Source organism: Enterococcus rotai (assembly GCF_001465345.1).
Classification (GTDB): Bacteria; Bacillota; Bacilli; order Lactobacillales; family Enterococcaceae; genus Enterococcus_L; species Enterococcus_L rotai.
This window is the reverse complement of record NZ_CP013655.1, coordinates 1253349-1311019: the sequence shown is the minus strand read 5'-3', so window position 1 is coordinate 1311019 and position 57671 is coordinate 1253349. Positions and strand designations below refer to the sequence as shown.

At 36.7% G+C, this 57671-nt stretch carries 56 protein-coding genes and 1 pseudogene (1 of these 57 only partly in view); 13 read left to right on the top strand and 44 right to left on the bottom strand.

The window, feature by feature from the left end; translation table 11 throughout:
• From rny to ATZ35_RS06085, 3 genes are all read right to left on the bottom strand, one after another.
• Positions 1-1174, bottom strand: partial view of a ribonuclease Y gene (rny, locus tag ATZ35_RS06095; RefSeq protein ID WP_025871645.1) — the 5' portion only. 383 nt of this gene lie to the left of the window's left edge; the window shows 1174 of its 1557 coding nt (coding positions 1-1174); its start codon is at positions 1172-1174; its stop codon lies off the left edge, out of view.
• A 256-nt stretch (positions 1175-1430) separates the two neighbouring features.
• On the bottom strand, positions 1431-2483 hold the full coding sequence (gene recA / locus ATZ35_RS06090) for a recombinase RecA (RefSeq protein WP_208929949.1): 1053 nt from the start codon (positions 2481-2483) through the stop codon (positions 1431-1433).
• 107 nt (positions 2484-2590) lie between these two features.
• Positions 2591-3838 carry a competence/damage-inducible protein A gene (locus ATZ35_RS06085; RefSeq protein WP_208929948.1) on the bottom strand — a complete coding sequence of 416 codons (1248 nt, stop codon included), beginning with the start codon at positions 3836-3838 and terminating at the stop codon, positions 2591-2593.
• A gap of 239 nt (positions 3839-4077) precedes the next feature.
• Between ATZ35_RS06085 and ATZ35_RS06080 the strand changes: the two genes are divergently transcribed.
• Entirely contained in the window at positions 4078-5256 is a 1179-nt protein-coding gene (locus ATZ35_RS06080) for an AAA family ATPase (RefSeq protein ID WP_208929947.1), read from the top strand.
• A gap of 152 nt (positions 5257-5408) precedes the next feature.
• Here the strand turns inward: ATZ35_RS06080 and ATZ35_RS06075 are convergent, their stop codons facing one another.
• The 10 genes from ATZ35_RS06075 to ATZ35_RS06030 form a co-directional block, all read right to left on the bottom strand.
• Positions 5409-6032 carry an NAD(P)-dependent oxidoreductase gene (locus ATZ35_RS06075; RefSeq protein ID WP_208929946.1) on the bottom strand — a complete coding sequence of 208 codons (624 nt, stop codon included), beginning with the start codon at positions 6030-6032 and terminating at the stop codon, positions 5409-5411.
• A gap of 70 nt (positions 6033-6102) precedes the next feature.
• Positions 6103-6525, bottom strand: a complete 423-nt coding sequence (locus ATZ35_RS06070; RefSeq protein ID WP_208929945.1) for an Rrf2 family transcriptional regulator — start codon at positions 6523-6525, stop codon at positions 6103-6105.
• Positions 6526-6700: 175 nt separating this feature from the next.
• Positions 6701-9712 (bottom strand): hyaluronate lyase HylB, encoded by a 3012-nt coding sequence (gene hylB, locus ATZ35_RS06065; RefSeq protein ID WP_425250087.1) that lies wholly within the window; start codon positions 9710-9712, stop codon positions 6701-6703.
• A 114-nt stretch (positions 9713-9826) separates the two neighbouring features.
• Positions 9827-10630: a gluconate 5-dehydrogenase gene (locus ATZ35_RS06060; RefSeq protein ID WP_208929943.1), complete on the bottom strand. Its 804-nt coding sequence runs from the start codon at positions 10628-10630 to the stop codon at positions 9827-9829.
• Between the two features lie 15 nt (positions 10631-10645).
• On the bottom strand, positions 10646-11488 hold the full coding sequence (gene kduI, locus ATZ35_RS06055) for a 5-dehydro-4-deoxy-D-glucuronate isomerase (RefSeq protein WP_208929942.1): 843 nt from the start codon (positions 11486-11488) through the stop codon (positions 10646-10648).
• A gap of 13 nt (positions 11489-11501) precedes the next feature.
• Positions 11502-12500, bottom strand: coding sequence for a sugar kinase (locus ATZ35_RS06050; protein ID WP_208929941.1), 999 nt, complete (start codon positions 12498-12500; stop codon positions 11502-11504).
• A 4-nt stretch (positions 12501-12504) separates the two neighbouring features.
• A complete protein-coding gene (locus ATZ35_RS06045) occupies positions 12505-13149 on the bottom strand; it encodes a bifunctional 4-hydroxy-2-oxoglutarate aldolase/2-dehydro-3-deoxy-phosphogluconate aldolase (protein WP_208929940.1) in 645 nt (214 codons plus the stop codon).
• Positions 13150-13173: 24 nt separating this feature from the next.
• Entirely contained in the window at positions 13174-13974 is an 801-nt protein-coding gene (locus ATZ35_RS06040; RefSeq protein ID WP_208929939.1) for a PTS system mannose/fructose/sorbose family transporter subunit IID, read from the bottom strand.
• Positions 13967-14758 carry a PTS mannose/fructose/sorbose/N-acetylgalactosamine transporter subunit IIC gene (locus ATZ35_RS06035; RefSeq protein WP_208929938.1) on the bottom strand — a complete coding sequence of 264 codons (792 nt, stop codon included), beginning with the start codon at positions 14756-14758 and terminating at the stop codon, positions 13967-13969. The genes ATZ35_RS06040 and ATZ35_RS06035 overlap by 8 nt, the downstream gene beginning before the upstream one ends.
• Positions 14759-15304: 546 nt before the next feature.
• On the bottom strand, positions 15305-16237 hold the full coding sequence (locus ATZ35_RS06030; RefSeq protein WP_208929937.1) for a PTS sugar transporter subunit IIAB: 933 nt from the start codon (positions 16235-16237) through the stop codon (positions 15305-15307).
• A gap of 356 nt (positions 16238-16593) precedes the next feature.
• On the opposite strand from ATZ35_RS06030, the gene ATZ35_RS06025 reads away from it, so the two are divergent.
• Complete coding sequence (locus ATZ35_RS06025; RefSeq protein ID WP_208929936.1) at positions 16594-17301, top strand: GntR family transcriptional regulator; 708 nt, start codon at positions 16594-16596, stop codon at positions 17299-17301.
• A 17-nt stretch (positions 17302-17318) separates the two neighbouring features.
• Here ATZ35_RS06025 and ATZ35_RS06020 read toward each other — a convergent pair whose 3' ends face one another.
• The 4 genes from ATZ35_RS06020 to ATZ35_RS06005 all read right to left on the bottom strand — a co-directional run bounded on the left by ATZ35_RS06020 (position 17319) and on the right by ATZ35_RS06005 (position 22984).
• Complete coding sequence (locus ATZ35_RS06020; protein ID WP_208929935.1) at positions 17319-19097, bottom strand: glycoside hydrolase family 35 protein; 1779 nt, start codon at positions 19095-19097, stop codon at positions 17319-17321.
• 12 nt (positions 19098-19109) lie between these two features.
• Positions 19110-20273, bottom strand: a complete 1164-nt coding sequence (locus tag ATZ35_RS06015; RefSeq protein ID WP_208929934.1) for a glycoside hydrolase family 88 protein — start codon at positions 20271-20273, stop codon at positions 19110-19112.
• Between the two features lie 142 nt (positions 20274-20415).
• On the bottom strand, positions 20416-21243 hold the full coding sequence (locus ATZ35_RS06010; protein ID WP_208929933.1) for a hypothetical protein: 828 nt from the start codon (positions 21241-21243) through the stop codon (positions 20416-20418).
• A complete protein-coding gene (locus tag ATZ35_RS06005) occupies positions 21230-22984 on the bottom strand; it encodes a DUF2264 domain-containing protein (RefSeq protein ID WP_208929932.1) in 1755 nt (584 codons plus the stop codon). The genes ATZ35_RS06010 and ATZ35_RS06005 overlap by 14 nt, the downstream gene beginning before the upstream one ends.
• 434 nt (positions 22985-23418) lie before the next feature.
• On the opposite strand from ATZ35_RS06005, the gene ATZ35_RS06000 reads away from it, so the two are divergent.
• Positions 23419-24225 carry a hypothetical protein gene (locus ATZ35_RS06000; RefSeq protein ID WP_208929931.1) on the top strand — a complete coding sequence of 269 codons (807 nt, stop codon included), beginning with the start codon at positions 23419-23421 and terminating at the stop codon, positions 24223-24225.
• Between the two features lie 337 nt (positions 24226-24562).
• On the opposite strand, the gene yqeK is transcribed toward ATZ35_RS06000, so the two are convergent.
• The 4 genes from yqeK to ATZ35_RS05980 form a co-directional block, all read right to left on the bottom strand.
• Complete coding sequence (gene yqeK, locus ATZ35_RS05995; protein ID WP_425250081.1) at positions 24563-25153, bottom strand: bis(5'-nucleosyl)-tetraphosphatase (symmetrical) YqeK; 591 nt, start codon at positions 25151-25153, stop codon at positions 24563-24565.
• A gap of 84 nt (positions 25154-25237) precedes the next feature.
• Entirely contained in the window at positions 25238-25804 is a 567-nt protein-coding gene (locus ATZ35_RS05990; RefSeq protein WP_208929930.1) for an NADPH-dependent FMN reductase, read from the bottom strand.
• Between the two features lie 11 nt (positions 25805-25815).
• Positions 25816-26883, bottom strand: a complete 1068-nt coding sequence (locus tag ATZ35_RS05985; protein WP_208929929.1) for an LLM class flavin-dependent oxidoreductase — start codon at positions 26881-26883, stop codon at positions 25816-25818.
• A gap of 34 nt (positions 26884-26917) precedes the next feature.
• Positions 26918-27343, bottom strand: coding sequence for a MarR family winged helix-turn-helix transcriptional regulator (locus ATZ35_RS05980; protein WP_010762238.1), 426 nt, complete (start codon positions 27341-27343; stop codon positions 26918-26920).
• A gap of 223 nt (positions 27344-27566) precedes the next feature.
• Here ATZ35_RS05980 and ATZ35_RS05975 point away from each other — a divergent pair, with 223 nt between their 5' ends.
• Positions 27567-28529 (top strand): tRNA dihydrouridine synthase, encoded by a 963-nt coding sequence (locus ATZ35_RS05975; RefSeq protein ID WP_208929928.1) that lies wholly within the window; start codon positions 27567-27569, stop codon positions 28527-28529.
• A gap of 185 nt (positions 28530-28714) precedes the next feature.
• Here the strand turns inward: ATZ35_RS05975 and ATZ35_RS05970 are convergent, their stop codons facing one another.
• The 4 genes from ATZ35_RS05970 to ATZ35_RS05955 form a co-directional block, all read right to left on the bottom strand.
• Positions 28715-29425, bottom strand: a complete 711-nt coding sequence (locus ATZ35_RS05970; protein ID WP_244148220.1) for a DUF6287 domain-containing protein — start codon at positions 29423-29425, stop codon at positions 28715-28717.
• Between the two features lie 171 nt (positions 29426-29596).
• Positions 29597-30406 (bottom strand): phosphatase PAP2 family protein, encoded by an 810-nt coding sequence (locus ATZ35_RS05965; RefSeq protein WP_208929926.1) that lies wholly within the window; start codon positions 30404-30406, stop codon positions 29597-29599.
• Between the two features lie 3 nt (positions 30407-30409).
• Complete coding sequence (locus ATZ35_RS05960; RefSeq protein WP_208929925.1) at positions 30410-31519, bottom strand: alpha/beta hydrolase; 1110 nt, start codon at positions 31517-31519, stop codon at positions 30410-30412.
• Between the two features lie 26 nt (positions 31520-31545).
• The gene (locus ATZ35_RS05955; protein WP_208929924.1) at positions 31546-32463 is read right to left on the bottom strand and encodes an ROK family protein; all 918 of its coding nucleotides are present in this window, start codon (positions 32461-32463) and stop codon (positions 31546-31548) included.
• A gap of 130 nt (positions 32464-32593) precedes the next feature.
• On the opposite strand from ATZ35_RS05955, the gene ATZ35_RS05950 reads away from it, so the two are divergent.
• From ATZ35_RS05950 to ATZ35_RS05925, 6 genes and pseudogenes are all read left to right on the top strand, one after another.
• Complete coding sequence (locus ATZ35_RS05950; protein WP_208929923.1) at positions 32594-33694, top strand: helix-turn-helix domain-containing protein; 1101 nt, start codon at positions 32594-32596, stop codon at positions 33692-33694.
• 12 nt (positions 33695-33706) lie between these two features.
• On the top strand, positions 33707-34576 hold the full coding sequence (locus ATZ35_RS05945) for an AraC family transcriptional regulator (RefSeq protein WP_208929922.1): 870 nt from the start codon (positions 33707-33709) through the stop codon (positions 34574-34576).
• A 93-nt stretch (positions 34577-34669) separates the two neighbouring features.
• Positions 34670-35890: an MFS transporter gene (locus ATZ35_RS05940; protein WP_208929921.1), complete on the top strand. Its 1221-nt coding sequence runs from the start codon at positions 34670-34672 to the stop codon at positions 35888-35890.
• A complete protein-coding gene (locus ATZ35_RS05935) occupies positions 35890-36723 on the top strand; it encodes an alpha/beta hydrolase (RefSeq protein WP_208929920.1) in 834 nt (277 codons plus the stop codon). Before ATZ35_RS05940 ends, ATZ35_RS05935 begins: the two co-directional genes overlap by 1 nt.
• 286 nt (positions 36724-37009) lie before the next feature.
• Positions 37010-38335 carry an MATE family efflux transporter gene (locus ATZ35_RS05930; protein ID WP_208929919.1) on the top strand — a complete coding sequence of 442 codons (1326 nt, stop codon included), beginning with the start codon at positions 37010-37012 and terminating at the stop codon, positions 38333-38335.
• Positions 38328-38556, top strand: a pseudogene (locus ATZ35_RS05925) (helix-turn-helix transcriptional regulator). The gene ATZ35_RS05930 and the pseudogene ATZ35_RS05925 overlap by 8 nt, the downstream one beginning before the upstream one ends.
• A 63-nt stretch (positions 38557-38619) precedes the next feature.
• Here ATZ35_RS05925 and ATZ35_RS05920 read toward each other — a convergent pair.
• The 8 genes from ATZ35_RS05920 to rplM all read right to left on the bottom strand — a co-directional run bounded on the left by ATZ35_RS05920 (position 38620) and on the right by rplM (position 43654).
• Positions 38620-39336 carry a hypothetical protein gene (locus ATZ35_RS05920; protein WP_208929917.1) on the bottom strand — a complete coding sequence of 239 codons (717 nt, stop codon included), beginning with the start codon at positions 39334-39336 and terminating at the stop codon, positions 38620-38622.
• Positions 39329-39760: a hypothetical protein gene (locus ATZ35_RS05915; protein ID WP_208929916.1), complete on the bottom strand. Its 432-nt coding sequence runs from the start codon at positions 39758-39760 to the stop codon at positions 39329-39331. The genes ATZ35_RS05920 and ATZ35_RS05915 overlap by 8 nt, the downstream gene beginning before the upstream one ends.
• 1 nt (position 39761) lies before the next feature.
• Entirely contained in the window at positions 39762-40301 is a 540-nt protein-coding gene (locus tag ATZ35_RS05910) for a hypothetical protein (RefSeq protein ID WP_208929915.1), read from the bottom strand.
• A gap of 10 nt (positions 40302-40311) precedes the next feature.
• Positions 40312-41619, bottom strand: coding sequence for a T7SS effector LXG polymorphic toxin (locus tag ATZ35_RS05905; protein ID WP_208929914.1), 1308 nt, complete (start codon positions 41617-41619; stop codon positions 40312-40314).
• A complete protein-coding gene (locus tag ATZ35_RS05900) occupies positions 41603-41962 on the bottom strand; it encodes a hypothetical protein (RefSeq protein WP_208929913.1) in 360 nt (119 codons plus the stop codon). The genes ATZ35_RS05905 and ATZ35_RS05900 overlap by 17 nt, the downstream gene beginning before the upstream one ends.
• A gap of 10 nt (positions 41963-41972) precedes the next feature.
• Positions 41973-42203, bottom strand: a complete 231-nt coding sequence (locus ATZ35_RS16930; RefSeq protein ID WP_425250086.1) for a TIGR04197 family type VII secretion effector — start codon at positions 42201-42203, stop codon at positions 41973-41975.
• Positions 42204-42801: 598 nt separating this feature from the next.
• Positions 42802-43194, bottom strand: a complete 393-nt coding sequence (rpsI, locus tag ATZ35_RS05890) for a 30S ribosomal protein S9 (RefSeq protein ID WP_010771970.1) — start codon at positions 43192-43194, stop codon at positions 42802-42804.
• Positions 43195-43207: 13 nt separating this feature from the next.
• Positions 43208-43654: a 50S ribosomal protein L13 gene (gene rplM / locus ATZ35_RS05885; RefSeq protein ID WP_303393681.1), complete on the bottom strand. Its 447-nt coding sequence runs from the start codon at positions 43652-43654 to the stop codon at positions 43208-43210.
• 365 nt (positions 43655-44019) lie between these two features.
• Here rplM and ATZ35_RS05880 point away from each other — a divergent pair, with 365 nt between their 5' ends.
• Together ATZ35_RS05880 and argH are read left to right on the top strand one after the other, a co-directional pair.
• Positions 44020-45225, top strand: coding sequence for an argininosuccinate synthase (locus ATZ35_RS05880; RefSeq protein WP_208929912.1), 1206 nt, complete (start codon positions 44020-44022; stop codon positions 45223-45225).
• A 193-nt stretch (positions 45226-45418) separates the two neighbouring features.
• Positions 45419-46804 carry an argininosuccinate lyase gene (argH, locus tag ATZ35_RS05875; RefSeq protein WP_208929911.1) on the top strand — a complete coding sequence of 462 codons (1386 nt, stop codon included), beginning with the start codon at positions 45419-45421 and terminating at the stop codon, positions 46802-46804.
• Between the two features lie 55 nt (positions 46805-46859).
• On the opposite strand, the gene ATZ35_RS05870 is transcribed toward argH, so the two are convergent.
• The 3 genes from ATZ35_RS05870 to ATZ35_RS05860 form a co-directional block, all read right to left on the bottom strand.
• A complete protein-coding gene (locus ATZ35_RS05870) occupies positions 46860-47348 on the bottom strand; it encodes a Dps family protein (RefSeq protein WP_208929910.1) in 489 nt (162 codons plus the stop codon).
• Between the two features lie 123 nt (positions 47349-47471).
• Entirely contained in the window at positions 47472-48209 is a 738-nt protein-coding gene (locus ATZ35_RS05865; RefSeq protein ID WP_208929909.1) for a DUF5105 domain-containing protein, read from the bottom strand.
• Between the two features lie 61 nt (positions 48210-48270).
• Positions 48271-49800 carry a gluconokinase gene (locus tag ATZ35_RS05860; protein WP_208929908.1) on the bottom strand — a complete coding sequence of 510 codons (1530 nt, stop codon included), beginning with the start codon at positions 49798-49800 and terminating at the stop codon, positions 48271-48273.
• Positions 49801-49902: 102 nt separating this feature from the next.
• Here ATZ35_RS05860 and ATZ35_RS05855 point away from each other — a divergent pair, with 102 nt between their 5' ends.
• Positions 49903-50589 carry a prepilin peptidase gene (locus ATZ35_RS05855; RefSeq protein WP_208929907.1) on the top strand — a complete coding sequence of 229 codons (687 nt, stop codon included), beginning with the start codon at positions 49903-49905 and terminating at the stop codon, positions 50587-50589.
• A gap of 55 nt (positions 50590-50644) precedes the next feature.
• Here the strand turns inward: ATZ35_RS05855 and msrA are convergent, their stop codons facing one another.
• The 8 genes from msrA to ATZ35_RS05815 form a co-directional block, all read right to left on the bottom strand.
• On the bottom strand, positions 50645-51178 hold the full coding sequence (gene msrA, locus ATZ35_RS05850) for a peptide-methionine (S)-S-oxide reductase MsrA (protein ID WP_208929906.1): 534 nt from the start codon (positions 51176-51178) through the stop codon (positions 50645-50647).
• Positions 51179-51800: 622 nt separating this feature from the next.
• The gene (locus tag ATZ35_RS05845; RefSeq protein WP_208929905.1) at positions 51801-52313 is read right to left on the bottom strand and encodes a thioredoxin family protein; all 513 of its coding nucleotides are present in this window, start codon (positions 52311-52313) and stop codon (positions 51801-51803) included.
• Entirely contained in the window at positions 52310-52717 is a 408-nt protein-coding gene (locus ATZ35_RS05840; protein WP_208929904.1) for a thioredoxin family protein, read from the bottom strand. The genes ATZ35_RS05845 and ATZ35_RS05840 overlap by 4 nt, the downstream gene beginning before the upstream one ends.
• On the bottom strand, positions 52707-54824 hold the full coding sequence (locus ATZ35_RS05835) for an ATP-binding cassette domain-containing protein (protein WP_208929903.1): 2118 nt from the start codon (positions 54822-54824) through the stop codon (positions 52707-52709). The genes ATZ35_RS05840 and ATZ35_RS05835 overlap by 11 nt, the downstream gene beginning before the upstream one ends.
• A 12-nt stretch (positions 54825-54836) precedes the next feature.
• Positions 54837-55400 carry a hypothetical protein gene (locus tag ATZ35_RS05830; protein ID WP_208929902.1) on the bottom strand — a complete coding sequence of 188 codons (564 nt, stop codon included), beginning with the start codon at positions 55398-55400 and terminating at the stop codon, positions 54837-54839.
• A gap of 28 nt (positions 55401-55428) precedes the next feature.
• The gene (locus ATZ35_RS05825) at positions 55429-56151 is read right to left on the bottom strand and encodes an ABC-2 transporter permease family protein (protein WP_208929901.1); all 723 of its coding nucleotides are present in this window, start codon (positions 56149-56151) and stop codon (positions 55429-55431) included.
• A 12-nt stretch (positions 56152-56163) separates the two neighbouring features.
• Positions 56164-57060 carry an ABC transporter ATP-binding protein gene (locus tag ATZ35_RS05820; RefSeq protein ID WP_208929900.1) on the bottom strand — a complete coding sequence of 299 codons (897 nt, stop codon included), beginning with the start codon at positions 57058-57060 and terminating at the stop codon, positions 56164-56166.
• A gap of 33 nt (positions 57061-57093) precedes the next feature.
• A complete protein-coding gene (locus ATZ35_RS05815) occupies positions 57094-57300 on the bottom strand; it encodes a hypothetical protein (RefSeq protein ID WP_208929899.1) in 207 nt (68 codons plus the stop codon).
• Positions 57301-57671: the final 371 nt, after the last annotated feature.

Here is a 57671-nt window from a genome sequence, read left to right as displayed (position 1 = left end):
TGTATTTAGCAGCTAATTCAGCACCGATTTCGACGTGAGATCCTTCAATCTCATGATCCAATGCTTTACCAATATCATGTAGTAAACCTGCACGTTTTGCTAATTGGATATCTTCGCCTATTTCCGCGGCCAAGACACCAGTTAATTTAGCCACTTCGATTGAGTGATTCAATACGTTTTGACCATAACTTGTACGGAAACGCAATCGACCTAAAATCTTGATCAAATCTGGATGTAACGTATGAGCACCAACTTCAAAAGCTGCTTGCTCTCCGTATTCACGGATTCGTTCGTCCATCTCCTTACGAGACTTTTCAACCATTTCTTCAATACGGGCTGGATGAATCCGGCCATCTTGAATCAATTTTTCTAGTGTCATACGAGCAATTTCTCTACGAATTGGGTCGAATCCTGAAAGTACCACAGCTTCCGGCGTATCATCAATAATCAAATCGATTCCTGTTAAGGTCTCTAATGTACGAATGTTACGTCCTTCACGGCCGATGATTCTTCCTTTCATCTCATCATTTGGTAAGCTAACAACAGAAACAGTTGTTTCAGAAACTGAATCCGCCGCACAACGTTGGATCGCTAAGGAAAGTAAATTTTTCGCTTTTCTATCTGATTCTTCTTTTGCACGTTGTTCAGATTCCTTGACCATTACGGTTAACTCATGACTTAGTTCTTCTTCTGTTGATTTCATGATAATATCTTTTGCTTCGTCTTTAGATAGTGAAGCAATACGTTCTATTTCTTGGTGTTGCTTTTCAACTAGTTCTTCTACATCTTTTTCTCGCTCATCAATTAATTGCTGTCTAGCACCAAGTTTCTCTTCTTTTTCTTCCAGTGAGTTTTCACGTTTTTCAAGAGAGTCATCTTTACGATCTAATGTTTGTTCTCTTTGTAGTAAACGATTTTCTTGAGATTTAAGTTCTACTTTGCTTTCTTTCAACTCACTTTCAATTTCTGAACGATACTTCTGGTTTTCTTCCATAGCTTTTAATAAAGCTTCTTTTTTCAGAGTCTCTGCTTCTTTATTCGCACTTTCGATTATGCCTTCTGCAGAGGACTTTGCACCATCTATAGCCTTTTCATGACGTGATTTTGCAACGACTAACCCTAAACCAAGACCGACAACTAAACCGATGATAGCGAGGAGAATTCCTAAAACCATTGTTTCCACCTCCGTACTATCTTCAATTTTTCAATATTCATGTAGTTTTCTGATAAACTATAATCAATTATCAATATGCCTACTTGCATACGTGTTTAGCACACAACTTTATTCTAATGTTTGTACACCAGTGTGTCAACTTAAAAAAGCCCTTTCTGGTTGAAAGAGCTCTGATGCTGAAAAGAATTCTATCTACGTAAAAAACAAACCAATAAAAAGCCTTGAGTGGCTCTCATTGGTTTGCTTTGTTGTGTATTTATTCTTCTTCGTCCAGAAGAAGTTCTTCTTGTGCTTGTTCTTCTTCAACGATTCCTGTTCCATCGCCGATACCGAATGCATCACGGACACGTTTCGAAACTTCTTCCACCATTTCTGGATGCTCCGTCATATAGACTTTGACATTTTCACGTCCTTGACCGATTCGTTCTTCTTTATAGCTATACCACGCGCCACTCTTATCAACAATGTCTTTTTCAACAGCCATATCAAGTAATTCGCCTTCTTGAGAGATACCTTGTCCATACATGATATCAACTTCTGCTACTTTAAATGGCGGTGCCACTTTATTTTTTACAACTTTGATTTTTGTCCGGTTCCCAATAATGTCTGTTCCTTGTTTCAATTGTTCCGCACGTCTTACTTCTAAACGAACTGTTGCATAGAATTTCAAGGCACGTCCACCTGGTGTTGTTTCTGGGTTACCAAACATAACCCCAACTTTTTCACGGATTTGGTTGATGAAGATCGCAATCGTCTTCGTTTTATTGATTGAACCTGAAAGCTTACGTAAGGCTTGTGACATCAAACGTGCTTGCAATCCAACGTGACTTGCACCCATTTCGCCATCGATCTCTGCACGAGGTACTAGCGCCGCTACAGAGTCAATTACGACGATATCAATCGCACCACTTGAAACTAAGGCATCTGCAATCTCTAAGCCTTGTTCACCAGTATCGGGTTGTGAAAGAAGTAATTCATCAATATTAACCCCTAAAGCTTGTGCATATTGAGGATCTAACGCATGCTCAGCATCGATAAAGGCAGCTGTGCCACCTTGTTGTTGCACAGAAGCGATTGCATGTAAAGCCACCGTTGTTTTACCAGAACTTTCTGGTCCATAGACTTCAACGATCCGTCCACGAGGATAACCGCCGACACCTAAAGCCACATCCAATGCTAGAGAACCACTAGGGATCGTCGAGATTTGTTGATCGATCTTCTCCCCTAATTTCATTACTGAACCTTTACCAAAGTTCTTTTCGATTTTTTTTAGTGCGGCGTCTAAGGCCACTTTACGATCATCTGCCAATCGATAATCCTCCTTATATATAAACGATTTAAATTCCTTTTCAATAAATATATCATAACTGGTTTATTTAAAAAAAGCAAGAGAAAAACGAACAAACATTCGCCTTTTTAATTTTTCTTATTTACTGCTCTTAAAATCAGGTCTAAACCTTTCATCACAGCACTTTTGCGAATAGAACGTCGATCACGGTTGAAATGTTGAAGCACAGCTATTGTTGACTGACCTTTTTCAGCAAAACCAATCCAAACGGTACCAGCAGGTTTTCCTTCTAATTCATCTGGACCTGCAACTCCAGTAAAGGACACTGCATAATCTGCATCCGCTACTATTCTTGCTCGCTCTGCCATTGCGATTGCGCAAGCTTCACTAATAGTGCCTTCTTTTTCCAATAGTTTCACATCAATACCTAAAAAATGTGCTTTTGTTTCAGCAGAATAGGTGACAAAACCACCTTTAAAAACCTCTGATACACCAGTTATGTCTCCTAACGTACTTTGAAACAATCCTGCGGTTAAGCTTTCTGCGGCTGTTACAGTTTTTCCATATTTCTTTAATGCGTCAACAGTCACTTTCACTAAGCTATTCTCATCCCCGTAGCCATAAAAATACGTGCCTACTTTAGCCATGACTTTCGCTTCTAACTCATCCAACAGTTGTTGTCCTAAACCTTCATCCGCAACCTTCGCAGTCAAACGTAATGTAACTTCGTTTGGTTTGGCGTAAGGTGCGATCGTTGGATTGGTTTGCCTATCTATCAATTCTTTTAAATCAGTTACTAACTGTGATTCACCAATGCCATAAAACCTCAACACTCTCGATATTAGCTGTTCTGCTTGCGGAAATCGTGCTGCTAGTAATGGACGAACGTTTTGCTGAAACATTGGATTTAATTCATTGGGCGGTCCTGGTAGTAATAGATAGGTCGTATCCTCTTTGGTAATCAGGGTACCAACAGCTAAACCTGTAGGGTTTTGAATGGGAATACCGTCTTCGATCATCAACGTTTGTCTTAAATTATTTTCTGTCATACTTCTTTTCGAAAACTTGAAAAAGTCGTGAAGACGAGCAAGTGCCTGTTCATCTTGGACTAAAGAGTGATGGATATGTGCTGCTACTGTATCTTTCGTTAAGTCATCGTCCGTTGGACCTAAGCCGCCGCATAAAACGATTAAATCGCTACGCTCCTCAGCCTCAACTAATAATTGTTCTAAACGCTGTGGATTGTCTCCAACAACGGTATGATAATACACCTCGATTCCCAAATCTGCCAACTCTTGTGATAGAAACGTTGCATTTGTATTGACAACCTGTCCTAATAACAACTCTGTACCAACTGCAATGATCTCTGCTTTCATTTTTCTCCTCTTCTCTAATAAGATACGTAAACGATTCTTATTTCATTTTATCACAGGAAATTTTTTTATTGCTTTCAAACGGCTTCATTTAATTTATTTTTCAAACAGTGAAATATTTATCATTTAAAAAATAATATGGTACAATTTGTTCATCGCGTTATCTTGCTGCATGGGTTAGTCTTTCGAAAAAAATTGAACGAGCCCATTCAGCCTTTAAAAATAAGGAGGAAAAAGAATTAATGACAGCATTTATTGGTATTATAAGTTTTTTAGGGTTCATTACTGGGGGCATATTTTCACTAAAAGCCGTTTTCAAAAAACAACCAAAACAGAAAGCTTTACTTTTAACTGGAGTCAGTTTCTTAACGCTGATCGGGGCCATTGCTTTATCACCTGAAGTACCAAATATTTCATTAGCTGAAAAAACTATAGAAACAAATGATTCTGGTATAGCAACAATTACCGGAAAAACAAATGAACAAAGTACAATCTCTGTTGACGGCAAAACCATCGACACTAAAAACGGCAAATTTTCCTACAAAGTAACGCTGCACGACGACCAACCGCAAAAGTTAACATTTGTGGCTTCAATCGGTGCTAAAGAGCAAACTGAAACGATCGAAGTCAAACCTTCAAAAGCATTCGTTGCCTTTTTAAATGAAGAAAAACAAAATAAAGAATCTCTCGAAAAAGCTGAAACAGCTCTAGTATTAGCTGAAAGTAAACCTACGCAAAAAAATTATGATGAGGCTGCAACCCGCATCACTTCATTGACTAAGGAACAAGAAGATTTTACAAAACGTTTAGCCATTGTTAAAGACAATGTCCCAATCTATGCAGCGGTTGAACTGGCAGAAACAAAACAAACGAAAGAGCACGTCGATGCTGCAACAGCGTTAGTTGCAAAAGCAACCTTAAACAAGGATGCTCTCTCAAAACGCTTAACAACCGTTCAACAAAAAATCACTGAAAAGGAAAAAGCCGAAAAGCAAATTGCAGCTGCTCGCGAAGCGGTAGAAAAGGCTGAACAAGAACCAACAGACGACCACTACAACCAAGCAATCGCTAAAATCAAAGAACTACCCAATGGTCATCCAGACTTAACCGCTCGGGCAAATGGTGTAAAACAAACAATAACGGCTCAAAAAGAAGAAGCAAAAAAAGTCGCCGCAGCGCAAAAGAAAGCCGAAGAAGACGCTCAAAAAGACGCTTCTGAACAACAACAAGCACAGGCGGCCGCAGCAGCACAAACACCTGAAACACCAGCACCAAATACCCAAGGAACAGGTGGAATGGTCTTAGTTACTCGTACAGGTGCAAAATATCATAACCGCAAATGCGGAAATGGAACTTATACACCTGCAACATTAGAACAAGCATTAGCCGAGGGGCTGGAACCTTGCTCAAAATGCTATTAATCACCACTAAAAACAGAGTCATACAGACATGTTACAATGAGACGCCCAAACTAATCTAACCAATTAGGTGCTTCTACTCCCACCATTTATTCGGATAAAAATAGCCTGAAATATAACTTTTTAAGTTATATCCCAGGCTATTATTTCATTTTTTATTGATGAACACTAAAACGTTGGTTTGGATGTACATTTTTTTCAATTTCATCCACCATTGCAATTGCATAATCAGCATAAGAGATATAACTCTTACCAGTTTGATCCGTTTCTAATTCTTCGCCAGCCGCAACATATTTACCTGTTGCAGGACCTTCCGCATCAAATTCAGCTGCTGGACTAATGTAGGTCCAGTTAATATCTTTCGCAGCTTCTAGTAAGTCCAACCCTTTACCCATAGCTGTTGCTAATGGCTTAAATGCTTCTGGAAAATCTGGTGTTTCACTCAAGCGAACAGTGTGTTCTGAATTTACAAATAAACTTCCGGCACCACCGACAACCAACAAACGTGTTTTTGTATTTGTTAAAATATCGATCAAATGTTGGGTTGAGCCAGTAAATTCACTAACATCACCCCAGAATCCTAACGCACTAACTAAAACGTCAAACCCTTGCACATCTTCTGTTGTTAAACTGTATACATCTTTTTCGATAACGGGTGTACCATCTGTAATTTTTTCTGCATCACGAACGATCGCTGTTACGTCTAATCCGCGTTTTTTTGCTTCTTCCAAAATTGCTGAACCTGCTTTACCGTTTGCTCCTAAAATTGCTACTTTCATGTTCTATTCTTCCTTTCTTATAATGAAACTTTTTTTGTTACATTTACTCTTAAAAAGAGAAGAGACACGTTTAAGTCTCTTGTTGCTTAATTTGATGAATCACATCAGCTAAGGCAATTTCTTTTAATTCGGCTTCCATGCTTTGCTGCACTTTACTATATTGTTCTTCTAAAGCAGATTGGATATTCGCTCCAACAAGGCAGTTCGGATTAGGATTTTGATGAATGTTGAATACTTCATGATCTAACTCGACGGCTTCATAAACATCATACAGAGAAATATCTTCTGGTTTTTTCAACAAATAGGTTTGAGTTGCGCCTCTGCTTGTGTGGATAAGTCCAGCTTTTTTTAGTTTACTCATCAACCTTCTGACGACAACCGGATTGGTATTTACACTTGATGCAATCAATTCAGAATTGACACGATCGGGTGGTCCGATCTCAATCAAACTGAGAATGTGGATTGCGACACTTAATTTCGTCGACATGGCCATGTCTATCACTCCAACTCTTAGTAACATTCTAAGTTACATTTAAATCTTACTGCGATTCTTTAAAAATGTCAACAAATAAAATCACTTTATTTTATTCTGCTTTAAAAAAACGATTTCTAGCCTAAACATTCCTTATTACTTAGGGAAGTCAGACTAGAAATCATTTTTTACTTATTTACTCTACAACGATTTGTTTACTACTTCCACCTGCGTTCTCGAAATGAATCGTAAAGGTATCAGTGGATTCGTCATAGTTGATCCCTTCACTTAGCGTCATAATTTTCTGGAAGTCTTTAGGTATTTTGACTGTCATCACGACATTTGATTGCGTTGGCTCTGCTAATACATAGGTTTTCTTGCCTTCGTTTGTTTTCTTCAATAAAGACACCGCCTTGTTCGACGTGATTCCCGCTATGCTGCCACCAGTCTCTTTCCAGATATTCACACCTAAGTAATTGGATTTTTTCAACTCTACAGCTTGAATATCCGCTGAATTAGCCAAAACTGTTACAGGTTTTTCTGCTGCATATTTTTTTAGACCTGCTTCATCGATTCCTGGCAAGGTTACATATGCATACTGCTCATTCGCTGGATTTTTCCCGTGATCTAGTACAAACTTGCGATAGTTTCCAGTGTATTGATCGTTACTAGGAAAAGCTTCATTGATTTCTGTATACGATCCTTTACGAACTTCACTGATTACATCCACTGTTGCATTCTCCGGGAAATAGTAGCCAATATTCGCATTTTGATGATCCGATTTTAATAGTAGCCATTCTTTCGTACTGCGTTCTTTTTCTTGTTGAATCACACCATTATTTGACAGTACGTCATAGGTATAGTTGTCATTTAATAGACGATTATCGACAATCGTTTCAATCGAAGCTGTCGTATCTCCTTTGATTCCCGCGCCTAATGCAACAATTTGTCCATCTACTACAAACCATGATTTTTTTCCTTGGAGATTCATTGGTAACACGGTCCCATTATTTTTTGTTCCTGTTTTATTCAACGCCATTCCTACAACAGCTTGATCATCTAGCGCTACGCCGCCAACCCATTTTTCTTTAGAGGTGACCGTTGTGAATGCGGAAACTTCATCCTTTAAAGGAACGGTATCTACGGTTGTACCAGGTAACCGATAAGGATCGACTGTTGGCCAATAAGCAGAATTAAATTGTACTTCATCATCATTATACAAATACACCATACCATCCGCTGTATGCCAACCACGTTTATTTTCTTTATTGCCTGCTTCAAAGGAAGAAATTCTACTTGAATACAAACTTAAACCCATCATGTAATTGGGTGTTCTTTGAACAAATCGGTCCATTGAGGCATACATTTTTGTCCCGACAAATGGCAATGTCTCTCCAGCAATTGAGTCATCACCCAACACAGACATAGTCATTTGTAAATCATTATAATCTCTTGCATTAGTCAAATAATAGGTTGGATTTTCTTTCATCCAATATTTAGCAGCTTCTTTAAATTTCGTTTGGTATTCCGTTGGAGCAAATTTTGAGACAATCAATAAATTATAAAGTGTTGTGGAACCATAACCTGTTTTCGTTTTAGCTGGCGCTCTAGAGATCGAACGACCATTGACACCTGGTAACATTTCGCCTTGATAGATCAAAGGAATAAATGCCTTGTCAACATTTTCAACAAATGCTTGAACAATCGCTGGTTCCATTTCAAATTTAGAATCTTTAGTGATTGCTAAGATTTGGCCCACACCTTTCATCAGCACATTGCCATATGATCCTGTATAGGGAATATTATTATGCTGAATAAATGAACCATCTTGATAAAAACCGTCGCCTTTGGTCACTAATTTGAAAACATCAACAATGCTACTAGATGCTTGACTGATTTTCCCATCATTTTCTTGTAAAATGCCCAACGCTAAAACAGTTTGAGCTAAATCTGTACGATTCGCTCCTGAAGTTACAAAGTTAGGAATAAATGCTAGATCGACAAACGTTCCTTGAGCTTTGGTATACAATTGTTTAAACGGATCAGGCACGTAGCCGCTCACAGCTTCCGTATACTGCTGTTGTTTAGCCTGTGGTACTTGATCTCCTAAAATCATTAAAATACCAACAAATTTTTGTGGCACACCGATCTGCCAATCCCACCAATTGCCATGATATTTCTTCCCGTCGTAGCCTTTTTTTGTCACCATAAAATCTAAGCCGTCGTTGATTGCAGTAGCTATCTGCGGATCATGATAAAAGGCACTCCCTTTTGTTCCATAGGCTAAAGCAAGTTTTTGTAATTTAGTAAATTGTGTCGTCAAATCTGCTGAAGCTGTGTTCCCTTGCTCGATTGGCCAAAGATATGTTCGATTTGGGTCTTTATTTAAGGTTTGATATAATTGCTCCGCTTCTTCTGAAAGTTTTTTAACGTAGTTTACAACGGTCGTATTGGTTTCGTCATACTGATCAGAAACTAATTGATTTTTCCATTTTTCTTTTAAAGCCGCATAATCGCTTAGGTTATTTTCAACAGGAAGACTCCCAACTGCACCACTACGCATTGACAGGACGTTTAGTTTTGATAGATTGCCAAAAAGGCGAATCCCTACATATCCTTCCCAATCACCATCAATGCTCGTAGAAGTATTCGGGTAAATCACTTCATTATTTTCATATAACAGTTGATCATTCAAAAACGCTTTGAAGCTCTTTCCTTCATAACGGATCAATATTTTATAGCGTTGCCCTGAAATCAATTTAGGCCCAGTAATCGTTGTGATCCATTTTCCTCCAGGTTGTCCTAATTGCCATTGCCCATCTCGAGTATAAGCGAAAGATTGCCATTTTTTTGAATCTTGCGAATCAGCGCGAAAGACTAACCCAAAATTCGTTTGTCCTTCATATAAAAATGTATATTCCAGATCACCAGCACTTTTACTTCCGGCATTTTTATTTAAGGAGACAGACTCTAAATTTGTTCCTTGTTTTGTATTTCCAATAATCAACCCATTAGCTGTACTTGCCTTGTCAGCTTTTCCAACAACATCTTGCCATTCTCCCAGTTGATTGGCAAAATCTGATTCGTAAACACCAGTCTGGACTTGAGTTACTTCCTCAGCAAAACTCTCACCACTCAATGCATTAGAAAAACTACCAAGTAAAAGTGAACAGCCTACAATACACAGCCATTTTTTAGATCTATTGATCATTATTGTACCCTCCTTCTCTGATTAAAAAGCAAACGCTTTCATATATTTATAAGTGAGAACCCATAATACGATTGGCGATCATGGGTTGCTCTTTCTACTATTATAAGTCGTTTACGGTTGTTTGCCAATATACGCTAAAATACCACCATCAACGTATAAAATGTGTCCATTCACAAAGTCTGATGCACTTGAAGCTAAGAAAACTGCTGGACCACTTAAGTCGACTGGTTCGCCCCAACGAGCTGCTGGTGTTCGTCCTACGATAAATTGATCGAAAGGATGCCGTTCACCGTTTTCTTGTTTCTCTCTTAGCGGTGCTGTTTGCGGTGTCGCAATGTAGCCAGGTCCAATACCGTTACACTGAATATTATATTGACCGTATTCAGAAGCAATATTTTTCGTCAACATTTTAAGACCGCCTTTAGCTGCCGCATAAGCACTGACTGTTTCTCTGCCCAGCTCACTCATCATTGAACAAATATTAATGATCTTGCCGCCGCCTTTTTCGATCATATCTGGAATGACTGCTTTAGCCATAATAAAAGGCGCATTCAAATCCACATCGACCACTTGTCTAAATTCTGCCGCCGACATTTCGATCATGGGAATTCGTTTGATGATTCCCGCATTGTTCACCAAAATATCGATCGAGCCAACCTCTTCTTTGATTTGTTGGACTGTCGCTTGAACCGCCTCTTCGTCTGTTACATCACAAGCGTATCCTCGTGCCTTGATCCCTGCTTCTTGGTAAAGAGCTAGTCCTTTATCTACAGATTCTTGAGATAGATTATTAAAAACGATCGTAGCGCCAGCTGCAGCTAATGACTTAGCAATTTCAAAGCCAATACCGTGTACAGCGCCTGTTACTAACGCTACTTTCCCATCTAAACGGAACATATCCATATTAAAGTTCATTTGTATTCCTCTTTTCTATTTTAGTTGATCCATCGGCACCATATCCATGTCTGTATACGTGATATTTTCGCCGCACATTGACCAGATAAATGTATAATCCCCTGTCCCCACACCTGAGTGGATCGACCAACTTGGTGAAATGATCGCTTGTTCATTAGCGACAACTAAATGCTTGGTTTCATCTGGTTTACCCATCATATGGAATACACGAGTGTCTTCGTTTGCGTAATCAAAATAAAGATAAGCTTCCATCCGACGAACGTGTGTATGACAAGGCATTGTATTCCACGAGCTACCTGGTTCCAAGACTGTGTAGCCCATTTGAAGTTGACAGCTTTCACAAACATTTGGATGAATGTATTGATAGATTTTACGTTTGTTTAAGGTTAACGCTTCTCCTGTTTCCATCGGTTTGATTTGATCGATACTGATTTTCACATTCGGGTATTTATGATGTGCTGGAACGCTATTCACATAAAACTTAGCTGGATTTTTGGGATCATCTGACTGAAAAATCACTTGTTTGGTTTCTTTTCCGATATAATAACCATCTTGCTTTTTCATAGATTCGGTTTGACCATCAATTGTGATCGAGCCTGAACCACCGATATTGATTACTCCTAATTCTCGACGTTCTAAGAAGTAGTCAACACCTAATTCTTTCGTTAACACAATCTCTAATGGTTCTGTTGTTGGCGTTACTCCACCAAAGATCATTCGATCATTGTGTGTATACGTCAAGCTGATTTCGCCTGGTGTAAACACTTTTTCGACTAAAAACTCTCTACGTAATTCTTCTGTTGAATAGTGACGGATATCTTCCGGACTATGCGTATATCTATTGTCCATATTTTGCATAATTCATACTCCTCTATCGTATTATTTTTCCTGAGCCGCATATTAAAAAATCAGCGACTTCTTCTTTGCTGAACTGATTACAATCTCCATAAACCGTATGCTTCAAAGCTGCTGCTGCAGTAGCAAAATCGACTGTTGCTCGCGGCGTCATTTGTTCTAATACACCATGTAAAATTCCACCAGCAAACGCATCGCCTGCTCCAACTCGGTCTACAATCGGATTGATTTCATGAATTGCTGATTCGTAATACTGGTGATTGTACCAAAGTGTCCCAATCAATTGGTTGGCACTGGCTGAACGGACTGTCCGTTTCGTTGAGTAAAACAGTTGGATATTGGGAAAGTGTTCTTGCATTTTTTCATAATAAAAAGCTAATTCTTCATCTGAATCGACTGAAATGCCCAATAAGTTAACGGCATCCAGTTTCCCAGCTGAACAATAATCAACATAAGGCAAAATTTGCGTAAACAGTTGTCCTGCTTCTTTCAAACTCCACAATTTACTACGATAATTACAATCAAAACTAACTTTACAGCCAGCTTTTTTTGCTTGTTTCATTAATTCAAGGGTCATTGTCTGCCAAGGCTTTGATAGGGCCGGTGTAATACCTGAAATATGAAAAATATCCACATCATCAAATAAAGTAGCTAAATCCCATTCAAGTACTTTCATTTCAGCAAAACTTGAGCCTGCTCGGTCATAAATAACCGAGGCTGCCCGTTCACCAATACCTGTCTCCAGGTAGTAAGTCCCGAGTCGCTTGCCGCCGGTTAACAGATAATGTGTGTCTACATGATATCTCCACAAATGCTTACGAACTGCCTCACCTAAAGCTGTATTCGGTACTTTACTCGCAAAAACAACTTCATGTCCATAATTTGCTAAAGAAATAGCGACATTAGCCTCACCACCGCCATAATGAGCTTGCAAAGAGTCACTTTGAACTAAACGATTTCCCGACTGCGTTGATAACCGCAACATGATTTCACCTAAAGTAACGACTTTTCCCATCTGCTCATCCCTTAATTTCTTTTAATTTCGCCATATAGAGACGGGCTGTTTCTGTAACTTTTTGGAAGTCTCCGAAAGTCGCTGGCGCCAATAAATCCCCACCAACACCAACAGTTACCGCTCCGGCTTTAAACCAATCCGCCATGTTGTCTAAATTGACACCGCCTGTCGGCATGATACTCACTTGAGGCATCGGCGCCATAAAAGCAGAGATAATACTTGGTCCATAAACACTACCTGGAAATAGCTTCACGATATCCGCTCCACTTTTCAATGCCTCTTGTACTTCAGTGATTGTCATACAGCCTGGCAAATATGGAACTTGATACAAATTACAAAGTTCCGCTGTTTCCCGATTAAAACTTGGACTAACGACATATTGAGCACCTGCCATAATCGCTAAACGAGCAGTTACCGCATCTAGTACAGTGCCTGCACCAATGACGATATCAGGACGATCACTATAAATCCCGACTAATTCTTTGATCACTTCAGCAGCTTGCGGTACAGTGAAGGTCAATTCAATACCAGTCATGCCACCTTCAATAATTGCGTGACTAGCTTTTAACGCTTCTTCTTTCGTCGCACCGCGGACAACTGCAACCACACCTGTTTTCTCTAAACGAGATAAAATATTGACTCGTTTCATCTAATCACCTATTTCTGCGTTTTATTATCCCAAAATTCCAAAAGCACTTAATGCAATCGAAAGAATCAAAATAATCCAGATCACACGAGTTGAATTTAATTTTTTCTGCCCTAACATCCAATAAGTCAAAAGGACTAGAAGGATTGGGACTAATGATGGCAAAATAGCATCTAATGTATCTTGAATAACTAGCTCAACACCATCTTTTTTATAGACAAATGGCACTGTTGCTTTAATTACTGAAGGAATCAACGCACCGATCACAGTGATCCCTAAAACCGTTGCAGCATTCGTAAATGCCGATAATTTATCTTTTAAAGTCGTTACGAGTTTGACACCTTGTTTATAGCCAAGTGGCAATAATGCAGCTCGTCCAAACAATAACGCAATATTGGCAATGATCCAGATCACACAACCCACAACCGAACCATTTTGTGCCAAGGTTCCAGCAACTGAACCAAAAATCGTTCCCCAAATCACGTGGAACAATGAGTCACCAACACCTGCTAAGGAACCCATCAACGCTGTTTTTAGCGCTACGATCGTGTCTTTTGCTTTGTAGCCATCTTGTTCTTCAATCGCAACATCGATCCCCATGATCAAGTTTCCGAAAATAGCATTGGTATTAAAAAATTGATTGTGCGTGCGCATCATATCTTGGAATTGTTGTTCATCATGTCCGTAGAATTTTTTCAATACCGGTAAAATACCATATAAATAGCCAGAACTCATCATTCGTTCATAGTTCCAGTTTAATTGACTTCCTAAAATGTAGCGCCAGCTGATTGCATTCAATTCTTGTTTCGTTAGTTTTTGATTACTCATCGCCATCAAATCCTCCTTCAAAGTTGCTTGTCCCAGCGTTTGCTTGCGCTACTGGTTTGTCACTATCCCGTTTAAATACCAGCATAGCTGCTACCATTCCAACGATTGAAACACCTAGCATTGGTACTTGTAGATAAGCTGCCAAAAAGAATCCTAATAATAGATAAGGAATATATTGTTTAGTCGGTAAGTAACGTAGTAAAATCCCGACACCCACCACTGGTAAAACACCACCTGCTGTTTTCAGACCCGTCATCAACCATTCCGGCATATTTTCAGTAATGGTCGTAACTGCTGCATCTCCAACTAACAACATCAATAAAATCGGGATAGCACGAGACAATCCCCATAAAAATGAACCTGACAATACTAAACGTGGAATCCGTTTGACCTGCATGTTATCGATTGCTTTGTCGACACGATGCAACAGAAACACATTACAAAACCGTGCCACAACATCCAGCTGTAACATCAATAGTGATACTGGCACAGCTAAACCGATCCCATATTCAGCTCCCTTACCTGAAATAACCGCAAAGGCTGTCCCAAGCACCGCTCCAGTAAAATAATCCGGTACAGAAGCTCCACCAAATGCCGCAATTCCTAAACGCATAAGCTGTAAAGTCCCACCGACCATCAACCCTGTTTTCAAATCCCCCATGATCATCCCCGAAATCATTCCGGCAATGGCAGGTTGCGTCAACGTATTTGAAATAAGTGAATCATTAATTGCAATAAAAGCATAAACCGTAATAAGAATAATTTGATACGCCGCTAAATGCATGAATTTTCCTCCTAAATTTAAAAGCGTAGCGGGCTCGCCCAGCTCTGACAGAAAAATAGGAAAATCTGTTTATGGCGCTTTTTGCCACAGGCAGATTTTATCTTTTTTCCGAAGAGCTAGCCCGTGCAGCTAGATATGGTAACAACGTTCCGCTTCGCTTCACCTTGTACTTTTCAACATCAGTTCTTTTCATTCACTGTGTTTCAAAGCAAAAGCTGAAAGAGCTTGATCAGCCTTGACAGGAAAATAGAAAAATCAGAGGGTGGCGCTTTTTTGCCACAATCGGATTTTGTCTTTTTCCCGAAAGGCTAGCTCTTGAAGCTAGATAATTTAAAAGCGTAGCGGGCTCGTCCAGCCTCGACAGGAAAATAGGAAATTAGGACTGAGGTGCTTTTTGCCTCATTCATAATTTATCTTTTTCCCGAGAGGCTAGCCCGCGTAGCTAGATATGGTAACAACGTTCCGCTTTGCTTCACCTTGTACTTTTCAACATCAGTTCTTTTCATTCACTGTGTTTCCTGGCACATTTCAAAGTGAGATAATATATTAATTTTTACTTTTCATTTTCTTCATAAAATCAATTGCCGGGTCATTTGGAACTAATTGAGCCGTAACATTTATCCCTTTTGAAGCAATCGCTTCAAAAATACTCTCTTCATTTTCTAAAACCTGAATACTTTTCGTTACTTCACGAGCGCCTTCTTTGTAGCTCATATTGCCAACATTCACAGTATCGATTGGTCCGCCTGCTTCAATAAACCTTAAAACATCTGCTGGGTTTTTGAATAACAAGAACAGCCTTTGTTTACCATATTTACCAGCACAAATATTTTCCGCAGCTTCTGCAATAGGTAAAACCGATAATCGCATAGAAGTAGGTGCCGCCATTCTAAGAGAAGACTTTTGCAAAGGATCTGAGGCTGCTTCATCGTTGGCCACAATAATTCTTTGTGTATCTAAACTTGTTGACCAAATCCCAGCTACTTGCCCATGAATCAAGCGTTCATCGATACGGGTATTGACGATATTGGCATAACCTGCATATTCACCATAATTACTGAGTTCTGTTTCTAAATTTGCTTCCGAAATATCTTTCTCAGCTTTATTCATACCAGCTTTGACGTCCACAATATTTTCTTTCGCCAAACAGACAAGTTCTTTGATAGAAGCTTGCTGATTTACAACAGCTTCGATTACGATTGAAAGAGTCATTCCGGCAATAATTTCAACACCAGCCACATTCAAATAATTTTTCACTGCAACGTTACAAGGCGTCCCACCTAATAAGTCTGCAATGATCAGTGTCGATCCGTTAAGGGCTTTCATTTTTGAATTTAACTCATTTTCAAATTGGATATTATCCCCATCAGGTCGTAAAGATACGGTATGAATATGTTCTTGTTGTCCAACAATCATCTCCAAACTGCCTTTAACACCTTCAGCCATCCCGCCATGGCTTATCAATACAATGTTTTCCACTTGATTCCCTCCTTAAAATAAAAGCGCAGCGGGCTCGTTTAACCTTGACAGGAAAATAGGAAAACATGACTGTGACGCTTTTTGTCACATTCAGGTTTTATCTTTTTCCCGAAAGGTTAGCCCGCGTAGCTAGATAGCAATGCAGGCCGCCCTACTTAACATGTTATGTTCCTTACGAATATACTATAACACATGATAACCCATCCGTAAACCTAATATCTTAATATGTTGAATTTTTATTATGACCTTACTTATTGTGTATATTTACTAACAGATACTCTTATAAAGCAATTGCTAAAGTAAAATTAACATGTTATCCTTAATTGACTATCTTATGAGAATGGAGGTAATCTCTCATGATTCCTAAATATGAACAGATCAAACAAGATCTCTTAGCCGAAATAAAAAATCATACATTCATTCCTGGCGATAAATTTTATTCTGAGGCAGATATCAAACGGATTTATTCTGTCAGTTCTATCACTGCGGTTAAAGCATTGAACGAATTAACCAGCGCAGGCTATTTGTACCGTATTCAAGGTAAAGGGACGTTTGTTTCAAAAGCCAAGATCTCCCAAAACGTTAAGTTTTCTGATATAGAGCTTCACTCCTTAGATACTGAGAAAGTTCAAGTAATCTCTGTTGAAGAAGAAAATAAACCTGAGATTCTAAAACAGCTAGGCTTACCTGCTAATGCCAGCTACTATAAGATTATTCGTGTGCGCTCTTTTGGCGATACACCTTTTTTAGCCCATATCACACATCTGCCTAAAAAATTGATGAAAGAACCAATCGAAAAAGACCTTACTGCTTATGCAAGTGTCTACGAAAAAGTTCGGAAAGATTTTGCGATCGATTTGTTTTCATTAGCCTCTGTCGAAACCAATGAAATCGTCTTTCCAAACGATCCAGAGCTGTTAAATTTATTGCAATTGAGTTTTCGGGAACCCGCAGTTAAACAAGTCAAACATTCTTACCTTACCGACGGAAGTGTTGCCGAATATATCGTCAGTTATAAACACTGGAAATATTTCAAAACAAAAATCGAAGTAGAAGCTGAGTAAGCTTCTGCTTCGATTTTTTAATCGACAATGGCTTTTTCTGAGAAGTGCAGTTCTTTGATTTCTCGACCTTCCGTCTCAAAAATCACCACTTCGTTATGCCCCTTTTTCAAAAATTCTTTTGGGCAATATAATGATCGGATCGGCCCGACCTCCCAGTAGCGCCCAAGGTTGACACCATTGACGAACACAACCCCTTTGCCATAGTCAGAGCAATCAATAAACGTGTCCCCTAATGTATCCAGCTCAACCTCTATTCGATAAAACGAAGGCTGTTGTGGATTACTTCCCGCTGTATACTCAATAGCCTGCAACTGACTTTCAGACAACGTTAACGGATAGTGTCGATAGCCTTGATGAAAATGAATATCCTGCATAATACCGCCACGGATCCCTTTTGATTGAGTGGGACTATTTAGCTTAAATCCATAATTGACTCGACCCAAATTTTCAACCAAAACATCTAAACTGATTTCTTTTTTATCCGGCTGTCCATTTATCGTCAACTCTTCTCCAACTGTTTCTTGATACTGCGTCGTCTGATGCTCTCCATCCACATAAACTTGGATTCGGTCGCTCGCCTCTACGATTTTCAATTTATTCTCATGAAAATAATTTTTCAATTCTACTGAATACAACATATAGCCATATCCCTCACCGGCTTCTTCCATGCTTAATGGATACATCGCCTGCTGAGCCTGGATCATCTGATCCTTTGTTGCAAATAGTGAAACACTTTCTTTTACAGGATACGTCCCGAGGTTCATCGGTTCTTTTTTGCGCGGCTCTGCTTGCCAAACTTCTGGGCAGACTTCTTTGATGGCTTTTTGAACATGAAAATACTTTTCGGTCGGCTCGCCCCATTCCGTCAGCAATGCATCATAATCGTAACTTGTGACTTGCGGCAAATCTAGCACACCGCGTGCTGAACAGCCATTATAAAAGCCAAAGTTTGTCCCACCATGAAACATATATAAATTTAACGAACCAACTTCCAACATATCTTTGACCTCTGCCGCTAGCTCTTGTCCATCTCGTTTGATGATCGGCTCATTCCAACGATTAAACCAACCATCCCAATATTCCATACACATGATCGGCCATTTTTTTCCATGACGTTCCATGAAGTTTTGCATCACTTGGGCATTTTCCTTTGAGCGACTCCCAAAATTCCCTGTCACAAAAACATTCTCTTCAATCAATGTTCCAGCATCAAGTACTTCATCCCACGCACCATCTGAAGTAAACAGTGGTACATCAACGCCAAACTCTTCCATCAATTGTTTGGTTTGACGAAGATAGTCTTTTTCCATTCCATAAGACCCATACTCATTTTCGATCTGCATCATGATCACAGGCCCACCTTGAGTCGATTGCAGCGGTACTAGTTTAGGAATTAGAACACTAAAATATTGACGAACTTTTTCCATAAAACGTGGATCAGTCGAACGCAATCGCATGCCTTTTTCTCTTAGCAACCAAGCGGGCAGACCACCAAACTCCCATTCAGCACAAATATAAACCGAAGGGCGTAAAATAACGAGCAGCCCGATTTCTTGCGCAAGTTTTACAAATGCTTCGATATCTTTTAAGCCTTCAAAATCATACGTTCCTTCAACAGGTTCATGTAGATTCCAAGGTATATAGGTTTCTACAGTATTAGCTCCTAAAGCTTTTAGGTTATATAAACTATCTTCCCATTGCCCTGGTGTCATCCGAAAATAATGGATCGCACCACTGATCAATTTGACTGGTTTACCATCTAGTAAAAAATCTTCTTTTATCTCAAACGTTTGCATCGTCATTCCCCTTTACCAGTATCTTTGCCATTCTGGTTTTGCTAATCTGATCAAGGCTTCCAAATAAAAATAATCGCCCCATAAATTTGGTTCATCGATTCCTTTGCCTTCTCCATGTGCATATACTCCATGGAGCAACAACCCTTCATTCCCACCTGTATTTTTAGCAGAGTAGTGTTCTCCTAATTGATAAATCATTCCCTTGGCGATTGCTTTTGCATCTGGATAGGCGTGCATCGTTTCAGCTTCTAATAAACCACACGCCGCAATAGCCGCAGAAGAACTGTCTTTATCTGACGAGTATTGGTCATTAAAATCAAAATCCCAATAAGGCACAAGATCTTCAGGTAAATGCGCTAAAAATACATCAACAATTTGTGCATAGTTTTCTGGAAATGGTTTAGATTGCAGATACCCTTCATTCAACGGAATCCCTAAGACTGCCCAACTTTGGCCCCTTGCCCAAATTGATTCATCGCTATTCCCTTGATGCGTAGCTCCATGACTCGGTTGGCCTGTTTCAGGATCAAAATAGTACGTATGAAACGTTGTTGCATCCGCTTTGATCACAGTCTTTAACAATGTATGGTAATGCTTCGTTGCAACAGCTGAATAGCGAGCATCGCCTGAAATTTCTGTTGCTTTAAATAAAAGAGGCAAGTTGATCAAAGAATCAATAATCAAGCGATATTCTTTAGGATCACCATATTTCCCCCAAGCCTGGATAAAACTACCTAATTTCTGAAAACGTGCCATCAAAACATCTGCGGCTTGAATAATTTCTGTCTTACAGGACTCACTTCCAGTTATTTGATAGCCCGCACCTGCTGATAGACTATATAAAAAACCGATATCATGATGATCCAATACAAAATGATCATCTAAACGTTGTTGAAAACTGACGATATTTTCCATTGCTCGTTTTAAAAACGTTTCTTTTCCAGTCCATTCATATGCTAACCAAAGCATTCCAGTCCAAAAACCATTCGTCCAATCATCATTGGCTTTGATCCGGTATTTCCCGTTGGTAGCACTGGCAGAAGGAAATTGTGTACCAAATCGTTGCATGTTTTTCTCGATTTGTGTGATGCACCAATTGATTTGTTCTGCTAACCATTGTGGGCTTACCTTTTCACCCAAATCGATCAGCTTATCTTTATTTTCCTGAAGAGACATATTTTACAGCTCCTTAACTTGTTAACATATTAACTAAAATCATTATAACCCAAACAAAATGAAAAAGCGAATGCTTCTTACGACATTTTTCCAACAAAAAAACCATGATTGCTTTCTAGGCAAAAGATCATGGTTCATTTCTTTACTTATTTCTCCCAAAAACTTCGATTTGAGTAAGCGCTGGAAACGGAGAATCATCCGCGGCTTTTTTTAGATTTTTCAAGGTCACAAACTCTGTTACTTTGGTTGAAAATTTAATTTCTTGAAACATTGTGTCATTGGTTGTGGCTAGAATTTGCTGTGTGCCATCTGAAAATTCTAGTGTTACTTCAGTCCAATAGCTATCGTGAGGATAATCTCCTCTAAATAGTAATCTGATCCAATCAATTTCAACTTTACGGCCAAATTCAATTGTTAACGCTGCATCTTTTTGTTGATTGATGCCCCATGATGCAAAGGGATACGAGCCATGAGATAAATTTCCATATTTTCCATCAATAGCATTTTTAGCAAAAAATACTGCATCATCTCTCGTTTCTACATTCGCACTTGCATGGGGGTACGCACCTGATTTTGCCTTTTGATCATGAGAATTGAATGAAAGATTTTGATAGTTCTTAATTTCAAAGTCATGGGCTTTTCGTACCATCAAATGATGGCGTTTTGACTGAAATGCTGTTTCAACAGAAGCTTTTCTAAGTGATTCTATAAGCGGAATTTGATATTCCCATGTTTGTTGAGCAACATAAATAATCGACAACGGTAGGGTTTCATCAAGTTGTACGGCCAAGTATGAGCTTAGCTCCGTTGTCGACACCACGATTTTATCTCCTACTTCATACGTGTAATCTTTGATAGCTAAAACTGCCATTTCAGCCCCTTCGGCTAGATATGACTGTTCCTCCTTTTCATGGTCGATCTTGCCCACGATCAGTCGATCTTGATTATTTTTCAACTCAATTTTTATCATTATTTCTCGTCTCCTTATCACTTTTAATCATACCGCCAACCAGACAAATCAAGCGATGTTTACCTGCAGGCAATGATTTTTTCAAGCACGGCAAGCTAGTTCTGGGGAAAAATAAAGAAGTATTCGGTTCCGGCTGAATAATCAGCGCTTCATCATATCCTTCTATCGCAACAATCTGAGATAGCCAATCTTTTTCCCTTACAAAACTCCAATCTAAGCCTTGCTGACCTTGTGGTTTTCTTCCCAATAACGGCAGACTAAACCCACCTTCTCGAACCTCTAACGGGACTTTTGTATCGATTTCATGCACTCGTAGATGCCATTGATCAAAAGGATAAACTTCCGTTTCGATTGTTACACCAGCAAATGGCGACCACTTCTGATAAACACACTCTTCTGTCAGCCAGTAACTTTCTGTCACACCTTTCGTTTGAAAACAATCTTCCCCGGCACGAGCAATAGCCAAGGTATTGTCAAAGGCACCTTCTTCATAGCTGCTACCTGCTTTAGGGACACTGAAGCCAAATTTTGTAGAATAGACAAACTTACTATATTTAGCTTGTGCATGAGCTTGTCCCTCGACCATCATCCCAGCCGGAAACCCTAATAAGTGCTCTCCGTCTCGCGCCTGCATTAAAAGCATATTTCCTTTTTCCACAAATTTCTTCCCTTGTTTCTTCACTGGCATTGGCACTGCTTCCCAAAAAGGATGATCATTACGCACAGCCAACAACAAGAATGTCTTTAGCGCCCAATAAGGTGAACCTGGCGCATTATACCCTTCTGCCATCACAAGATTTTCATAATGATAGCCAATCGAAAGCCGACCATCAAAAGTAAAAATATCATGGTTTAGCCATTTTTTTAAATGTGTTGATAGAATTGTTTTTACTTCTCCCCAAGGAATTACTTCAACATCAGCAAAAACCAATGCTGAGAAAAAAGCGCCTTGTGCAAAACGATATGTTAAGCTGCGGCCATACGGTAGTCCTTCACCATCATTATCAAAATAATATATAAAATCTTGGGCAAATAACTTCGCTCTATCAATCAAGCATTGGGCCCTTTCAGGATCTTCTTCCTTCATGAAAGTTGCGTAAATCAAGCCGTAGTAATGAAAAGCAAACGGAATATAATAGTCTCTTTGTGTCGCTTTCCCATCTACATACCAGCCTTCACCAATATACATCGAATCAATCAATTGAAATTCTTCAGTTAGTTTTTTTCGGTCTAGTTTTTCACCACAATGAAACAACGCAGTTCGGATCAATACTTTAAAAAAAGTCCAATTATTTTTAGGGATTTTCCGCACTAACGCTTGCGACAGCCAGTTTATCATGTTCTGTTGCGCTGTATTTGACAATAATTCCCAAACATATTTTTTGTGCAACAACAATGTCAATGACAGGGCGGCTGTCTCAACGATGTATTGATCATAATCCTCGATCAAGCCCCAGTAGTAAGGATTAGCTGGATCAGTCCCTTTGATTAGTTTTGTTAAGTAGGCATCTCTTAATTCATCATCCTTTTGAAACCGCCAAGCAGGGGCAATGCCCCACAGCGGCCGAACAAGCGCTTCCATGTCTGCCCGCTGTTGATCATAGACGGCTCCACTACTACCTAAATGTAAACTTGGACTATCTGATTCAAGTATTTTCTGTCTCAAAGGACGAATGATCTCTTCCAAAGCCATTTGATAATCCTGTTTCGTTATAAAGTCATTATTCTTAAGCTTTTCCATCGACCGAACCACCTTCATCAATTTACTGAACAGAATAACAAGACGCCACTTATTTTTCAACTATTTTTTTATTATTAAAATGAGAATCAAATGTGAGCAAATTCATTTAATTTTTCATACTTAACCTATTATTTATTCAACGAGAAAGCAGTATTATCAACTTCATAAAGTAAAAAAAGATAATTTCCATCACCACTTAACCTATTAAAAATGAGGAAACAACCGCATCCACCTCCTGAAATACAAGTTCTATTCTCATAAAAAACTATAGAAATAACACACAGCCTGCTGAAAATTACAAATACCACCATAAATAACCTATATTATTTTATATAACATTTATCGCTTGGTCTAAGTTACAGGACTTATGACGAATTTCATGCTACTATTTACTTACTTATAAACCGAAAACAAGGATTAAAAAGGAGTCTAATATGAATATCAACTTATCTGTCCTCATCACGGAAACCAAAACAACCATTGAATTTAATAACAAACAAGGAACCATCACCCTATTTGATACTAACGAAGGCATCCTGCTTGAACATGCAGCTGTCTATGTTTTGCTAAATGAAAATACGATTGTTTCGATAGGCAAATCAGAAGCCGGGGCTTTTCACACTGAAGTCACTTTTAATAAAATGATCACTATTGTTCCTTCATGGGATATTGAATTAGGCTATTTAGAACAGCAATTGATCACAGAGGCTTTAGAAAACGGCATCCAGCTAGAACAGAACTCTAGAGTAGCAACAAAAATTCCATCTAGCGCTACCAAAACACTTACGACCTATAAAAATGAAGTGCTTATGGTCTTAGAAAAATTTGGCTACCCGCTTAAACATCATGAAGAACCTAAAAAGGCCAAAGCAAAACCAGCAAAAGCTCGGCATAAATGGACCAAAGAAGTCAGCCAAATCGAATTTTTTATCGATACACGTGAGAGCAAAGCAACCGCCCTTTGGCACAAACGTAATGAAATGTTGTTAAAAGCTGGCGCTACTATGATGGCCAAACCGCCACTTAATAAAGATGGGTCTTTAGGCTTTTCAGCAAAAATGGGGCAAAGAATCAGAGAAGATCATCAAGACAAGGTGAAAAACAATGTGACCACAGAAGATATTATTTTAAAAAGCGTCAATGAAGTGGGTCTATTTTTATATTTTGGCGGAACAAATAGTTGGTTGGAATTGATTGATGCCACTGGAAAAACACTTAACGAGTGGACCGTTGTTCAATAATCACAGGTTCATCGCCTCTCTCTATTTTCAGTCAACATAACTAGTAAGCTTTTCTAGCAATCAACACTGTTAGAAAGCTTTTTTCTTATACTCCTAACACTATTTTTCAGACAAAATCAACCAATTGTCCAATTTTATACAGCTATCTTTTGTTGACAAAAATGATCCTTGTTACAATGACGGCGTAACAGATCAAAAATCAGGAGGGATATTTTGAAAGATGCTGATTTGTTGTAAAACAAATTAAATATATCATAATTATCCAAAAGACCTACTTAGCTTTTTTATAAAAGAGAGCTAAGTAGGTCTTTTCATTATATCCTTCTATAAATAAAGCCTAAGCAGACTCTAATTGTTGTTTCAATTTCACATAGGCTTCATTCAACCATGGGTGGATCACCTGAATATCATGATTCAATAAATAATCAATATAATAATAAGCTGCAGATTCTAATGAATGATCCAAGGCCGTCATTAGACCCGTAATATATGGCGGTTCGCCATCTTGATCCCATTTTATTTTATCTGCTATGAACACCACTAAATCTAAAGTAGAGTAGTTTCCTTTTAAAGTAGTATGACATTCAATCGCAGATAGTATCTCCAGATCCGTTATATTGAATTGACCTAAAGCAATTTCCCTAGATATTTTCTGATGAATGATCATAGGCAGTGTTAGTTCTTCTTTGCATAGCGCTATACCCATCTTATTCGCTACAGCCACTCGTTGATCATCTGGATAAATGGCAGAAATATCATGCAAATACCCAGCAATCTGAGCCTTATGTGGGTCCGCCATAAACCGCTCTGCTAACTTACAGGCATAATCACCTACAGCAATACAGTGTGTATACGTTTTTAAACAATTCGCTTCACACAGAAATTGTTCTATCGACTCTTGTAAATATTCTTGATCAATGGTTCCCATATAATGACCTCCAGAAAGTTTACTTCATCGTATCACGATAGTTTTGTATCAAGCTACCCCAACATCCTATCTATAAGCTTTTCTTTAAAAATCATATTCCGCTTCTTTTTGTTGCATCATCATTTGATACGTATCCAACAATAAGAAAAGATCATCCACAAAACGATCCAGACGAAACTCAATATCAGGATTTTTGATTTCTTGCCGCATAACATCTTCATCTGTAATAAATACATAGTTAGGCACAAGATTAGCCTTCATATAGCTCAAAACTGGACGGATTTGTTGTTCAGGAATCAAAAAATGTTTTTCCGATCCAGCCGTGACAATCATACCTGCCACCTTATTTCTAAAAGCACTAACTGGCAGCAGATCAAATAAATTCTTCAAAGTCCCTGGCATCGACGCTTGAAAAATTGGTGTTCCAATGATCAAGCCATCCGCGTCCATGATCTTTTTCAATGCCGCCCCAACTTCTCCTTCATACTGAAAATACTCACGACCATCAGCAAAGGGAAATTGTATTTCAGAAAAATCAATAACATCCACATCTACATTTTCTCGTACTGCTTTTATTTTATTAACCGTATAGTTTACAGCTACTCTTGACTTACTGCCGAATGCTGAACCGATTATTGCTACGATTTTCATAAACATCCCTCCTATTCTTTGGTGTATTTTTTAACTTCCGGCATAACTTTTGTCGCAATCAATTCAATATTTTTCTTAACTAGGTCCAGAGGTACACCACCAAAATCAATTTGCGCCATAAACCGTTGATGTCCATACAATTCATATTGATAAAGCATCTTTTCAATAATCTCATTGACACCTCCGACCATTAGCGTGTCTCTGGTATCTTGTGATTGAGCAAAATGTTGTTTTGGATACGTTCCGCCACGAATTGCTCCCCAACCAGCATTTAAAAATGGATACATTTCTTTACGCGCTTGGATGCCTGTCTCAGCTACATAAAACAAGCTTGTTGTTGCCAACGGAAATTCCTTTTCATCGTAGCCCGCTTCCGTTAAAGCTAAACGATACGCATCTACTGAGCGTTTAAAAATCGGAGCTGGTCCAGCTAATGTTGTTAGCATCATTGGGATCCCATCTAATCCAGCTTTGATTGCACTTTCTGCAGGACCACCTACAGCTCGCCAAACAGGTAAATGTCCACGAACTGGCTGTGGGAGAATTTCCGCATCTTGTAAGGGTGCACGGAAGTTCCCTTCCCAATTTATCCGCTCATTTGGTGTAGCCTCATTCAAGAGTTTCAACAAGTGCATTTTTTCTTCAAACAATTCTTCATAATCTTTCAAATCAAACCCAAGTAGCTCGTAAACACCCACACGAGAGCCTCGTCCTGCAACGATTTCAGCACGACCATTGGAAATCAAATCCAACGTTGCATACTCTTCATACACTCGGACTGGATCGTTGGTACTTAAAACGGTAACGGAACTAGAAATCTTAATATCTTTTGTTTGTGCTGCGATTGCCGATAAAATCACTTGGTTCGCTTGTCCGATAAAATGACTTTGATGACTTTCGCCAACACCGAACACATCGATGCCTGCTTCATCAGCAAACTTTGCTGCTTCGATAATATCATTGATTCGTTGTTGCTCGCTGATCAGCTTGCCTGTCATTGGATTTTTAACGTGATCTCCTAATGAATATAACCCGATTTCCATGCCTTTTGAAGAATCTATTCCGAATTTTTCGTTCATTTTTTTACACTCCTTTTTTATTCTCTAACTATTGTTATGATTTCATCAATTTTTTGCTGATTTTTGCTAATTGAAGGACTTCTTGTTTCGTTAAATTATCAAATGCGGATGCTTGCAGCTTACTTTGGGCAATAAAACAATTATCTAGCTGTTCTTGCCCTCTAGCGGTCAAGGAAATGTATTTTTCCTTCCACTCTTGTTGGCGTGTGATCCAGCCGTCCGCTTCAAACTGTTTGATCATTTGCGAAACACCGCCCTTGGAGATAAGCAATTTCTCCCCTAGCTCCTTTTGCGTGATCGGTTGGTTTTCCTGAATCTGATGAAGCATATCAAATTTTGAAGCATTTAGGTCATATTGTTTTAAAAACTCATTGGACTGGAGATTGCTTTTTTGTACAAACTGCAAGATGGACATCCAACAACTTAATTTTACTTTTTCTGTAAGTGATAGTTTTTCCATTTTTTTGAACCTCCTTTTAGTTTAGAACTAAACTGATAACGCCAGTATAATACACTTACTAAAAATAAGCAAATTATTTTTACTTTCTATCTCTAACTTGTATTACGACTAACACTAACCTTAGCTGATATAAAAATCTTCCCTTTGATTCTTTCCAGTATTATTAGTATAATGAGTATGTTTTTCAGAATCTAACTGAAAGCAATAGAGTGGAGAGTATAGAATGATGAATAATTTTTGGGCAGAACTACCAAAGCCTTTTTTTATTTTAGCACCGATGGAAGATGTGACCGACGTCGTTTTTCGTCATGTCGTAAAAGAAGCCGGCGCACCTGATGTTTTCTTTACAGAATTTACGAATTCAGACAGTTATTGCCATCCTGATGGCATCGAAAGTGTGCGTGGACGTTTGGTTTTTACTGAAGATGAACAGCCGATGGTCGCTCATATTTGGGGAGACAAACCAGAATTTTTTAAAGAAATGAGCCTTGGCTTAGCCGAAATGGGCTTTAAAGGCATTGATTTGAATATGGGGTGTCCTGTTCCTAATGTTGCAGGTCGCGGCAAGGGCAGTGGGTTGATTTTGCGTCCTGAAGTGGCCGCTGAATTGATCGAAGCCGCAAAAGCAGGCGATATCCCTGTCAGTGTTAAAACTCGGATCGGTTATGCAGAAATTGCGGAAATGGAAGATTGGATCACCCATTTATTAAAACAAGATATTGCCAACCTTTCTGTTCATTTACGAACACGAAATGAAATGAGCAAAGTTGATGCTCATTGGGACTTGATTCCGCAAATTATGGATATTCGTGATCGGATTGCTCCGCAAACACTGATTACGATCAATGGTGATATTCCTGACCGACAAACAGGTTTGCAACTTGCAGAACAATATGGCGTCGATGGGATTATGATCGGTCGGGGAATTTTTAAAAATCCTTATGCGTTTGAAAAGGAACCGAAAGAGCATTCATCTCAAGACTTACTTGGATTATTGGAGATGCAGCTTAATTTACAGGATCAGTATGCTGAAATGGTACCACGCTCAATCGTTGGTTTACATCGTTTCTTTAAGATTTATGTGAAGGGATTTCCTGGCGCTAGTGATTTGCGTGTTAAATTGATGGGGACGAAATCGACGGATGAAGTGCGTGAGATTTTGAAAGATTTTTATAAAGAGAAATGAGTCTCTGATAGAATAAGTTGTTTTAAGCGCTCGCTAAAATGGAGCGCTTTTTCTTTTGATTTTGGTCAGGATAATAAGCAAAAAAGCACCCATTTTTTGTGGGCACTTCATAAAGAAATCACAGTATCTCATTATAGATACATACTATTTTTTTGAATGCATTGTTTTATTTCCTTAACACCTATCTAGTCGATTTTATAATAGACATACTCTGCTCGAACTGATGTAGCGGTATTTTGCGTACCCACAGCAACAATTTTATCTCTAGTGCTATCTCCCTCAAATATGTCTCCCACTACCCCTTTTGGTAAAAATGATACGTAGATTGCTGCACTTGGAAGACTACTTTTTAAAGAAATAAATCCTTGATTCTCTTCAATTCCTAATTGCTGTTCATACGATTGAACTTTATTATTATCTCCCATAAAAGATACTAACTCAGGTGTCCCATCTGGCGAATTCAAATTGGGAATATTTATGTTTAATCCATTTATTTCCGCTGCTTGCTTCTGGTTAGAAATGTCTGTAAAACTCATTGTAGTGTTTTCTACAAAGATTGTATTACCCAGTCCGTTCACCCAAGTTCCATTAAGGCTCGAATAATCGCCTTGTTGAATTTGGGAGAGATTCATTTCTTCAGTTACTTCATTTGCTTGCTCTTCTTTTACTTGTTCCTGTGATTCATCTGTTTCTTTCGTGTCCTGAACTGTGCTTGATTGTTTAGTAATTGATTCTGTAGTTTCTTTAGTTTCTTTACTACTGGCGGTCAACTCTGTCGTTTCTGTACTACTAGATGATGATATAGCCGTATCAACGCTCGATTTAGCAGAATTATTACACCCTACTAAAATCCCAAAAAACACCATGCATAAACCAAATAAAATAGTTCTTTTCATTTTTTTCACAACAACTCCCCCAAGTCTTTTGTATGTCCTCAACAATCTATTTATAGCTCTCATAGTAATATACATTACAAGTTCCGTCTACATGAACATAAAGAAAGTAGCAAAAAATAGGCCTGTTTTTGCCTACTTCTCACAAAATCATACCTATTTTCATGCAAACTTTTAATGTGTCCCAAGTTCAATAGAAGGATACCACTTCTTCTTTAAATACATATTTAAAAACAACACGATTGATGCCCCCATTAACACATCACTAGCAAAGTGGGCGCCCATAATGACACGACTTAACATCACACAAATGATCCATATACCAGAAATAAGAGATAGCAGCGTCTCTTTCCCTTTTATTCTTTCTAACCATAACGGTAACCAAGTGATCCAAATGATGGTAGCACTATTAGCCGAATGGCCCGAAGGAAAAGACATAAAATCATCATTCATGGTAAATCCGTTTATCACATACCAAGGCGTAAACTCGGCTGCTGGGTTGAGCATTGAGCGGAAACGTTGCCGTCCCCACAGCATTTTGACTAACGTCACGATGAGGATCGGAGCAAGGGAAATCACAACGCCAGCTTTGGCTATCCGCCGAACCACTTCAAAATCAGCAGGTTTAATGTTACGTCCAATTAAAGGGAAAATAACCACGCAGCAAATTCCTAATAACCCCATAGCAAAAGTTGGTAATTTTAAATAATGCGTAATTAAAAAGCTTGCCATAAAGGTATCAAACAAAAATAGAGTTCCTAATAGAATATTGCTGACAGACCATTTTTTTCCACTTGTTCTGATCATTCCAACTGTACTAAAACAACCAATCAATGCGATAATCACTTCTCCAAACGATTCAAAGAACCAACCAAACGTGCTCTTTGGATTGTAAAGCGTTTCCGAAATCTGTAAATCAGTAAAAGTAAAGATAAGCAGTACACAAGCAACGAAACAAAAAAAGATTTTTGTTTGTTTTTTCATCTTCTATCTCCTATTTTTATTAATAAATTCACTAATATCTCGCATACAATCTTCTGCCTGCGGATAATTCCCTACATGATCAATATACGCATGCCCCATACCTTTGTATAAAGTAAAGGTCGTATCCACTCCTAAATCAACCAATTTTTTAGCATATGCTAAACTTTCAAAGGTTAAAAAGTCATGTTCTCCTGAAGTGATCATCGTTGTTGGCATTTTTTCACTGACTGACATATAGGGTGTTAAGTATTTATTTAAAATATCTTTTGTCCCTAAAATATCGGATAAACCGGTCGTCATTTCACCAAAAATCTCAATACCGGGACGAATAACGCTGGCTTGTTTCGGATAAATCGCTACATCTTGATCAATATCAAATTCAGTATATTGATCCTTGATCCCACCCATATTAAGTGTTGGGTAAAGTAAAATTTGACCACAGACATCATCACGATTTTCTTCAATATTTCGGTTACTACAATAGGCTGTTAAATTCCCACCAGCGCTATCTCCCGCGACGAAAATACTCCGCTTATCAGCTCCCCATTCTTCCACATGGTCGGCTAACCATCTTAAGCCAGAGTAGCAATCCGTATGTCCAATTGGAAAAGGATTTTCAGGTGCTAAACGATAATCGATACTGACCGCAATCATATTGGTTTGACTAACAAATAACCTCAAGGCTTCTCTCACAACATCCGTACTGCCAGCAAAGAAACCACCGCCATGAATAAAATAGAGAACAGGTGAATGAGTCATCGGTTTTTCCGATTGAAAACGAGTCATGGGAATATCAAAACCATCTTCCGCTTTAATCGTAAAAGTCATTTCTTTAATGTCTGCTTCAACCATTGGTGTTGAATCTACGCTATTAAACATTTTTCGCAAACGTTTGATTGATTTTGGACTAGCATCCATTTTCAGCATACTTTTGGGGATAAATTTCATCAGTAGACTCATTTTTTTAGCCCCTTTATACACCCGTGGATCCATCGCACCATCAATATCGCAATCTGGAATTGGTTTTACGATGACCGACACATCACGACGTATTTCTGTATATTGCTTATTTTTAATCGCTTCTACTAATTTTAGATCGTATTCCCGTGCCATTATGATTCCTCCCAAAAGTGAAATGATTAATTTTCTTCTAATTCTTCAAGTAAATGATACAAAGCTCCCAACAATCCAGCTTCATTTTTAAAATGACAAGGAACAATTTCTACTGGCGTCAACATCGTCTCTAACACTGGAGCAGAGGCAAGTAATTGTTGATATTGTTGCTTTATTTCTTCCACAAGAATTGGTTGTGCGCTGATACCGCCACCAATAGCGATTCGTTGTAAATCAACGACGGATTGAACATTCATGATCACAATCACCACATTACGACAGAATTCTTCAAATAATGGATAAATCAACTCATTTTTCTTTTCTAATTCCTCAAAAACTTTTTTACCATCTAACGGATTATCTAAATTCAGCAGGCTTGATGCTTGTCGAATGAAATTTACTGCAGAACCTTTCGCTCCCGCCACAGTCTCCAAGCTGATTGGAACATTCGTTGAAAGGAGCATAAAACTTAACTCTCCTGCTTGGAAATGACTGCCTGAGTGAAGTGCTTTATTTAAAACAAGACCGCCACCAATGCCTGTACCAAGTGTCATCACACCACCATTTTCGATGTCTTTTAACTGCCCTAACCACAATTCAGCAAGTGCTGCTGATTTACCGTCGTTCATTATGGCGCATCTTAGGTTCATATAAGATTCAATAAATTCTTTCAAATGGAATTGATGTAAGTAAACCAAGGCTCCCCCATGATAAACAACCCCTTCTTTAGAATCGATTTTACCTGGACAGCTAACAGCTACCGCTTTAACTTGTCCTTTGTATTGATCAAGAATACCAGTTAAACAGCTTTTGAACTCTTCAATATTCTTTGGTGTCTCTTCCTTTTTCACAAAAATAATTTGGCCACTACGATTAATTAAGGCGTGCTTAATGTAGGTGCCTCCAATATCAATACTTAAAAAGTGAGTGGTTAATTCAGTCATACGGCTTTCCTCCTATTATCTCTTGATACGATTTTAACAGCGCTTTCAATTGTATTCTACTCATTTCAGAGAGAAATAATAGTATAATTTTATGATTAATGGTATTTTTATATCAAAGGAGCTGAAAACGATGATAGCGCTTATAAAATTTTTGAATCATCTATCCGATATCGCTATTTTTTCTTATATTGTTGTGGATAAAGCAAATGGACAGATCAATCACCAGAAGAATCTTACGAATCATCAGTTGACAGATAAACAAATTCAACGAATAATCACGCAAACAAGTATCATTCATAATTACTATTTCAAAGAACAAAAATTACTATTATTCGCTTATGATACCCATAAATTAAATCAATTGGTCTGTCTATTCATTGATGATGAAGTCGGCAATTTTATTTCTCATAACGATCGATTATTGAAGATTTCTGAAACCATTCATCTATTTATGAAGGAAAAAGAATTCACAGCTAAAGAAGTTCAGTCTCTCAATCAAAATATTCTCTACCTAAGAGAAACGATCATTGAAAAAGTGCTAAGTGAGCAAATCGAACAACAACTTTATCATCATGATTTCGAAAGCGAAGAGGCTATGTTTATCGAAGTCATGAACGGTAATGAAGAAGGATTAAAAAGATACTATTACGCTTTTCAAAAAAATAGCCAGACAGGCATACTTTCAACTGAATCAGAATTGAGGAATCAAAAAAACATCCTAATTGTAGCCGTAGCCGTTTCCACAAGATACGCGATTAAAGGCGGCGTTCCGTATGAACGAGCGTATACTTTAAGCGACAACTTGATTCAAGACATTGAACGAAAAAATCACTTTCATGGAGCCCAACCGCCCGTATTAGAAATACTCCTATTATTTTGTAAAGAGGTACGTAAATACAATTATATCAAGTACTCTACCACTGTCAAAAAAACATGTGAGTTCATCCATAAAAATATCTACTCGAATTTATCTGTCCCGATGATCGCTGCTTATACAAATTATTCTGTGCCTCATTTGTCTAAGTTGTTTAAAAAAGAAGTCGGGCTTTCTATCAATCAATATGTGATGAAGCAGAAAATAGAAGAAAGCAAACGACTATTAGAGTTTAAACAGTACGATTTAAATATGATCAGCTCCTTGCTTCACTTTAATGATGCGAGTTATTTTATCAAAGTATTCAAAAAGTATGAACATATGACACCAAAGAGCTATTGGCATGAAAAAAATTAAAGAGGTGCAATTATGGTTTTTGAGCATGAATTTATTGAATATACACACGAATTAATTCCCGTCAATTGGATCGTTCATGGTTCAGATCACTCAGCAGGAACAGTATTGCCACATTGGCACACTTCTTTCGAGATTTCCTACACTTATTCTGGAAAAATCGAAAACTATACAATCAATAATGTGACCTATCAAACAGAACCTGGCACCATTTTATTCATTAATTCAGCAGAGGTTCACGGTGCTGTTTCCAGTTATTGCGCTGATCTAGAAGCATTGACGATCCAGATTCCTTATGAGTTTTTAAGTAAGCTGATTCCTGACTTTGAGTATATGCGTTTTGATCATCTACCTTCAGGAAAAATTGCGCAACTCAATCAATTACGGGAAGTTCTTAGTCAATTTTATCATCTGGTCAGACGGGAACCGGAAGCGTTTTTAGAGCTGCAATTGATCCGTTTAACTTACGAATTAATCTATTTAATGGCAAAAGATTGGATGCACCGCGAAAAAATGCCGATCAATTCTAATGTCTATCAGCAACATTTAGGTCAAATGCAGCCCATCATATCGTTTATTCAAAAAAATTATCAGCAAGAATTATCTGTCGGGAGCCTAGCTGATCAATTTCACGTATCGACAAATTACTTAAGCAAACTTTTTAAGAAAAGTCTTGGATTAAGCGTTATGAAATACGTCCAGTTGGTTCGAATCAATCGAGGGCAAGAACTATTACTTCATAGTGACAAACCAATTCATGTGATTTCTGATATCGTTGGTTTCCCCAATGAGAAATCATTTAGAAGAACCTTTGAAGATGTTTTCCAGCAAACACCAAAAAAATATCAATTGGACTATCGAAAAAAACAAAATGGCAGAAAATGACCTTTTTTTCGATAGATTCCGCCCTTTTTAATGAGTAAATTCGTGATATCCTTTCCTTGTAATCGATTACAATAACCTTTTGGAGGAGCTATCATGAATAAAAACAGCTTTTTATTTAAAGCATCATTACTGTCTATCTCATTAGTTTTAGTAGCGGGACCCGCCGTATCATCACTTATCCCTTTGATGCAGCAGTCTTTTCCAGATCAAAGTACCTCGTCAATTGAACTCATTGCCACAATTCCTAACTTTGGGATTTTAATTTTTGTTTTGTTAAGTAATATTTTTGTTAAATTTCTAGGCAAGAAAAAGACGGTTTTATTAGGGCTCATCATTGCGTTGATCTCTGGCCTTATTCCTGTTTTTATAGAAAACTACACAGCTATCTTGGCATCACGTTTTATGTTTGGAGCAGGAGTTGGTTTATTTAATGCCCTTGCCGTAAGTTTAATTACTGAACTTTATTCTGGGGATGAGCAGGCTAGTTTGATGGGGCTTCAAGGAGCCATGGGGTCGATTGGCAGCACTGTGATGACCTTATTAGTTGGCTACTTTACTAAATTTGGATGGCAGAATTCTTTTTTAGTTTACGCTATTACCGTTTTACCACTAGCGTTATTCGCTCTTTTTGTGACCTTACCTGCAGCGGAAAAACTAGATAATCCGACCGCTAACACTAAAAAAGAAAAAGAACGTGTCAACGGAGCGACCATCGGCTTAATGCTTTTTGCTTTAATTGTATACGCTTTATTTTTTGTCATCATGTTAAAAACAGCTACTTTACTGGTGGAAACTGGCATTGGCAAACCAGAAACTGCCGCAAGTATTTTAGGTTCCGTTACAATTGTCGGCATTGTTGTAGGTGTTTTCTATGGCAAGATTTTCAAGTGGTTAAAACAGCTGGTATTGCCAATTGGACTATTAGGTATCGGTCTTGGCTTTATCATTATTTTATCCGCCAATTCAGTTGCGATTGTAACTCTTGGTGCTATTATCTCAGGTTTAGCCTTTAGTTTAGCAGCGCCTTTCATGTTTATGTTAGTCGGGCAAATTGCACCGAAGAATTCCGCTAACTTAGCGACAGGTGTGTTATTAGTCGGGATCAACTTAGGCGTCTTTTTATCTCCCACAATCAATAGCTTTTTAAGTAAAACCTTTGGGATGACAACCGCTTCCGATAGCTTTTTAATGAGTGGAATAGGTCTCATTCTATTAAGTGCATGCTCTTTTATTCTGTTAAGTATTCAAAAGAAAAAGAATGCGCAAACTGCTATACAAAAAGATACGATAAAAATTAGAAAAGAGGATGCATAATGGCTTTAGTACAAGTAAACTTTATTTCAAAAATGTTATCACGCACGGTAACCTTTAACGCAATTATTCCTTTAGATCATATCTCATTTGGAAAAGAAGAAGTGGTCCAACAAAAGCCACTAAAAACATTGTATTTATTACACGGCGCTTTTGGTAATTATACGGATTATTTATCTGGCACCCGTATTCAACGCTGGGCTGAAGAGCATAATCTAGCTGTTATCATGCCATCAGGTGAAAATCAATTTTATGTCGATAAACCAAATCGTGGTGAAAACTACGGTGCCTACGTGGCAGATGAACTGGTTGAATTTACGAGAAACATGTTTCCTTTGTCTCATAAAAAAGAAGATACCTTCATCGCTGGTCTTTCAATGGGTGGCTATGGCGCTATGATCAACGGATTGAAATACCATGAAACCTTTAGCCATATCGGTGCTTTTTCACCAGGTTTGATGATCGATCAAATTATTGCACGTTCTGAATTATTATCCGTTACAGGTTGGAGTTTAGACTTTTATGACAATGCCTTTGGAGGGATCGATACGATTAAAGATAGTGATAAAGATTATTACTATTTAATCAATCAATTGATCGAAAACAAACAAGACATTCCTAAGATATATCTTCCAATCGGCACAGAAGATTTCTTACTTGAAAGTGTTCGAAGCTTTAAATCATTTGCGGATGAGAAAGAAATTCCACTTACTTATATTGAAGATGAGGGTGGACATGAGTGGGATTTCTGGGATAAATATGTGAAAAATTTCTTGGATTGGTTACCTTTGGATGAAAAAGGAAATTATTTGAGTAGTGGGAATGTGGCGGAATAAGAATTGAAATGCTTGTTTCTATTTGAATTAATCATTTTGTGGCTTGGATATCATTTTTAGAATGGTGTTCAGGTCTTTTTTTGTATTCAAGTAATTTACACCTTATATTGACAACAAAAAAGCTTTTTGATACCATTTTTAGTAATGAATAAATAGCATAAAGGAGAAGTATACATTATTCTTCACAGAAAATCATGTGATCTCATTCACATTAAAGATCTTATCTACACTAATCTAATTCAAAACCACTTATATTTAGAAATTTCCCCATTTAAGGAAGTAAATTATGAAGAAAAAAGCTAATCTGTCATTAACAAAAGAATTAAGTTCATTTTCATTCCCCCTATTAGCTTCAAGTTTAATACAACTTTTAATAGGCCAAATCTCGTTTGCTATTGTTTCAAGACTTTCATCGTCAACTTTATCCTCCGTAAATACGATAGATAGCTTACTATTTTCTGTTGGTGGTATTTTAGGAGTCTTAAGTGTGGCTTTTAATATGTTAGGGTCAAAAGCATTGGGACAGAAAGATAAGAAGAGTTTTTACCAGTATATTTCTTCTATTACAGTCCTTAATACAATCGTTGGTTTTGGAGTCATAGCCTTAATAGTTCTATTTGGAAATACATTTCTTCATCAAATTTATGGATTCACAGGTGAATTACAAGAAATAGCCAGTATCTATTTACTCTCAATGTCTCCGTATATTTTATTAACGCTATACTCTTTTACTTTAACGAATATTTTAAAAGTAGAAAAAAAGACTATGTATATTTTTACAATCTCCCTTGCAAGTTCTATTTTACAACTATTTCTAAGCTATACTTTCATCAACGGTTTGTTCATATTCCCTAAAATGGGCGTAGTTGGAGCTGGTTTGTCTTTAAACATTTCTTTGTTGTTTACTTTATTCGTTTATACTTTTTTAGTGAAAAATCAAATTAAACTAGCTATTTTAGAAAAACCAATTTATATAAAGAACCTCGTAAAAAAAGGATTGCCTTTACTTGGGCAGGAAATATTAGAAGGAGTTATTTTTATTATTGTATTTGAAGCAATCATCGCTCGATCAGGTAAACTAAACCTAGCTTCCTATGCATTAATCGCACAGGGATTAACTATTATAAAATTACCTACTTTTATGTTTGCTAATGCTGTAACAGTCTTTGTCAGCGAAGCTTACGGAGAAAGAAAGGCGAAAAAAATAGGTAAGATCACTAAAATCTCCTTTCTCTTGTCTTTGCTAGGTTATTGCTTGTTTTCTTTCATTATTTATTTCGCAAAAGAGCCATTTTTGTCCTTTTTCTCTACTGATTCTGCAGTATTAAATCTTGCAACAGAAAAATTGCCTATACTTTTCCTTTTTTCTATTTCAACTGTGGGATATGAAATAAGTAAGTATAGCCTTCAATCGACAGAACATGAAAAGTATGTGATTAAAACCACTTTTTTGGTTAATGCTTTTTGTATTTTCGGGATGGTGATGATCAGTCTTCAAAAAATGCTGACACTGGATTCGATTTTCTTCTTATATTTTATTAACTTTTTTGTTTTAAGTGTCTTTTTTACAAAGAAATTGAACAGGAAGGACAAGGAGAATTATTATGATTAAAAAGAACCAGACAGATTTTGAAAGTTCGATTCATGTTCGTTCACAGAGCAATGGAAAGAATAACACAACAAGAACTCGCTGATAATGTAGGTGTCTCCAGACAAACAATCATTCAACTAGAAAGAAATCGTTACACCCCGTCCTTACTACTTGCACATAATATCGCAAAATATTTTCATGTTTCTATTGAAGATATTTTTAGTTTTAAAGACTTAAGTTGAAAACAAAAACAGAAAGCTACTTGAAGTTAAAGTAGCTTTCTGTTTTTGTTATTTTTATTAAGTTCAATCTACAGATATATCATGAACAAATTTCATTACTTCAAGACCTAGTTCATTATTTGCATAATACCCTCTACCTTTTTTTGTAAGCTCAATACTATAAATTTCTTTTTGTTTCCAATCAATAGTCGATTTTATTGTGATAGACTCCATATTATCAACTATATTTTTATGAACGATAAAAATATAGCCAGAACTCTCCAAATAGTCTACAATTTCTTTAAATCTTTTCTCACCAATATATTGATCACTGTCCCAAAGAACCATGTCACCTTCAGAAATTGGAATGATCAAATTTAAAACATCCTCAGAAACACGCCTAGTATCAAAGACTGTCTTTGACACTATTGTTAAATAATATTCGCCTGATTGAATATAATAAACTGCTACTAATGTTTCTGATAATCCTTCAATATTTATAATTTTTTCCTCTTCTTTTGGATACCAAATCAACGTTCCACTACTTTCAATAGTTGGTATACTCCATTCCGTATCAATGGGTAAATTAAATAAAATTTCACTATTATTTACCATGATTTCTGTCTCTGAGGAAATTTGACATTCTAAAAACTGTTCTGCCGATATATTTTCAGCCAATTCATTTAATACTACTACCACTTCACCATACGTGACTTCTTCTTTTTGAAGCAAGTCATCTATATAAACAAATGAATTCTCTCGTTTCTTCACTTTTTCTAAAAAATAAGTAAGATTAGACATAAGGCACCTCTTTTTCAACTAGGTTTAAACAACGATTAAATCCATCTTCATCAGGATAGAATGCAATATAGTTTTCAATATTCTTTCCTTGATTTGGATGTTTGATCTGTTGACTAAAAACACTAGAATCTAAGAAGTCTTGATTACTAATAAAAAGTTCTGGTGGTGTTGAATTAGCATCTACTAACTGCCAAAATAATTCTCCCCAATTTTGTATTCTTTTTGATTGTCCACATTGGATTCTAACCATTACTTTGGGACTGTTGATTCCTCTATTCTTTAGTTCCTTTTTAATATCATTTATAATTACTAAACAATCTTCGTAATCGAATGTATCTTTATTTATGAAAAAATCGATATGCTCTGAATGTAGTCGCTTGGATCCTTTTTCCCATTCATTAATAAATTGATTTATATTCTTCATTTTATTTTCTTACAATTGTATAAACATTAAAAGGAATTTTTTCTTCTTTTAATAACTTCATATATTTTTCAAACGGAATAACACCTTGAACTATCTCATTCTCCCCACTCTGATATCTTGGACGAATTATCAGTGATTTTGTGGGGGAAGATTCAATCATTTCTCCCAATAATGTTTCTAAATCTTCTTGATATTCATCAAATACAATTACTGGTGAAAAATTTTTAAAATCCTCTTCATCAATTAACCATGATGCTGATACTGGTAAATGTTTATCAAAATCTGTGTCAATTAGTCCTAAAGCCCACCAAACTTCTCCGTCCTCTTCTTTCCCAAGAGTATACCATTTCCCAATAGTTTTTTCATAAAAAGGAAAAGAAACTTCATTAACCTTTTCGCCTAGTTTTTCTATTTCTTTTTGTTCTTCTAAAATATCTTCTTCTGTCCATTCGTATTGCTTCTCTGCACAAAATGAATTTGTTTTTTGATACTTTTGACCTTTATTTTGTCCAATGACAAATACATCTAATGAAAATCCCATTTAATTCCTCCTATGGTAACAGATACCACTCTAATTTCAAATTTGTTACAATCTCAGCAAATGGTTTTGCTCCTTTGGTTGCTCTTAAAACAATATTTCCTAAGCTATCTACTCCTATATCTGGATTTTTACCATATTTTGAGAGCCATTTGCTTAACTTCGGATCCGTTTTTAAATCCTTTTGAATTTCTGGTTTAATATCTCTATGAAATGTATTCTCATCTGTTCCAAAATTCTTTTTAAATTCCTTATTTCCTTTTGGAAATTTTTTATTATAACTTCCTCCACCATCACTTGAAGTAAAGTTACTTGTTGTTAATCCATTTATACCATCAATTGTAATCGCTATTCCTTCTGCTGTTACAGCTACTCCATCTAGAATGACTTCTCCACCAACTAGAATACCAACACCATTCGTGGTCGAAACTATTGCCAAGCCTCCAATTGTTCCAATTATACCTGTAATTGTTGTCGCGATTCCTAGAGAAGTCCACACAACGTTTCCTACAATATCCAAAAATTTGGCAACTGCATCTATACTTCTGTCCAGCAAACTTCCTTTCATTGCTTCCGTTAACTGAGCTGTTAATTTTTCATCTCTTACACCATTCCTATAGACCACATGAACAACATTTCCAGCATCATCCAATTCTGTCACCGTTTCAACACGACTTTTTGGTTGTCTATCATTATAGCCTTTTAGATTTTTGTACCATTTTTGGTTGTTAAAATTGATAATTTTATAACCGTCTCTTGGATTAAGAAAATTTGCTGGATTGCCTAATTGTGCTAATCCTGTGTTTACGTCACTAATCAAACTAGATAATTCCGAATACTGAGAGGCGTGACTAGATTCAAAAGCTTGATATTTCTGTAAAATCTCAATATCTTCTTTAATAGGATCAATGCTCTGTTGTTTAAAAAAATCACCTAATACAGGAACGTTTTTCATCGACTTAGCCAAATCACTCATTAAATTAGTATATTCGTTTTGAGCCGTTTGTAAATCTCTAAGCAATCCGCCTAAATCATCTGTGTCTAATACTTCATCTGTCTTGCCAACTTCACCAACAAAGTCTGTTAAATAGCTATTTAAACTGTTGTCCATCTCATAATAAACATTGAATAGTGCTTTGTCTATCTCTTGATATGCTTGGAGATGGCTCACAGTTGAAACCCAGCCACCACCTAATAAATTTCTATTCCCAGCTAATCCATCTATTGAACTTGTTACAGAATTAAAACTACTTACAGCATTTAACCGTTCAGAGCTAATACTACTTTTTACATCACTTAGTTCCTCATACATTATTTTCATCGGAGTCCTCCTTTCTAGTTTCTTCATATAGTAATTCAGCTTTTTCATAAACTGCTTTTCTATCCGTCAGTTCGTCTTCAATTTCTTCATCTGCAATAGAAAAAACTTTTGTAAGTTCCCTTTGCTTTTCTTCCAGTTCATCTAATTTTTGATAGACTTGTCTTTCTGAATCTGTCCCTTTAGAATAATGTAGGACACGTTCCCATATCTCTTTTTGTCGATTGATCGCTTTTTGACACTCTTCATAAGCAAATGGAATCTCTCCAGTTTTCTTTTTCAAACTGTTGAAATCTTCTTCTGCTTCCTCTACCTTCATACGCAAGCTAAATAAATTTTTATCCATCTATTCCACCTCATGCTTGCATCGTTGTTGATATGCTATCTTTTATTTTTTTATCTGCTTCTTCAATTGCATTATGTACGGCTTGTACATTTCTTACCTCTGTGGTTAAACAGGTTTTATAAGTATCAATTGTTTGTTGAAAACTAGTTATTAAAGTTTTCAACTCATTTGTTGCTGGACTTGTAGACGTATTAATGCTATTTGTTGGCTTAAAATCAATACTTCCCTTTGCAACTAAAATATCCGCAGCAAATTTAGCAACTGCATTTCCATCTGTACTGACCGTTTCTCCTATTTTTTCACACTCCTATTAATTATTACCGTTAACAATTAAACAGTCATAATAATTATAACATCCTTGAATAGTTAGTAAACCCGACAAATAAAAAAATATACCTGACTAAAAAATAAAAAAGATCGAGAATAGAAACAGCGAAAAAATGTTACTCTATAAAAATCGTTCAAGAACCTTTGAAATTAATAAAAAAATAGAGAGTTCCTCACATCCGTTCCCAAAGCTTACAACAAACATTTGTTTCAGATTTACTAAATCAAGGAATTAATTGTCTAATTATTAAATTTCTTTCCGATCATGCAGAAACTTCTAATAGGATTAGAAAGTTTACGGACATACAAATAAACAAACAAAAAATTGACACAATTAAATGCTTGGAAGAATATAGACAGACAAACCAAACTCTTAACCCAATCAAAAAAGACACTTTCCAAAAATTTGGAAAGTGTCTTGAAACATTGTAATTGAATGGTACTCGATTTCTTGCGAAATCTCCGTCCCATATTGCATTCGTAAGCGAATAAATTCGCAACGACTCCAATAATTAACGTTTTGAGAATTGTGAAGCTTTACGAGCTTTCTTAAGACCTGGTTTTTTACGTTCTACCATACGGGCATCACGTGTAAGAAGACCAGCGCGTTTTAAAGCTCCGCGGAAGTCAGGATCTACTTCTAATAATGCACGAGCGATACCGTGACGGATCGCACCTGATTGACCAGAGTAGCCTCCACCGTTAACGTTTACCATTACATCATAAGCGCCTTTAGTTTCAGTTACGCCAAATGGTTGGTTGATAACTTCACGCAAGTCAGCGTGTGGAATATATTCTTCAACATCTTTTTTGTTTACAGTAATTTTACCAGTACCTGGTACTAAACGTACGCGAGCTACAGATTTTTTACGACGGCCAGTGCCGCTATATTGTACTTGAGCCAATGAATTTCCCTCCTTAAATTAGGTTAGTAATATCTAATACTTCTGGTTGTTGTGCAGCATGTGGATGCTCAGCTCCACCGTATACGTTTAACTTAGTAAATTGTTTACGGCCTAAAGTGTTTTTAGGAAGCATACCTTTTACAGAAGTTTCGATTAAACGACGAGAGTTTTTATCGCGTAATTCACCAGCAGTAACAGATTTCAACCCACCTGGGTATTGGCTGTGACGGTAGTAAATTTTATCACTTGCTTTGTTACCAGTTAATTTGATTTTATCAGCATTAATTACAATTACGAAATCTCCAGTATCCACATGTGGTGTGAATGTTGGTTTATTTTTTCCACGTAAGATAGAAGCAACTACAGTTGAAAGACGTCCCATTGGGATATCTGTTGCATCTACTACATACCATTTACGTTCTACTTCGCCAGATTTGGCCATATATGTTGTACGCACAATTCTTTCCTCCAATTTTCTATTCGATGTTTGACATTCACTTGAGTTTCCGGGGCTCATTGTGGGGCAAACAATACCATTTAATATGATACCTTCTATCACTAGTAAAGTCAATGAATTTCTGAGGTTTTCCACTATTTTTCTTCTAATTTTTTTAAGATTAAAAAATTTTACTTCTAATTTCAAAATGGAAAACACCTAAATATGCGTAATGTATATTACGCGCCTTCCAAAAGCAAAAATGTATATTATTCCTAAAATATTTATTTTTATGTATATTTATTTATAAAAAGTGTTGATTTTTGCATTTTCAAGTGATATGATGAGAACAATCAAAAAAGACAATTAGAAAATAAGGAGTGTTACTCATGAAAGAAAAAGTTGTTTTAGCCTATTCTGGAGGACTAGATACCTCTGTTGCTGTTAAATGGTTAGTGGATGAAGGCTATGATGTGATCGCTTGCTGTTTAGATGTTGGTGAAAAGAAAGATTTAGATTTTATCAAGAATAAGGCGTTAGAAGTGGGGGCATCTGCTTCTTATACTATTGATGCCAAAGAAGAGTTCGCCCAAGAATTTGCTTTGATTGCTTTACAAGGCCATACTTTTTATGAGCAATCTTACCCTCTAGTTTCTGCGTTATCTCGTCCTTTGATTGCTAAAAAATTAGTCGAATTAGCTCACGAAACAGGGGCAACAACAATTGCCCACGGTTGTACAGGAAAAGGGAATGATCAAGTTCGATTTGAGGTTGCGATCAATGCCCTTGCACCCGAAATCAGTGTTATTGCACCTGTTCGTGAATGGAAATGGTCTCGTGAAGAAGAAATCAATTACGCTAAAGAAAAAGGGGTTCCCGTCCCAGCTGATTTGGACAATCCTTATTCAGTTGACCAAAACCTTTGGGGCCGAGCTAATGAATGTGGCATTTTAGAAGATCCCTGGGCTACACCTCCTGAAGGCGCCTACGAACTAACCGCCAGTTTGGAGAATGCACCTGATGAAGCAGATGTCATCGAGCTAACTTTTGTTGAGGGCGTTCCGACAGCTATCAATGGCAAAACCATGCTGTTATCTGAGTTGATCCTCGATTTAAATGACTTAGCTGGTAAACATGGCATTGGGCGAATCGATCATGTGGAAAACCGCTTAGTGGGAATCAAATCACGTGAAGTTTATGAATGTCCAGCAGCGATCACTCTAATGACCGCTCATAAAGAGCTGGAAGATTTGACCTTTGTCCGTGAAATGGCTCATTTTAAACCAATCATCGAAAATCAATTATCACAAATCATTTACGATGGATTGTGGTTCAATCCGTTAACCGATGCCTTGATCGCTTTTTTAAAGTCTACTCAAAAATACGTAAATGGCGTAGTTCGAGTAAAATTGTTCAAAGGGCATGCAATTGTTGAAGGTCGTAAATCAGAAAATAGTCTCTACAACGAAAATCTAGCAACTTATACATCTGCTGATACTTTTGATCAAGCAGCAGCTGTTGGCTTTATCAAACTTTGGGGCCTACCAACTAAAGTCAATGCGGAAGTTCAAGCATCATTAAACAAGCAAAATTAGAGTGATTCTATACGTGAGATAGCTTTTACATTCGTTGTAAATAAGGTTATCCGATTGTTTCACCTTCAACGAGTGGCTTGTTCTAGGAGAATTTCTTTTCTACCTGCGGATGGAAATAAGGAAATCAATAGGCCATGAAGAAAAATAAGCAACTTGAGAATGAATAATAATGCATAATAAAGAGGTGCAGATAATGGGAAAATTATGGGGCGGACGTTTTGAAGGAAAAAGTGAAGCTTGGATCGATTCATTCGGTGCTTCGATCCCTTTCGATCAAACATTAGCCAAACAAGATATTTTAGGGAGTCTCGCACATGTAAAAATGTTAGCTAAAACAGGTATTTTGACGACTGATGAAGCCAAGCAGATTACTTTCGGACTTAATACTCTTCAGCAAAAACTAAACGCTGGCGAACTGGAATTCAGCATAGAAAATGAAGATATCCATTTAAATATCGAAAAGCACTTACATGAAGAAATTGGTCCTGTGGCTGGCAAACTACATACAGGACGCAGCCGAAATGATCAAGTGGCAACCGATATGCATCTTTACTTAAAAGAAGTCGTTCAAGAAGTCATTGTAAAAATCCATTTACTACGCCAAGTCTTAGTAGATAAAGCTGAGGAAAATATTGAAACGATCATGCCTGGCTATACACATTTACAGCATGCTCAACCGATTTCGTTTGCCCACCATATGATGGCCTATTATGGAATGCTAACTCGAGACCAAGAACGTTTTTCAGAGAGCTTAAAACGAATCGACATCTCGCCATTGGGCTGTGCAGCACTCGCGGGTACGACATTTCCCATCGATCGAGCATATTCCGCTAAACTACTAGGTTTTGCTTCGATCTATGACAATAGTTTGGACGGCGTGAGCGACCGTGACTTTATTCTAGAATTTCTTAGCAATAGTTCTATTTTAATGATGCACCTTTCGAGATTTTGCGAAGAAATCATTTTATGGTGTAGTCACGAATTTCAATTTATCGAATTGACCGATACTTTTTCTACTGGCAGCTCGATTATGCCACAGAAAAAAAATCCTGACATGGCAGAATTGATTCGAGGAAAATCTGGTCGCGTATATGGCAATTTATTCAGCCTCTTAACCGTTTTAAAAGGGTTGCCGTTAGCTTACAACAAAGACCTACAAGAAGACAAAGAGGGGATGTTTGATACGTCTCACACGATCTTAACTAGTTTAGAGATCATGGCTGGTATGGTTGAGTCAATGACGCTGAATACAGACATCATGGAAAAAGCAACTGAAAAAGATTTTTCAAATGCTACAGAATTAGCAGACTACCTAGCCAACAAAGGGTTACCATTTAGGCAAGCACATGAAATTGTTGGTAAATTAGTCCTAGAATGTACAAAACAAGGCATCTACTTACAAGATGTTCCCTTAGAAAAATACCAAACGATTACCCCCTTAATCGAAGCTGACATCTACCAAACTTTAGCCTCAAAAACAGCTGTTGAACGGCGGACTTCATACGGTGGAACCGGCTTTGAACAAGTCCAAGCTGCCATTATGCGTAGCAAGCTGAAACTAGCTAACGAAGAAAACTAAAAAAAGCATATGAAAGATAACTAACTATCTTTCATATGCTTTTACAAGTTTTAAATTAACGAGTTTTAGTACGTGAATCTGCATCAATACCAGGTGCTTTCCCTAATTTTGCTTGCAACATCCAGATATTTTTCTCAATATCAGTTTTGTTTGCGATAAAGATATCTTGTGTAGAATCGTCGCCTTCTTCGCCGGAAACATCGATTCCTTTTTGGTATAAGTCAGCTAAATAGCGATAACCTTCAACTAATTTTTCCATACGCTCAGGAATTGTGCGTTCATAAGTACCGATTTCATCTGCAATACCAGTATGATCTGCAAATTCTTGTAAAGTTGAATACGGAGCTCCATCTAATGTAATCAAACGTTCAGAAACAACATCTAATTGGTCATTGATTTGGTCCATGTATTCATCCATTTTAGGGTGCAATGTCAAGAATTCTGGGCCACGCATATACCAGTGTGTTTGGTGGATTACCACTGAAAACTGGCTTAGATCTGCAACTAGTTGGTTCAACACTTCTTTAGTTTGTTCAAATTTCATTATACATCATCCTCCTAAAGTTTTTATCTACATCTATAATTGTAGTACGAAATGCCGGAAAAGTACAGTAAAATCTTCATTTTTATAAATATTATCTTTTGATAATTATTATAATCTGAAATATCAATTGTTATTAGGTAGTGGCATAGTATCTAATGAGTCAATAATTTCTTTAGCAACTTCATTCATTGCCTCTTCTAGCTCCTGATTCATCGCTTCTGTATTTTCAGAACCCGAAATAAATGCTAGGAACAAATTGGATACAGCTTCTTTTTGATTATCTGGTATAAACCATTTACCCTTTTCCTTTTCTAAACGTAGTTCAAGCTGAACTGGATCTGTTTTGATTTTGATTGATTTGACCCGTTCTTCCAAAATAGAAAAAGTTGCATCTAGTGTTTTTTGATCATCTTTCGCTATTTCTGGATCAGCTAAGGTTTCTTTTACCAACTGCCTGGTCATCTCCTGCATAGCACTCACTAAATCTAAACCAGTTACATAATAAGAAATTACAGCCCCAGTTTTTGTTTCATCTATTTTAATAATCTTATAGGATGTTTTTGCTTTTGTCTGTTGTAATAATTCTTTTGTTAGTTGATTTGCTGCTTTTTGCGGAACTTTGGCACCTGTTGAGGATAATCCTTTTGCAAAGTTTTCTTCAAACGTATTACTGTTTTTATCTAACTCTTTGCCTACTTGTTCGCCATCACGAAATTCCTTCGAAAATTCATTTTCTCTTTTCTGATAGACCAAGCGATCAACAAACAATTCACCAGCCTCTTCTGCGGAGATTCCTTTTGAGCCGCAACTTGTCAGAAAAATTCCGACCAAAAGCAAAGAAGTGATCCAGACTTTTTTCATTTCCTTTCCTCCGTTCTCTTACTACTAGTAAAACAAGTTCAGCGTTATTTGTCAAAAAAATTTAGTCTAAATCAGCTCTTAGTTTGGCTAATTGATGATAACTGGCTGATAATTGCTGTTGCGTTGCGATAAATAGTGGATAAATCTGTTGATAAATTTGCTGCTTTTCACTATTCGGTTCAACTATTTCACAAATCTTTACCAAATCACCTGCTGCTTTCAAGCTGGGAATTTTTCCTAAGCTTTGCCAGCCTACTAAAACTGCCCCCATGGCAGATGCCTCGACACTTTCTGTCATTGATAACCTATAACCAAAAATATCTGCCATGATCTGTTTAAAAACCTCTGAATCAGCAAATCCACCTGTGGCCCGAATTTCCTTCACTGATCCGCCTAGCTCTTCCAATTCCGTTAAAATACGTTTCAAATTCAAACAAATTCCTTCAACCACAGCCCGCATCATAATCTTATCATCATGATTTCTTTTCAGTCCAACAAAATTACCGGTAGCCTCCGCATCCCATAATGGTGCCCGTTCTCCTAGTAAATAAGGATGAAACAGTAAGCCTTTAGCTCCTGCCGGTGTCTCCTTCACAAGTTCCATCACGGCATCATAAGGATTTTTACCAGTCTCACGGGCTTCCATTTGAACTTCTTTTAAAAAGTTTTCACAAGCCCAGTCAAAAATACCAGCACCATTACTTGTTGCACCGCCAATTACCCAACGATGTTCATCCAGCACACAACAAAAGGTCTCTGCTTGTGGATGAGTCTGAGGCTGCTCAACAATATAGCGCAATGCGCCACTGGTTCCAACCGTTAAAGTAGCTGTTCCTTGATTCAAAGCCCCTAAGCCTAAATTTGATAGCGGACCATCTGCTCCGCCTAACACAAAAATTGTTTGAGGCGTCAATCCTAACAGACTTAACCATTCTTTCTTTAAACCAGTTAATTGCTGAGTAGGTTTAACTAGTCTTGGCAACTGCTCTGTAGTAATTTCCAGCTCCGCTAATGCTTGTTGATCCCATAACAGGTCATGAATATTTAAAAAGCCTGTTCCTGAAGCAGTGCTGATATCGGTAATATATTGATCAAATAAACGATAAAAAATATAGTCTTTCATCCCAATAAATTTATATGCTTGTTCATAAACCTCTGGAAACTCTTCTCTCAGCCAGCGGATTTTATGAAACGGGGTCATTGGATGCATCGGTAACCCTGTATTTTGATAAATAGATGTTCCTAGTGCCGTGTTTTTTAGTTCTTCTGCATATTTCTCTGCACGATTATCAGCCCACGTAATAACTCTTGTCAATGGCCGATGATTTTTGTCCATGACGATCAAGCCATGCATCGCCGTTGAAAAGGATACTACTGAAATTTCATGTGGCTGCACTTTTGCCACCACCGAGCTAATACAAGTAATGACAGCCTGAAAAATCTGATCTATATCTTGCTCTGCCATACCTTCTGTTTCCTGAATGAGCGGGTAACGAATATAAGCAGATGCTTGAACTGCTCCATCCTCACTAAAAGCGACTGCCTTTGTTTGCGTTGTACCAATATCTACACCAATTGCTATTTTTTCCATGTTCTCGCCTCATTTCTCCCTTTCATTATTCCTAATAAAAAAATATTTGTCTAGTTAAAAAGGGAGATATTTGCGTATTTATTTATGAAAGGAGTATTTTCTATGTCGATTATTTATTTTATTATTGGTAGTGTGATAGGTTCATTTCTTTGTTTAGTGGCAGAACGTATACCTGCCAACCGATCAATAGTGCGCCCTGCTTCCCACTGCACTTATTGCCAAACTAAATTAAAGATGGTCGAATTGATCCCGATCGTTTCAATTCTATGTTTGGGTTTTCGCTGTCGTTACTGCAAATGTAAGCTATCTTATGTTTATTTTTTTAGTGAGTTGATTTGCGGATCACTGTGTTTTTACGTATTGCTTGAAGCGGTTCATCCTATTTATTCTCTATTTTTTTTATTGATGGCTGTCGTTTTATCTTTAACTGACCTCCTTTATTTAATCGTAGAACCTAAATTATTTTATATCGGTTCCATCTTATTATGTATTGGACATATTTATTTGGCATTCCCCTTTTACCTGTTTACAAGTTTGATTTTATTCATTGGTTTACAGATACTAAACTATATCTTTCCTGATTCTGTGGGAGGTGGCGACATTTTCTTATTAACAGTGTGGGGCTTATTTTTAGGTGGCGAAGCGATTATATTTTTATTGTTCATTGCCAGCAGTAGCGGCTTGCTTTTTCTTTTCATCTCCCAATACATTTTAAAGAAAACTATCCGACAACTGCCTTTTGTGCCTTTTTTAAGTATCGGACTATTTTTTGTACTAATATGGAAATAAAGAATGAGCTCGAGACAAAACTGACTTTAGTTTTGTACCGGCTCATCACTTCAAATTATTTAGCTTTCCAATTTTTCCGAATAAATCCAGCACGTCCGGAACCTTCCTTATACAGATTATAATGTACACTATGCTTTTTATAATAATCTTGGTGATAGTCTTCTGCGGGATAAAAAGCTTGTGCTGGCTCAATCTTGGTAACGATTGGCTGCGTAAAGCGACCACTTGCTTGTAATGCCGCTTTTGATTTTTCTGCACTTTCTTTTTGTGCTTCATTTGCATAAAAGATAACAGGTCGATAAGAATCCCCACGATCTGCAAATTGTCCTAATGCATCGGTTGGATCTGTTTGCTGCCAATATGTTTCTACTAGTTCTTCATATGGAATAATCGTAGGATCATAGGTTATCTCAACAGCTTCTGTGTGACCAGTCATTCCTGTTGTGACTTGCTCATAGGTTGGATTTTTGACATGTCCACCAGTATATCCGGCTACAACCGAAATAATACCTGGTTGAGTATCAAATGGTTTGACCATGCACCAAAAACAGCCTCCTGCAAAAATCGCTTTTTCGTAATTGTGTTCCATGATTCCCTCACCTCTTCCTTTCTTTATCATAAGCCGAATAAAAAAATAATGATATTGATTTGCCTATAACAAAAGAATCCTTTCAACAAATACTCAAATTCTAAAGCGTGAAATTACCTTACGAGTGTATGCTATAAAAAGTTATCTTATAAAATCACATAGTCAACTTCTATTACAAACAAAAAAACGCAACCTGTTCCTAAATGGACCAGGTCACGATCGTAGTTTCTATGAATAAACTACTTAAATCTCTATCTTTTTTTACTCATTACTTACTCTATTCAATAACTTAGTGATCTCTTAGCTACTTCTTTTTATTTGCAGAAGAAGCCCCAGCCCTTCCAATAGAAGAAACAAAATCTCAATCCACCCTCTACTGTTTTTGCTTCATTTTTCGTTAATTCTTTCATCTTCTTTTCCTCCTCTTTTTATGGTTGCTTTACATTGATTCCCTTTAAACCTGTTCTCTCTTACTTACTGCCTTCTTATTTACAGAAGAAGCCCCAGCCTTTCCAATAGAAGAAACAAAATCTCAATCCACCCTCTACTGTTTTTGCTTCATTTTTCGTTAATTCTTTCATCTTCTTTTCCTCCTCTTTTTATGGATTTAATAACTCAGTAGTTATTTGACTAACGCTGCTGGCTCAACATATCTATCTATCCACTCTGCGACTTTCTGCAGGGATATTCCATTTTCGGGTGTCCACTCTATTTTATTCGTCAAAATACCTTTACTATATTTAGCTAGTGTTGGAGTATACTTAATGTTGTAATCCAACTTGAACTTTTCCCATTCTTCCTCATTCTCTTTAACCTTTGCGACATTTAAATAAAATATCTGTTGTGAAATGTTTTTTTCTTCCACCAATTTAATAAATTCCGGCTCAAAGTCATTACAGTCTCCACATGTAGGTCGACCTACATAAACATAAAAATCTTCTCGTTTTTCAAGTTTTTCTTTAAAGCTATCAAACGTAATTGAATCTACCGTGTTGTAAATCTCTGGATAGTTAGACTGTTCAACAACTAATTGCTGATCTTTCTTATCATTGTCTACTTTTAATGCATATGCCGTTCCACCCAAGCTAAACAATCCAATTACTGACAAGATTACTGCTATTCTCTTTAACTTCATTCTACTTCCCTACCTTCAAGAATATTTTTTGTTGTGTCATACTCTAGAGCACCTTCATAGCGTGTTAGTTCACCAGCTTTGATCACTAGTATCGTTGGTGTCACTGTTACGTTATTACTAGTTATAAACTTTTTATTACTAGTATTTTCAGTATCCAGATAATAGACTTCAGTATCTGTTTTTTTCGCTGCTTTTTCTAAAATTGGGAGAAACATTTGACATGACGTGCAATTTCGATTTCCTACTAAAATGAATGTGTCTTCTTTGTTTGTAATGGTATCTTCGATTTGCTGGATTGATATTGTGTTGTCTTTTATACTGGCACTCGATTTAGTTGCTGTTAGAATCACAAAAAATACAATAACAACGATGGACAATAACAGTATTCCTGTTTTATTTTTCATTCTTATCCCCCCGTCTTTTTTCTTTTATATTGATAATTTCATCAGCATATTCTAAAACATCTGTCTCATGACTTATTACAATCACGATCTTTTTTTCATCATTGGCTAGTTTTTTGATATAATTCATAAATTTTTTCTTAGACGCACTATCTAAATTTCCAGTTGGTTCATCAAAAATATAAAGGCTTGTATCTTGATACAAAGCTCGCATTAATAGAATTTTTTGTTTTTGACCTTGAGATAAGTTCCGCCCCTCACTCTGAATGAAATAACTATTTGGCAACTTTAAATCCAGCAAGTCATCATAGTGAGACTTCTCCTCTGTTGTCAAAGGCTCGTTAAACACCTTATAGCGAATATTACGACCAACGGTATTGCCATACAAATTGAATTCAGGCGAATACAAACTAATATATTCTCTAATATTGGTATTTTTAAATGAGCTCTTTTCGACTGATTCATTAACAATCATTGTTCCAGAATCTGGATCTAACACCCCTGAAAGTAAATTAATGAGTGTTGATTTTCCGCAACCATTATCTCCAATAAGAGTGTATAGTTTTCCTGCTTCAAATCTCGTATCAAACTGTTTGAATATCGTTTTTTTCTCATCATAAGAAAAATTCAAATTCTTCACATCAATAGTGGTGATTTTTGGAACATCTAATACATCCTCTGATTTTTCCGCTTGCTCAGTATAATCTTCGCCACTTTGAATATAATCAATCGCAATGGCACTTTTTTGATAACTCAACCATGATTGCAGAACTGGCGCAACTGAACTAAGTATGATAGAAATAATCAAAATACCATTTGAATCATTTAATAAACTAGTAGTACTTCCAGTGTGAAGTGCTGCATTTACACCGAACACAACAAATGTTGAAATTGAGATAAGCGTTGAAAACACTTGAAACATTGAAGCTATTTTCAAATCATTCGTGACCATTTGATTTTTACTTTCAAAATAATCTTGGATTTTCTGTTGAACAAAGCTTTCTGCTTCTTTATTCTTGGAAAACAAATTGATATCAAATGAGCTTTTAATATTATTCTCAACAGAGAATGAAAACGCCGATGATTTTCCAATGACATCTTTTTCATTATTTCTAATAATATCTATTTTCCTTTTTAAAAAATAAGAAAATAAACCAATCCAGAAAACTAAAACACCAAATAATAAAGGCGTTATACTGAAAACAATACTTGCCAATAGCAACACATAAACTAAATTAAGCTTAAAATAAAATTTTTCCAGCAAACCCGAAACTGAACCAAACAAATTCCAAAAATAACCAGTGACATTATCACTATTACCGCCAGATTTGATATCACTAACTTTTTGAACATAATATTTCATTAAAATTTTTTCTTGAATCTTATTTTCAAGTGTAACTTTTTGCTTTCCTTCCATAATATTGATTTTATAGAATCCTAAAATCAACAATAACGCTACAGATATTACAAAAACAAACATAGGAGCAGAATCTGTTCTATTTAATGATAGTGTTCCTTGAATTAGAAAAGTTGTTACTATCGGAAGTAGGTATTTTAACAAGATCAATCCAATCATTTTTACTTTTAAGCTATAAGAAATCTCTTGCATGACTTCTTTGTAAAGTCTTTTACCTAAACTTGATTCCACCTTATTCATTCTGAATTTCATTTTTGATCTATTTGTAACAAGTGAATTAGAATCTGCAATACATAGGGCATAGCCTAAAAATATCGATTTTAAATAGGCTTCATCGTATTCTATTAGAGTTCTTTCTGCAGGATTAGAGACTATGAATGACTGATTATCCTTTATCTCATGAACAACTATATAGTGACCCACACCATCATTCTCTACGACCAATAGCATAGGAAGCTTTTCAACTTTTTTTAATTTCTCAAAATCTGTCACTCCATATGCACTAGAGTTCACTCCGTACTTTTTTAAAATGGTTTTCATTTCATCAAGAGAAAGTCCTTGCGTTTTTTTAATACTATAATGTTGATATAATTCATTCTCATTACCAATTTTTATTCGTAGTTGTTTTAATATCGTTTTTAACGAGGCGATTCCACAATCTGTCGTTGAATGTTGCATATAATGGGCATACATAGTACATTCTCCTTACTTTTTAATGCGAATATCTCCGATGGTACTAATCTCTATAACTTCATCCTGATCTTTACTTGTATCTGGAACTGCTAAAACTTCTCCGCCATTTTTAGCAGTCGTCACATACTTCCCTTGAAAATCTTGCGGGACCGTAACATCAACATTTCCTACTATTGACTCTATTTTCAAATTTTTTATGCTTGCATTTTTACCTAAGAAAACTTTCATTTCTAGTTCACTTTTCCCATCACTGCTTGGCATCAATTTGAATCCATCTATATCGGACAATGTAATTTCTAAACTCGCTGCCTTAGTCTTTGCCTTATTGAGCTCTTTTTCTGTTTTATCAGACACTTTTCCAGCTAATTTAACCACAGTTTCTTCTTTTTCAGTTTCAATAATCGTTGTCTTAACATCTTGTTCTGCGCCCAATAACGATAGCGAGTCAATCACATCTGCTGAAAAACTCCACTCTTTTGTTATAGCTTTTGTGGTTTTATCTGAGCGTATTGTTGTATAGCCAACAAAAAGAACAACTGCGACCACAAGGATTAAAATCATCAGTTTCTTTTTCATACAATTCACTTCCCTCTTCTATTTTTTATTATTTGAAATCTCTTTCTTTAAATAAAGTATAGCTACATACATAGAATATGATGCTATAGACTAATGCACTGCTAAAAACAATTACAAAGGTCTGGTTTGATACATTTTGATAGTCTGTCAGTTGTCTAATATTCGTAAATAGTAGCGTATCTAATAGCGCATTTGCTGCTAAAAAATAACTTGAGATAATGCTTGAAACTAGACCTTCTCCAATCAAAATCAGCGCTACAAATACGGCCGTTGCAACATTACTTGATTTAATAACGTTAAACAACAATACACCTATAAGACTGACTGAAAAATACAATGGTAGCTGCAATAACATTATTTTTATCATTTCGATCAGAGAAAAACCGCCACCTGTGATCCACACCGTACTCGCTAATGCTCCTGTATAAATGACTAAAAAGAGAATCACCATACCGAAGGTTAATACAACCTTGCTTAGAAAATATACCCATCTTTTAATTCCAAAAATCAATGAATTATTGACGACCCGATAAGTAAACTCATGGCCCCAAACAATAATAAAAATATTGATCATAAAAATTGAGACAAAAATCGAAGCACTAGATAAACCATCTTGGATCACTTCTAAACTGGGTGTATCATCTCTAACTATTCCAAAAAATATGCCGAATATGATTAAACCTGCTACTGAATAAAAACCAAGCTTTCCTTTTAAAATTCTATAACTATCTGATTTTAATAGACTTAACATATAAACTCTCCTCTACTCTGTTAATTTTAAATAATAGTCTTCTAAGCTTTCTTCTTTGTATGAAAAATAAGTAAGATACAATTGATTGTTAAATAGAAGCTCAGAAATACTTGGCATTTCAGACTTTTCTGCATTAACTGTTAATTTAGCATCATCAATATGCACAACATACCCTTCTTTTTCTAAAACATCCTGGCATTTTTGATTATCCATACTTGATAGAATGATTGTTTTTTTGCATTCAGTCTCAAGTTCTTGAGTCGTCACTTCTTTAATCAATTTTCCTTGGTGAATAATTCCATATCTAGTCGCTATCATTGATAATTCTGATAAAATATGACTGGATACTAAGATCGTTGTTTTGTACTCTTTATTTAATTTTTTTATGATTTCTCTAATTTCAACAATCCCTTGTGGATCTAAACCATTAGTTGGTTCATCTAAAATAAGTAAATTCGGATTATTCAAAATAGCTAACCCAATGCCTAAGCGCTGCTTCATGCCTAAAGAAAAATCTTTAAACATTTTCTTACCCACAGCTCCTAATCCAATAAACTCCAGCACTTCTTTAATGCGATTTTTTCTATCAGGCAAATTAATTTGAATAGCATAATAATTCAAATTTTCTTGTGCAGATAGATAGGGGTAGCATGCTGGTGATTCTATCACAGCACCAACTTTTATTTTTTCCTTACCGTTAAAAAATTCGATACTACCTGAACTTTTCTCGATTAAATTAGTTAACATCCGAATAAAAGTCGTTTTACCTGCACCATTTTTACCAATAAATCCATAAATATCTCCCTGATTGATCGTCATTGATACTTCATTTACAGCATGATAATCTTTATATTTTTTTACTAAACTCTTCGTTTTTACTAAATAGTTATTCATTGTAACTTCTTGCATCTTTATCACTCCTATGATTTAACTGAATTTTCTTTACTTTATTTCTAGCACTTCAACATCTTCTACATTCAAATAATCAAAAAGTAATTCCTTTTCTGTTTTTTGAGGAAGCATAACAATTTTCAACAGCTCGCCTTTGTTAAGTATTTTCAATAGCTTATCTTCATTGCCATCATTTACAATAACTAATTTTCTATGTATAACTTCTTGATCTTTAAAAAAATATTTTATCTTTGTCATGAATATTCCCTACCTTTTTAGTAGCTAATTATTTATGTTTTTTTCTCTCATGTTATAATTTTATACTTACTCAAGTTTTTTTATATTCTCCACCAAAAATTACATAAGATGCTCCATAATTTCATACTCTAATTCCTCCTTTCCTTTTCTATTTAGGTCTTCCTGATATGTATTACTTTACTGTTTTATCCTTTTTTCTAACAGGACATCTTTGTCATTTTTTATAATCCTTACTAGAACTCGTTAGCTCCTTTCTAGTTTTTTGCTCTGTTTCCTCTTTACATGTATTACTTTACTTTTTTCTGTCTTTTTCTAACAGGACATCTTTGTCCGGTTATTAACATTCCTAAATAATTAGACAATCAAAACCT

Bases quoted from the DNA above. Each gene is read 5' to 3' on its own strand.
- ATZ35_RS06085 (WP_208929948.1), bottom strand. From the start codon at position 3,838: ATGAAAGCAGAGATCATTGCAGTTGGTACAGAGTTGTTATTAGGACAG.
- ATZ35_RS06080 (WP_208929947.1), top strand. From the start codon at position 4,078: ATGACAGCATTTATTGGTATTATAAGTTTTTTAGGGTTCATTACTGGG.
- ATZ35_RS06075 (WP_208929946.1), bottom strand. From the start codon at position 6,032: ATGAAAGTAGCAATTTTAGGAGCAAACGGTAAAGCAGGTTCAGCAATT.
- ATZ35_RS06070 (WP_208929945.1), bottom strand. From the start codon at position 6,525: ATGGCCATGTCGACGAAATTAAGTGTCGCAATCCACATTCTCAGTTTG.
- ATZ35_RS06060 (WP_208929943.1), bottom strand. From the start codon at position 10,630: ATGAACTTTAATATGGATATGTTCCGTTTAGATGGGAAAGTAGCGTTA.
- kduI (WP_208929942.1), bottom strand. From the start codon at position 11,488: ATGCAAAATATGGACAATAGATATACGCATAGTCCGGAAGATATCCGT.
- ATZ35_RS06050 (WP_208929941.1), bottom strand. From the start codon at position 12,500: ATGGGAAAAGTCGTTACTTTAGGTGAAATCATGTTGCGGTTATCAACG.
- ATZ35_RS06045 (WP_208929940.1), bottom strand. From the start codon at position 13,149: ATGAAACGAGTCAATATTTTATCTCGTTTAGAGAAAACAGGTGTGGTT.
- ATZ35_RS06040 (WP_208929939.1), bottom strand. From the start codon at position 13,974: ATGAGTAATCAAAAACTAACGAAACAAGAATTGAATGCAATCAGCTGG.
- ATZ35_RS06035 (WP_208929938.1), bottom strand. From the start codon at position 14,758: ATGCATTTAGCGGCGTATCAAATTATTCTTATTACGGTTTATGCTTTT.
- ATZ35_RS06025 (WP_208929936.1), top strand. From the start codon at position 16,594: ATGATTCCTAAATATGAACAGATCAAACAAGATCTCTTAGCCGAAATA.
- ATZ35_RS06020 (WP_208929935.1), bottom strand. From the start codon at position 19,097: ATGCAAACGTTTGAGATAAAAGAAGATTTTTTACTAGATGGTAAACCA.
- ATZ35_RS06015 (WP_208929934.1), bottom strand. From the start codon at position 20,273: ATGTCTCTTCAGGAAAATAAAGATAAGCTGATCGATTTGGGTGAAAAG.
- ATZ35_RS06010 (WP_208929933.1), bottom strand. From the start codon at position 21,243: ATGATAAAAATTGAGTTGAAAAATAATCAAGATCGACTGATCGTGGGC.
- ATZ35_RS06005 (WP_208929932.1), bottom strand. From the start codon at position 22,984: ATGGAAAAGCTTAAGAATAATGACTTTATAACGAAACAGGATTATCAA.
- ATZ35_RS06000 (WP_208929931.1), top strand. From the start codon at position 23,419: ATGAATATCAACTTATCTGTCCTCATCACGGAAACCAAAACAACCATT.
- yqeK (WP_425250081.1), bottom strand. From the start codon at position 25,153: ATGGGAACCATTGATCAAGAATATTTACAAGAGTCGATAGAACAATTT.
- ATZ35_RS05990 (WP_208929930.1), bottom strand. From the start codon at position 25,804: ATGAAAATCGTAGCAATAATCGGTTCAGCATTCGGCAGTAAGTCAAGA.
- ATZ35_RS05985 (WP_208929929.1), bottom strand. From the start codon at position 26,883: ATGAACGAAAAATTCGGAATAGATTCTTCAAAAGGCATGGAAATCGGG.
- ATZ35_RS05980 (WP_010762238.1), bottom strand. From the start codon at position 27,343: ATGGAAAAACTATCACTTACAGAAAAAGTAAAATTAAGTTGTTGGATG.
- ATZ35_RS05975 (WP_208929928.1), top strand. From the start codon at position 27,567: ATGATGAATAATTTTTGGGCAGAACTACCAAAGCCTTTTTTTATTTTA.
- ATZ35_RS05970 (WP_244148220.1), bottom strand. From the start codon at position 29,425: ATGAAAAGAACTATTTTATTTGGTTTATGCATGGTGTTTTTTGGGATT.
- ATZ35_RS05965 (WP_208929926.1), bottom strand. From the start codon at position 30,406: ATGAAAAAACAAACAAAAATCTTTTTTTGTTTCGTTGCTTGTGTACTG.
- ATZ35_RS05960 (WP_208929925.1), bottom strand. From the start codon at position 31,519: ATGGCACGGGAATACGATCTAAAATTAGTAGAAGCGATTAAAAATAAG.
- ATZ35_RS05955 (WP_208929924.1), bottom strand. From the start codon at position 32,463: ATGACTGAATTAACCACTCACTTTTTAAGTATTGATATTGGAGGCACC.
- ATZ35_RS05950 (WP_208929923.1), top strand. From the start codon at position 32,594: ATGATAGCGCTTATAAAATTTTTGAATCATCTATCCGATATCGCTATT.
- ATZ35_RS05945 (WP_208929922.1), top strand. From the start codon at position 33,707: ATGGTTTTTGAGCATGAATTTATTGAATATACACACGAATTAATTCCC.
- ATZ35_RS05940 (WP_208929921.1), top strand. From the start codon at position 34,670: ATGAATAAAAACAGCTTTTTATTTAAAGCATCATTACTGTCTATCTCA.
- ATZ35_RS05935 (WP_208929920.1), top strand. From the start codon at position 35,890: ATGGCTTTAGTACAAGTAAACTTTATTTCAAAAATGTTATCACGCACG.
- ATZ35_RS05930 (WP_208929919.1), top strand. From the start codon at position 37,010: ATGAAGAAAAAAGCTAATCTGTCATTAACAAAAGAATTAAGTTCATTT.
- ATZ35_RS05920 (WP_208929917.1), bottom strand. From the start codon at position 39,336: ATGTCTAATCTTACTTATTTTTTAGAAAAAGTGAAGAAACGAGAGAAT.
- ATZ35_RS05915 (WP_208929916.1), bottom strand. From the start codon at position 39,760: ATGAAGAATATAAATCAATTTATTAATGAATGGGAAAAAGGATCCAAG.
- ATZ35_RS05910 (WP_208929915.1), bottom strand. From the start codon at position 40,301: ATGGGATTTTCATTAGATGTATTTGTCATTGGACAAAATAAAGGTCAA.
- ATZ35_RS05905 (WP_208929914.1), bottom strand. From the start codon at position 41,619: ATGAAAATAATGTATGAGGAACTAAGTGATGTAAAAAGTAGTATTAGC.
- ATZ35_RS05900 (WP_208929913.1), bottom strand. From the start codon at position 41,962: ATGGATAAAAATTTATTTAGCTTGCGTATGAAGGTAGAGGAAGCAGAA.
- ATZ35_RS05880 (WP_208929912.1), top strand. From the start codon at position 44,020: ATGAAAGAAAAAGTTGTTTTAGCCTATTCTGGAGGACTAGATACCTCT.
- argH (WP_208929911.1), top strand. From the start codon at position 45,419: ATGGGAAAATTATGGGGCGGACGTTTTGAAGGAAAAAGTGAAGCTTGG.
- ATZ35_RS05870 (WP_208929910.1), bottom strand. From the start codon at position 47,348: ATGAAATTTGAACAAACTAAAGAAGTGTTGAACCAACTAGTTGCAGAT.
- ATZ35_RS05865 (WP_208929909.1), bottom strand. From the start codon at position 48,209: ATGAAAAAAGTCTGGATCACTTCTTTGCTTTTGGTCGGAATTTTTCTG.
- ATZ35_RS05860 (WP_208929908.1), bottom strand. From the start codon at position 49,800: ATGGAAAAAATAGCAATTGGTGTAGATATTGGTACAACGCAAACAAAG.
- ATZ35_RS05855 (WP_208929907.1), top strand. From the start codon at position 49,903: ATGTCGATTATTTATTTTATTATTGGTAGTGTGATAGGTTCATTTCTT.
- msrA (WP_208929906.1), bottom strand. From the start codon at position 51,178: ATGGAACACAATTACGAAAAAGCGATTTTTGCAGGAGGCTGTTTTTGG.
- ATZ35_RS05845 (WP_208929905.1), bottom strand. From the start codon at position 52,313: ATGAAGTTAAAGAGAATAGCAGTAATCTTGTCAGTAATTGGATTGTTT.
- ATZ35_RS05840 (WP_208929904.1), bottom strand. From the start codon at position 52,717: ATGAAAAATAAAACAGGAATACTGTTATTGTCCATCGTTGTTATTGTA.
- ATZ35_RS05835 (WP_208929903.1), bottom strand. From the start codon at position 54,824: ATGTATGCCCATTATATGCAACATTCAACGACAGATTGTGGAATCGCC.
- ATZ35_RS05830 (WP_208929902.1), bottom strand. From the start codon at position 55,400: ATGAAAAAGAAACTGATGATTTTAATCCTTGTGGTCGCAGTTGTTCTT.
- ATZ35_RS05825 (WP_208929901.1), bottom strand. From the start codon at position 56,151: ATGTTAAGTCTATTAAAATCAGATAGTTATAGAATTTTAAAAGGAAAG.
- ATZ35_RS05820 (WP_208929900.1), bottom strand. From the start codon at position 57,060: ATGCAAGAAGTTACAATGAATAACTATTTAGTAAAAACGAAGAGTTTA.
- ATZ35_RS05815 (WP_208929899.1), bottom strand. From the start codon at position 57,300: ATGACAAAGATAAAATATTTTTTTAAAGATCAAGAAGTTATACATAGA.